Here is a 57,671-nt window from a genome sequence, read left to right as displayed (position 1 = left end):
GGCACGGCCTTGATAAAATTCGCATACAAAAAGATGGCGAGCGGCAGGCTGCCGGTGGTCAGCACCAGGATGATCCCCCAGTACGTATTGATGCCCCCAAGCCGGTTCATCACGCTGTACAGAGGTACGATGACGCTGAGCGAGGGAATCATCATCACCGCCAAAACCGCATTCGTCGCCACGGTGCTCACGCCGGAGCGGATACGTGCGATCGGGTAAGCGGCAATGGCGCTGACGACCACGACGAGCAGCGCGGTCGCCGATGTGATGAGCAGCGTGTTGGCGAAGGCCCGGAGCAGATCTCCCTCCGCCCAGGCGAACCGGAAATGCTCCAGCGTCGGCGACTTCGGCGGCCGCCATCTGGAGGACAGGTCGCGGGCCGGTTTCAGCGCCACGGTCAAGGCGATGTACAGCGGCACGGCGTGAACGACCGCGATGACGCTTCCCAGGAGCGCGAGCAGGATTTTGCGGATGTACATTACGCCTCAACCTCCTTGCGCCGCGCGAGCCGGCCCGTCAGCAGCGTGACGGACAAAATCAGCGCGAACAAGGCGATGCCCAGCGCTGCGGAATAGCCGGCATTTTGATTGCCGAAATAAAGGTAGTTGATCAAGGTCGGAATGGAGTGACTGCCGAAGCCGGGACCTCCGCTTGTCAGCGCCATGATGACGTCGAACAGCTGCAGCCCGCCGATCAGCTTCAGGATCAACGTGGAAATGATGGCCGGGGCCAGCAGCGGCAGCGTGATGTGGACGAATCTCCTCCACAGGGTCGCGCCGTCGATGGCGGCCGCCTCGTAATAGGCGGCGGGAATGGACTGGAGGCCAGCCAAATAGATGACCATTGCCTGTCCCACGTATTGCATCGACGAAACGAGCAGGATGAGGCCTACCGCCCGAGTTCCGTCCGCCAGCCAGTCCACAGGCGCTGCGCCAAGCAGCGCCAGCGCGTCGTTCAAGGCTCCGCCGTCATACTGCAGCAGGAAATACCAGATGTAGCCGATGATCAGACCCGAGATGAGAACGGGAAGATAGATTACGGCGCGGACCCATTCGCGGCCCGGGAATTTCAGGTTCAGGAGCAGCGCATAAAGCAGCCCCCACACATTTTGCGCGGCGGCTCCCGCGAGGCCGTAGATCAAGGTGTTGCGCAGCGCTGTCGTTATCCGAACGTCATGGAACAGGCGGACGTAATTGTCGAAACCGACAAAACGGTACGTTTGGGAGAAGCCGTTCCAATCGGTGAACGAAAGCCGGATGCCCTGAAGCAGCGGGTAAAACTCAAACACGGCAAAGAGGACGAAAGCCGGCAAACAAAGGAGATACAGGCGGTGGCGGCGCAGCTGCGGCATCACCCGTTTGCGGATCGCGGCCGGCATCCCGCGGCTCATCGGACCGCAGCGGACCGCAAGCGGTCATAATCCGTCTTCATGGCCTTCGTCGCGTCCTTGGCGCTCATGCCGGACAGCATGCTCGTCCCGACGCTTTTCATCGTATTCCACATGCCGTTCGGCAAATATTGCCGGTCAAAATGATTGGTTACGGATACTTTCGAATATTGCCCGAACACATCCCCGAGCTGCCCCAGATCGACCTTGACGCCCTTGATCGCGGCGGGGATCGAGTAGCTGGCGGCCACGGCCGACACCTGCGCGGGCTCCGCCAAAAAGCTTAAAAATTGGAGCGCTTCCTTCTCATGCTTCGTGTTCTTCCATACGCCGACGGCATCCCGTTCGCCGCTGATCAGGAACGGCTCGTCCGCCTTGTTCGAAGTCGGAATGCGCATCATGTTCACGGCGGAATCCGGATTCAGCTTCTTGATTTCGGTGATCGACTGATTGGACTGGAACGCGAAAAGCACCTTGTTTTTCGCCATCGCCGTGTGGGTGGCGTTTTTGTCGGCCGTTACGTTGTCCACGTTGAAGTAGCCTTTTTCTTTCCAGCTCAGGATGAGCGAGGCGACCCGGTCGAACTGGTTCCAATCGAAGGAGCCGTCTGCCAGCTCTTTTTTGTAGTTTTTCCCGGAGTCCATGATGAGCAGGGACAGGGCGACCCGGTTGATCAAACCCGCGAGACCGCTGTCGTCTTTGCCGCCTACGTGGATGGGCGTGTAGCCGGCTTTTTTGGCGGCTTCGCAGACGGCGGCGAACTCGTCCCATGTCGCGGGAACGGGCAGGTTCAGTTCCTTCAGGATGGCCGGGTTATACAGAAGGCCGGTCATATCCACATCGAAGGGCAGGACAAACATCCGGCCTTTGTCGTTTGTGACGATGGGCTTGATTTCGTCCACCAGGTTGGCTGCCCACGGCTGATCGTTCAGCGGACGCAAATATTCGCTGTATTTCATTACCGACCACCCGTGGGTGTTGAACAGGTCCGGCAGGTCGCCGGAAGCCATCCGGGCGTTCATCAGCGCTTCATAATCCTTGGCGATCGGATTCAGCTCGACCCGGATGGACGGGTTTGCGGCGTTGAACTGAGAGACCAGCGTCTTGTAGGCTTCCAGCGTCGAGCCGGAGGCGTTGGAGGCGAACTCCAGCTTCACCGGCTCCTTCGGGGTCTTCTCTTCCGCCTTCGGAGGCGCACTGCTCGCGGCCTGCTTGACATCTCCTCCGGGAGAGCAGGCGGCCAGCATGACGGCAAGCGATATCAGGGGCAGCGCATGGCGCAATTTGTTCATTTTGACACCAATCCTATTCTCTTATTGGGTTTGTACCGGTTCGCGGCCGGAAAGGGAACCCGGATCGGCTCATGAGGGTGGCGGCTAGCGGACGCTTTGACGGACGATGAGCCGGGGATCGACCTCCACGGGGGCGATTCCTTCCTCGCGGTTCATCATTTTGTCCACCGTTGCGAACAGCTCCAGCGCCAGCCGCTCAAAATCCTGCCCCATCGTCGTGAGCGGCGGCGAATAATACCGCGAGATGGGGATGTTGTCAAAGCCGATGACCGACACATCTTCCGGAATGCGCAGGCCTTGCTCCTGCAAGGCGCTGTACACGGCGATCGCCTTTTCGTCGCCCGAGACGAAAAAGACCTCCGGAAGCTCTTTGCTCCCGATTTTGCCGGTGACGAACCGGTGAATGTTTTCCAGGTTGTTCATATAAAACACGGTTTCAAGCCGTTCCGGGGGAATGCCGTGCTGCCGGTAAGCCTGCCGCATGGCTTCCGCCCTCTCCAGATTCACTTCGATCTCCGCGCCGAGCATGAAGCAGATGCGGGTCAGTCCCCGCTCGAAGAGGAATCGGGCCACCTCCTCGACTCCTTTGCGGTTGTTGTTGGATACGGAGACCCGGACGCTGCGGTTCTTCTCGAAGCTCAGATGGGGAATTCCGCTGCGCCGGGCCAGCTCGATGCGTTTGTCGTTATCCTTCAAATAAAATAAAATGACCACGTCGATGAAGCCGCCGAGCCGCTCCATCATGGAATGCTCCAGCTCGCTGTCGTCATAGACGACCTCGTAGATCAGGTTGTAGCTGCGGCTGCCGGCAAGCCTCATCAAGTGGGACATGAGCACGTCGAACCACTGCGTCGTATTTTGCCCGTGTGCCTTGCGGATGGAGATCAGGATGTTTTTGACGCTTTTGCTCTGCAGATTTTTGGCGAACACATTCGGCTTGAAATGAGTCTGCTCGATGACCTGCAGCACTTTGCGGCGTGTCTCGGGCCGCACGTTCGGCTCGTTGTTGATGACCCGCGATACGGTCTTGAAGGACACGCCGGCCATTTCCGCGATATCCTTGATCGTATATTTTTTGTCCAATGTATTTCCCGCCTTTCGCTTATGACAACATTGTCATAAGCGATAATAACATAGGCGGGATAGGCCCGCATGTAAAAAGTTTGTAAAGCTATTCCTGCTGGATTTTCCACCGCTGATTGGCGTTGCCGTTGCTCTGAAACAGGATCAGGTCGGTGCCCGGCGCGATGGCCCCGCCCGATACGTCCGCGACCCACGTGCTGTACGGATGCCGGAACGTATATGAGGCGTCGGCATTGTTATACAGAAGCGACCAGTTTTGGGCCGCGTTTCCGCTCACCGGCAACGTTTGCAGCAGCGTGCCCTGCAGGTTGAAATTGCTCTGCGGCGTCAACATCATGGCTCCGGCGTGGATGTAACTCTGGCCGGGACGGATGATCGCCAGCGAAAACGTGCCGTCGGCATGGTTGAGCGCTCTCCACCGGACGGTGCTCAGCAGCCGTTCCCCGAGCTCCACCTGGGCTCCCGAATAGTTCGACACGTTGGCAACTCCCATCATCAGCACGGTACCCCCTGCGGATGGAAAACGGTAGGTTCTCACGGGAATGAGCCGCCACTTCTGGTTGATGCCTCCGTTGATGTCCCAGATCTGCAGCTTCGTTCCGTTGGCGGATCCGTTATTGTCCGCATCCAGCACCTTGCCGCTGGCCGCATGGACAATTCGGTAGGTACCGTCCTGATTGTCGGACAATACCCACTTCTGGGCGTCCGAGCTATTGTTGCTCCAGAGATGTACCGCCGTTCCGTTCGTAAAATTGTTTCCCGGCAGATCCAGCGATTTGCCCGTAAACGGATTGAGCAGCCTCAGCGTCCCGTCGGCGTTCTTCTGAAGAGACCAAAGCTGGTTGTCGAGCTTGTGGAGCGACCATAAGGAGATCGGCGTGCCGTCATCCGATTTGCCGTCCGAAATGTCGACGGCAAGGCCGCTTCCGGCCGCCACCAAGGCATATTCGGCGAAAGTGCCGAAATCCGGCATATCGGAGATGGCGAGCTGGGTTGCCTCACGTGTGAACGTTTCCGCATTTTTCACATAAACCGGGTCCTCGATCGTCAGGGCGCCGGCCCATTTTTTCGTATCCTCGTAGCTGCGCGAGGATTCCTTGTAGACCGGGTAAGCTCCCGTGCCGTCGTCCTTCCAATTAAAGCCGACGATTGTCTTGTTGCCGTTGTCCGGATCCGCTACAGGCGCGGCTACATTAATGTCGGGCGGACGCCACGACTGCATGTTTGTCATCCTGCCCTTGAAAGCGTTGTAAGCATCCTTGATCGCCTGGTTGCTGAAATCTCCCACCCCGATCTCGAAGGTGACCACAGGACCGCCCAAATACCGGGCCCAGTCGTTTAGGTACTGGGTGACATTGCTCATAATCTGGGTAACGTCCGGTCCCGGCGAACCGGGGATAATCGATGGCTCTCCCTGCGGATTGGGAGGAACAAGCCGGCTGGATACGACCGGAATCCACTTATATTTCTCGTAACCCGGAATCTGGGCCGCGACCGACTCCGGATCGGGTACGGTGGAACCCGGCGACTTGGCGTTGAAAAAGCCGCCTTTGAACACATTGGCGAACGGTTTCAGAATGACCCATTCGTTCGCGGGCCGCCCGCTGCAGTCGCGCACCTGGTCGATTGCCTTGACGGCGGCCTTCACCTCATTCAGATGGCGAAGATCCACGACCACCGTCATGCCGGGATACCTTTTGCCGATATAATCGAGCGCCTGGTCCAGCGTAGGAACGGTGCCGTAATCCCCGGCTGGCCATCGGCCGATCGCGCTCGCGCCTTTCAAGATGCCGAGATCGCCTTGACTTTTGTCGAAGAGCCGCAGCTTTTGTTCGGCTGCCGCATTGGTGGACAAATCTTTTACAAGAGGATTGTACAAGGACATCGTGACCCAATCTCCATAGTCCTGGGGCCGGAATCCGGTATCCGTTTGGCCGAGAAACGGGTTCCACCAGCCTAAGTGAGAATCGCCCGAGCCATAGTCGGTTGTCCGGCCCAACGTGTAATCGTGCATGAGCATCAGCTTGGGCGGTACCGCCGGATTATTGGCATTGGAAAGCTTGACGTCCAGCTCCACCATTTCAAACTTCAGATCGGCCGCATTATCGATGGCGATGAGGGAGTTTTCGGGTGCCGGTCTCGTAAGCCCCGCATCCGTTCCCCATGCCCCCCGATGGGCGGACAGGAACGGACCCACTTCGCCGGTGCGAGGCTGCCCGAGCTGCCTCATCAGCTTGGCCGGGTTATATTTCGCTCCCGGCCAAGGTCCGTAAGGCGTGCATGCGGTGATGGTGCCTGCCGCATGCGCTTCATTGCCCTGCGGTGCAGGGGTCAGGTTGATGCTGCCCAGCAGAAGCGCCGATGCAATGCCGACTTGAACTAATTTTTTGGCTATCTTGTTCACAAAATCCCTCCCCGAATTGTTGCCGGAAGAAGCGGTAGAAGGCTACCGCTGCCGGTTGCCCGTCTCCCGTTTGATCCGTTTTGCCTTGGACGGCTTGACCGCTTTGTCGCATGGAAAGAAAGAAGAGAGTGCCGCAGTATGTCCGAAATGATGATGCTTGAGCACAGCGGAAGAATGAATATTAGTTATGACAAGGTTGACAACGTTGTCAAGTAAATTATAGCCATCGCTGCGAAAGCAAGACAAGTTAAGTGTTTGTAAATCCATCCTTTCAAAATTATCCTTAAGCGGGGAATCAAGCTTGGATTACAAATGCTTTGTCATTCATAGATTAAAGTAAGACTTGTGGACTTAAGATCCGTTATTTTGATCAAGTGACGTTGTTTCCGTATTTGACGGACACCGGATCCGTTATATACCGAATGAACGGTGTAAACGTGTCCCTTGCCCGGAAATAACGTCATCTGTGTCCGTCAACCAGCTTAAAGCGGTTTATTTTTTCAAAATAACGGACGTATGGTCCGGCACAGCTGCAGCGGTGCGTTTTTTGTTATCGCCGTGGGCTGGAAGCATGACGTTTCACCTCAAAACTTATGCGGGAAAACTTGCGGAGCAAAGCCTGCGGGGGCACGGGATTCTCCAATAAGGAGGAGATTAAGGCGGTCATATTTTTCTCCCATTGTTTGATGAATTTGAGGCGCCAATATTTCCGTTTTATTTTTGTTTATGTCCGTATTTATCGTATTCAAGCAAAAATGAATATGGTATGATGATAAAAACAAAACAAAATAAAAAAGCCCGGAGGTATTGGCATGGTACAAAGTTTATGGGAAGCGTCCCAAGCGGCGGAGCTTGCCGGCGGTCTCGATTTGCTTGTTTACCGCTCCAATCTGATAGGAACGGACCGCCGCGTCTGCAACTATGGCGGAGGCAATACGTCCAGCAAGATGATCGTCAAGGATTTCCGCGGCCGCGACATCGAGGTTATGTACGTCAAGGGTAGCGGCTCCGACCTCGCGACGATGAAAGCGGCGGGTTTTACCGGCTTGCGTATGGATGACATTCGTCCGCTGTATGAGCGGGACGACATGTCCGACGAAGATATGGTGGCGTACCTCGCGAACTGCATGATCGACGCCAAGCATCCGCGCGCCTCGATCGAAACGCTGCTGCATGCGTTTCTTCCGTTCAAGCATGTCGACCATACGCATCCGGATGCGATCATCAGCCTTTGCTGCGCGGATAACGGAAAAGATTTGGCGGGCGAAATTTTCGGGGACCGCTTTGTATGGGTGCCTTACATCCGTCCGGGCTTCAAGCTTTCCAAGATGATCGCCGAAGGCGTCAGAAACAATCAAAAAGCCGAGCTTGTTTTGATGGAGAAACACGGTCTTGTCACATGGGGCGAAACTTCGGAGGAAGCGTATGCCCAAACGATCAAAATCATCAACGAAGCGGAAACATATATCGAAGCGCGTGTAAAAGAAGACCGGGTATTCGGCGGAGCGAAACATGCGGCGCTGCCTGCCGGGGTGCGCAGAAGCATCGCGGCCCGGGTGATGCCGACGATCCGCGGCGCTGTCAGCGATACGAAGAAAATGATCCTCACTTTCGACGATGCCGACGACGTGCTGCAATTCGTTGGCGGACGGGATTCCGCAAAGCTGTCCCAGGTCGGCGCGGCTTGTCCGGATCACCTCGTTCACACGAAGGTCGTTCCGCTGTTTATCGACTGGACGCCTGACGCGGATGACGTTGACGGCCTCAAAGCGAAGCTGAAGGAAGGCATCGCTCAATATAAAGAAGAGTACAAAGCTTACTTCGAACGCAACAAAAACGAAGGCGACATCATGTTCGAAGCGGCGCCGCGCGTCATTCTGATTCCCGGCATCGGCATGATCAATACCGGAAAAAACTGGGCGATGTCTCAGGTGAGCGGCGCCTTGTACCATCGCGCTATCGCCGTCATGAGAGGCGCAACCGCACTCGGACAATTCGTTTCTCTGAGCGAAAACGAGTCCTACAACGTGGAATATTGGCCGCTCGAGCTGTACAAATTGTCGCTCGCCCCGGCCGAAGCGGAGTTTTCCCGCAAAATCGCCTTTATTACCGGCGGAGCGGGCGGCATCGGCAGCGAAACGGCGCGCCGCCTCGTATCCGAAGGCGCTCACGTCGTGCTAGCGGATCTTAACTTCGAAGGCGCGGAAAAGGTCGCTGCCGAAATCAACGCCAAATACGGCGAAAACCGCGCGATTGCGGTGAAAGTCGACGTAACGAGCGAAGAGCTGGTTAAAGCGGCTTATGCGGAAACGGCGCTCGCTTACGGCGGTGTGGACATCCTGGTTAACAACGCCGGTCTTGCCACCTCCAGTCCGTTCGACCAAACGTCGCTGAAGGAATGGAATTTGAACATGAACGTGCTCGGCACGGGATATTTCCTTGTTGCCCGCGAAGCGTTCAGCATGATGAAGGAGCAGGACCTCGGCGGCAGCATGGTGTTCATCGGCTCGAAAAACTCCGTTTATGCAGGCAAAAACGCCACGGCTTACAGCGCCGCCAAAGCGCTGGAAGCGCACCTCGCGCGCTGCATTGCGGCGGAGGGCGGAGAGTTCGGCATCCGCGTGAATACGATTCTTCCCGATGCGATTCTGCAGGGCTCGCAAATATGGAACGGCAGCTGGCGCAATGAACGCGCCGCGGCATACGGCATCGAGCCGGATCAGCTGGAAGAGTACTACCGCAAGCGGACGACGCTGCTCGTCAATATTTTCCCCCGCGATATCGCGGAAGGCGTCGCGTTTTTCGCTTCCTCGAAAGCCGAGAAAACAACCGGCTGCATGCTGACCATTGACGGCGGCGTTCCCGCTGCGTTTACGCGCTAATCGGCCCGGCCACCCTACCCGAAGATTAGCTGGAAGACCTGCTTCCAGCTAATCTTTCGGTATTATTTTAAAGCGATTACAATTTAAAGGAGGATGTTCATATGCCAACAGCAACAGGGGAAAAGGTATGGATTATTCCGGACGGTTACATTCCGGAGCTCAGCTCCGGGGCGCTTACGAGCCACGAATCGATCTGTGTGCTCAATACGTCTTCGGAGGACGCGACTCTGGGGATCACGATTTTTTTCGAGGACCGCGATCCGATTGAAGATATCGTGGAGGTGGTTCCGGCCCGCCGGACCAAGCACATCCGCACAAGCCTATTGTCCAAGGACGATGTGAAAATCCCGGTCGGCGTTCCTTATGCGATCGAAGTGAGAAGCGATATTCCGATCGTCGTGCAGTACAGCCGCCTGGACGCGACACAGGCTGAAAACGCTCTAATGTCAGTGATGGCGTATCCGATCAAATACGATAGATAAGGAGCTGATCCCATGGACAAGAACATTCAGGCGAATTACGAGCTGGCCAAGGAGCAGTACGCGGCCCACGGCATTAACGTCGATCAAGTGCTCGAGCAGCTGGAAAAAATCAAAATTTCGATGCACTGCTGGCAGGGCGACGATGTCAGAGGGTTCCTGAACCGCGAGCAGGACCTGACCGGAGGCATCTCCGTCACCGGCAACTATCCGGGGGCGGCGCAAACGCCCGACCAGCTTCGCGCGGATTTGGAAAAGGCGTTTTCCCTCATCCCCGGCAAACATAAAGTGAATCTGCACGCGATTTACGCGGATACGGACGAGAAGGTCGAGCTCGATCAGCTCGAGCCGAAGCATTTTCAGAAATGGGTCGACTGGTGCAAGGAGCAAGGTCTCGGTCTCGATTTCAACCCGACCTGCTTCTCCCACGAGAAATCCGGCGACGGCTTCACGCTCAGCCATCCGGATCCGGCCATTCGCCAATTTTGGATCGACCACTGCAAAGCATCGAGAAAAATCGGCGCCTACTTCGGCGAGCAGCTCGGTCAAACGTGCGTGACGAACGTATGGATTCCGGACGGCTTCAAGGATACGCCTGCGGACCGCTTGGCGCCGAGACAGCGCCTGAAGGCGGCGCTCGACGAAGTGTTTGCGGAGGAGCTGAACCCTGCGCATAACCTCGATGCGGTGGAAAGCAAGCTGTTCGGCCTCGGGTCCGAAGCTTACGTCGTAGGCTCGCACGAGTTTTACATGGGCTACGGCATTCAAAACAACAAGCTGATCTGCCTGGATGCAGGGCATTTCCATCCGACGGAAGTGATTTCGAACAAACTGTCGGCGCTCTCGCTGTTTACGAGCGGCATTCTGCTTCACGTCAGCCGTCCGATGAGATGGGACAGCGACCATGTCGTCATTTTGGACGACGAGCTGATCGATATCGGCCGGGAGCTCGTGCGCGGCAACCTGCTGGACAGAACCTATATCGGCCTCGATTTCTTCGATGCGAGCATCAACCGCGTAGCGGCATGGGTGATCGGCACGCGCAACACGATCAAGGCCCTGCTTCGCGCGATGCTCGATCCGGTGGAGGCGCTGCGGAAAGCGGAGCTCGAAGGCGATTATACGACGCGTCTCGCGCTCACGGAGGAGTTCAAAACGTATCCTTTCGGCGCCGTTTGGGATTATTACTGCGCTTCCAAAGGCGTTCCCGTGCGCGAGGAGTGGCTGGCCGAAGTCAAAGTCTACGAGCGGGAAGTGCTGCTCGCGCGCGGTTAATTCATTAACGGATAAGGGTGATATCCTTTGGGACATATTATCGCTTTTGACCTGGGAGCGAGCAGCGGAAGAGCGATGCTGGGCCGTTTGACGGACGGCCGGATCGAAATGACCGAGCTTCACCGGTTTCCGAACGATCCCGTGCAGGTGGGGGGCCGTTTGCACTGGGATATTTTGCGGCTGTATCATGAAATCAAGCAGGCGCTCTTGATCGCCAAAAACAGAGGCAACGAAGTGGACAGCATCGGGATCGACTCGTGGGCGGTCGATTTCGGGTTCATCGGTATGAACGGCGAGCTGCTCGGCAACCCTTATCACTATCGGGACCGCCATACGGAAGGGATGATGGAAAAACTGTTTGCGCAGGTGCCCGCGGAGGAGATTTTTCGCAGAACGGGCATTCAGTTTCTGCAGTTTAATACGATCTTCCAGCTGTTCGCTCTGAAACAGGCGGACTCCCCGTGGCTGCAGAAGGAAAACCGTTTCCTGATGATCCCGGACCTGCTTCGGTACTTTTTGACCGGGGAGATGCAAAGCGAGTTTTCCAATGCGACGACGACCCAGCTGTTCAATCCTGTAAAAGGCGGCTGGGATGAGGAGCTTCTGGAGAAGCTCGGCTTCCCGAAATCGTGGTTCGGCGAAGTGCTGCAGCCGGGCAGCAAAGCCGGCCATCTGCAGCCGTCCGTTTGCGAGGAGCTGGGGATTCCTTCGCTTCCCGTCTATGCGGTAGCCGAGCACGATACGGGCTCCGCCGTAGCCGCCGTTCCGGCTGCGGAACGGTCTTTTGCCTACCTCAGCTGCGGCACCTGGTCCTTGATGGGCACCGAGGTGCGGGAGCCGGTTATGGGCGATTTGGCGCGGCAGCTCAATTTTACGAACGAAGGCGGCGTGGAAGGGACATACCGCTTGCTGAAAAATATTATGGGCCTGTGGATTTTGCAGGAAAGCCGGCGCGAGTGGGAGAAAGCAGGAAAATCGTACTCGTTTACCGAATTGGTACAGATGGCGGGAGCGGCTGCACCGTTCCGCGCTTTCATCGATCCCGACGATGCGATGTTCCTCGCCCCCGGCGATATGCCGGCGAGAATCGCGCAATATTGCCGGCAGACCGGGCAGCCCGCTCCGGAAACGGACGGAGAGTTTGTCCGCTGCATTTTGGAAAGCCTGGCCTTGAAGTACCGCTATGTGTTCGAAATGACTCAGCGGCTGTCCGGGCAAACGTTTAGCGGCCTGCATATGGTCGGTGGAGGCATTCAAAATACGCTGCTCTGCCGGTGGTCGGCAAACGCCATCGGCAAGCCGGTTTGGGCCGGTCCTTCGGAAGGCAGCGCGATCGGGAACTTGGCCGTCCAATGGATCGCCCAAGGCGCGTTTAAAGATATTTGGGAAGCGCGCCAAGCCATTCGCAATTCGTTCCCCGTTGCCGAATATATGCCGGAAGAGCAAGACCGGTGGGGCCATGCCTACGACCGGTTCGTCAGGCTGACGGGGATTGCCGAATAATACAGTCTGTGAAAAGAGGTAAGTCATGCTAGCTGCAGAGCGTTTTGACAAAATTGTAAGTTTGGTAAACGAGCGGGGCTCCATCCGGGTTTCCGAGCTGAGCGAGCTGTTCCAGGTGACGGAGGAGACGATTCGCCGCGACCTGGACCGGCTGGAGCAAGCGGGCCGCCTGCGCCGCTCGCACGGAGGCGCGGTCAGCGTGAAAAGCGACCAGCAGCCGGAAATTCCCTACTTCGAGCGGGAAATCACCCATGCCGAGGAGAAGAAGCGGATCGCGCAGGCCGCGATCGGCCGGATCCGACCGAAGGACCGCATCCTTCTGGATGCCAGCTCCACGGCCTGGTATATGGCCGCCGAGGTGCCGGACATTCCTTTGACCGTCCTTACCAACTCAATTAAGGTCGCCATGGAGCTTAGCAGCAAGGAGAAGATCGAGGTCATCTCGACGGGAGGCATATTGGCGCAGCGCTCTTTGTCTTATGTGGGGCCGCTCGCCGAACGGTCTCTGAATGCTTACCATGTGGATAAGGTGTTCCTGTCCTGCAAGGGCGTCCATCTGGACCGCGGGATCAGCGAGTCGAACGAGCTGCAAGCCCGCATCAAAGAACGGATGATCGGCACGGCCGACGAAGTCGTTTTGCTTGCCGACTCCAGCAAGTTCGGAGTGCAGGCGTTTACGCAGGTGGCCGATTTGTCCGAGGTCGACGTGATTATAACGGACAACCGCATCGCTCCGGAAATCGTGGAGCGTCTGCAAGAACGGGGCATCACCGTGATTACCGTGTAAAAAAAGGAACCTGAACGTGTGGAGTAACGTTCAGGTTCTTTTTTTCGTTATTGACAAAATAAGAGGACCAATATAGAATTAACCAAGAAATCTTATAGGAATACTAAATCTACCGGACCACCGGAGACACACTGTCATGGGCATTCCATGAACAACTGTGTCTTTTTTTTGTTCATTTGCAGCGAAGATGATGGAGGCCACAGCTTATGACTACCAGAGGAAACAAATTCGTTGAGAGTTTAAGAGACGGCCGCAACGTTTGGCTGGACGGAAAGCGGGTCGAAGATATTACGGTGCATCCCGCTTTTGCAGGAACATTGCACACGCTTAAGAAGCTGTTCGACATGCTCAGCGAGCCGGGAGTTCAGGAGAAAATCGGATTCCGCAGTCCCGGAACCGGTGAATATGTTCACAACGCTTTTTTGGTGCCGACTGCGCCGGAGCACTTGAAGCAGCGAAAAGAAGCTTTTAAAATTTGGGCGGACGCCACGTATGGAGTCATGAGCAGATTGTCCGAATTCGGCCGTACGCTGATCACGAGCTGGCATGCCACCAGCGATTTATTTCGCCCGTTCGACGGGCAATATCCGGAGAAAATTCGCCGTTATTACGAGTGGGCGAGAGATGAAGACCGTTTTATCATCCAAGCGTTTGGCAATCCTCAAATCGACCGTTCCAAGGATGCCGCCGGAGTTAGCGACGAAGATGCGCATTTAAGAATCGTCCGCGAAACAAGCGAGGGCGTCTATATTAAAGGTGCCAAAACCGTTGCTACCGGAGCTCCATACGCACACGATTTAATTATCGCTCCGAATTACCGGATCGAAGATACCCACCCCGAGTATGCTCATGCGTTAATTGTTCCTCTAAATGCACAGGGGCTTCATATGATATGCCGCTCTTCTTATGCTTCAACCGATAGCGACGAATATCCGATCAGCGCCCGTTTTGACGAGATGGATGCGGTCATCGTGTTTGACGATGTATTTATTCCTTGGGAACGGGTGCTGCTGCATCGAAATCCGGAAGCGGTATGGAAATTTTACAACTCATTGAAAAGCAATGCGCTGACCTTTCATCAAACGGTTGTGCGCTTGGTATCCAAGCTGGAATTCATCGCCGGACTCGGCTTCGCCATAGCCGAAGCGATCGGCGTTCACCGCTTTCTAAACGTACAGGAGAAATTGGGCGAGCTGATCACGCAGGTCGAAACGATCAAAGGACTGCTGCATGCGTCGGAGCTTGCTCCGAGAAGGGACGACTTCGGTATGTTGACGCCTTCGCCTGTTCCCCTGCAGACCGCCCGCAATCTCGGAATGAGATTTTATCCGAGAGCGATTGAAATATTGCAGCAAATCGGAGCCGGCGGTTATACCCAGACTCCTTCTACGACAGTGGAGAACGGCGGCGACATTCGGCCATATCTGGAAGCTTATTACCGGGGGGCAAACATTTCGGCCTCGGACAAAATAAAGCTGTTTAAGGCGGCTTGGGATATCGTGGGCAGTCCGCTCGGCTCCCGTCATGAATTGTACGAAAGATTTTACGCCGGGGACCCGTCGCGAATGTATGCCATTCAATACCTGGCATCCGATAAAACGTTTTTGGAACGGCGGTTGGAACGATTTTGGAAGCTGCCGGTTGCAAGTGAGGAGGTTCCGCAATGAGCTTAGGCGAGCGATACATGGAACGATTGAATGACGGCCGCAAAGTTTGGCTCGGCGAGCAGTCCGTAGACCGAATTGCCCGGCACCCCGCCTTTGCGGCAACGGCGCGGCTCATCGCCTCCATGCTGGATCGGCAGGAAGAGCCCGGGACGATGGATCTGTTGACTTACAAGGTAGAGGATAAGCAGCGGGCCCATATGGCTTTTCTCGTACCGGAATCGAAGGAGGATTTGTTTCGCCGACACCAAGCATTCCGATTTGATCCGGATGAGACCTTCGGAATGGCGGACGGCCCATCTCAGTATATTCGCTCCGTGCTTACCGGCCATTATGCTGCACGGCATGATTCCGGCCTCGGTTCGGAGTACGCCTCCAAGTTGGAGGCCTACTACAAGCATGTTAGAGACCGTGATCTGATATGCGCCGCCGCCTCTGGCGATCCGCAATCCCGCGCCGCCACTGCGGGAGAAACCGGTCCCGGGCTGCGCATCGTACGTGAGACGAAGGAAGGCATCATTGTCAGCGGGGCCCGGATGGCAGCGACAAATGCTCCCTATGCCGATGAAATTTTAGTCTCCTTCCATGATCCCGGATCACGGTTTTCCAGGAGAACCGACAGCCCCATGTTTGCTGTAAGCACCTGTACGCCGGGGTTACACATCGTTTGCCGGGAATCTATCCGGTCGGGCGAACGGGACGATGCGCCTGTCAGCGCGCGCTTTGCGGAAATGGACGCCGTGCTTGTTTTTGATGAAGTGCTCGTTTCCTGGGACCGCGTTTTTGTGAAAAACGATCCTGAGGCGCTGCATCGCCTTTGGCGCAGTCCGGCGGGTTCAGCGTTAGGACGTCATCAGGCAGTGGTTCGGCTGTTCGGACATCTTGAGTTTATAGCCGCAGTAGGCCACGCACTCGTCTCCGCTTCAGAGACGAAGACGCTCCTGCATATCCAGGAAAAAATGGGCGAGCTGATGATTCAACTCGAGACGCTGAAAGGGCTGCTTGTAGCGGCGGAGCATCCGAGCCGTCCAAGCTATGATCGGGTTTGGCTCCCCGACGAGCAGCCTTTGCGGACAGCATGCAGCTTGGGCGCACGGTTTTATCCCCGCGCCATCGAGATTGTGCGGCAGATCGGAGCTGATTCCCTTTTGCAAAGGCCTGCCCGGCTTGCCGATTTTGGCGGGCCCGTCGGACATTTTCTCCGCGAGTATTACGGTGGAACCGACCGCGACGCCTTCAGCCGCACCAAGCTGGTAAAGCTGGCGTGGGATTTGGTCGGCAGCCCGCTGGCGGCCCGCCGCACGCTGTATGAACAATTTTTATGGGGAGATCCGGTGCAGGGCTATGCCGACCATTACGAAACGTACCCTATAGAAACGCTGACGGAGCCGGTATGGAGACTCGTTCATGCAAATTCAAAGCCATCTTGATATTTTCCCGATTATCCAAGCAAAGGACAGCGAGGAGTGAGCAACATGAGTTCAGTCATTTATTCCGGTTCCGGCTCACCGACAAGCAAAGAGCCTGAACCGCTGCGGGACGAAGCGAAAATTGCGATACGCGGCGTCGGCAAGGTGTTCGTTGCCGATAACAGGCTGACCCGCGCCTTGACGGAAACGAATGTGACGGTGCGCGACGGTGAATTCCTGGTCATCGTAGGACCGAGCGGATGCGGCAAAACAACGCTGCTGCGCATTTTGGCCGGGCTGGAAATGCCGACTTCCGGCGAAGTTCGTATCGAGGCGACAGATCGGAGCCGTCCTCTTCATTCGATGGTCTTTCAGGAACGCTCGATTTTTCCGTGGATGAAGGTGATCGATAACGTCGCATACGGCTTGCGGGTGCGCGGAGTGAACAAGCGGACCGCACTGGCAAAGGCGGAGGAGTATCTCGGCAAGGTCGGGCTCGCCAAATTCGCTCAGGCTTATCCCCATGAACTGTCCGGGGGTATGAAGCAGCGGGTGAGCATCGCCAGGGCGTTTGCCAACGACCCCGAGGTGCTGCTGATGGACGAGCCGTTTGCCGCGCTGGACGAGCAAACGAAGCTGATCCTGCAGGAAGAGCTGCTCCGCATTTGGGACGAAAATAAAAAAACCGTCGTCTACGTGACGCACAGTCTTCAGGAAGCCGTACTGCTCGGAGATCGCATTCTTGTCTTTTCCGCCCATCCGGGCCGAATCAAAGCGGAAGTTCAGGTAAGCTTCCCGCGTCCGAGGTCCCACCGATTGACGAACACGCCGGAATTCAGCGCGCTTACGTCCAGGCTCTGGGAGCTGCTGAAGGATGAGGTTGTAAAAGCGAGCGGACTCGCAGGTTACGACAAGGCGACGACCGAAGGAAAGGAGCCGACTGCATGAGTCTGAGCCCATCTCTTGAACCAAATCCCGAGGCAGTGCGCATCGCCGAAAAATTGCTGAAGGAAAACCGCAGGCAGAAGCTTTTGAACCGGGGCCTCTCGCTTTCCATGCCGTTTTTGCTGCTGCTGCTGTGGGAATTGCTCGCGCGCCTAGGTTGGATCGACACCCGTTTTTTTGCCGCACCTACACAAATTGCCGTAACGTTTTGGACGCTTGCGGCAAACGGACAGCTGCTGAGTGATGTCGCCATCAGCTTGACCCGCATTGTGGTCGGCTTCGCCTTCGGCGCCGTTCCCGGTCTGCTGGTCGGCATCCTGATGGGGCAGTCGGTTCTTGTCAGATATTTGCTCAACCCGCTGATCGCCGCGATATACCCTATACCGAAAATCGCCATATTACCTCTCATCCTGTTTATTTTCGGGTTCGGGGAAGCTTCCAAATACGCGATTATCGCCATCGGCGTTTTCTTTATTGTCGCCGTCAATACCATGACCGGAGCGATGGGCGTGCCGGCCATTTATTTGGATGTGGGGAAAGAATTCGGAGCGAAGCGGCTTGCCGTCTTCAGAACGATCGTTATTCCGGCGGCGCTGCCGGTTATATTTGCCGGGATCAAGCTGGCCTGGGGGACCGCTCTGCTGCTCGTCGTAGCCGCCGAATTCGTCGGAGCTAAATCGGGTATCGGCTATATGATCTGGAGCTCCTGGCAAGTATTCTCCATTGAACAAATGTTTGTCGGCTTGTTCGTCATTGCCCTCCTCGGATTTATCACTCTGCTGCTTCTGGACGAGCTGGAGGCAAAACTTTTGCCCTGGCGAAATCACGTTTAAAAAAGGAGTCCTGTACATGTCTCAAAAAGTTGTTTATGACAAACGGAAAGACGGGGTCGCCTCGGTCATTCTGAATCGTCCCGATTCGCTGAATGCGCTGGACGCCGAAGCCAAGCTCAGGCTCGGCGAAATCTGGGCCGAGGCGGCGGCAGACCCCGAGGTTCGGGTCATCGTGCTGTCGGGAGCCGGGAACCGGGCTTTCTGCGCCGGGTCCGATTTGAAAGAGATGTCGGCAACGGGAAAGACGGTTTCCACCGATCATCTTCAGCGGTCGTTGCCCGGTCTGGTCACGCCGCTGGACAAACCAGTGATTGCCGCCCTGCATGGCTACTGCATCGGGATGGGGCTGACGCTCGCCATCCACTGCGACATCCGCATTGCCGCGGAAAATACGATTCTCGGCTTCCCGGAGGTGAAGCACGGCATGATCTCCGGCATCAGCGCCATCCGTCTGCCGCTGCTCATACCTTCCGGCATTGCCGCGGAATTAATGCTTGCCGGCCATACGATTCCCGCCTCCGAAGCATTGCGCATCGGGTTGATTAATCGAATCGCGGCCGGCGACGTATTGGAGGAAGCGAACGGGCTGGCCGCTCAAATCGCGGCTCTCCCGGTCCCGGGAGTACGCGAGACGACCCGCTTGATCCGGGCGGCCGTCAATGGCGCCGTATTGGCGCAAACGGCCGAGATCGACGCAGCCCGCTCCAGAATCGAAGCTTCCGCCGGGTTTGCGGATCGTGCACGGATGTTTAAACAACAGACCAATCATCAAAAGGAGCATGACAACCATGAGAAAAACAACGTTCGGTAAACATCATTTCGCAGCCTTGTTGCTGGCAAGCCTGCTGATCGTCTCCGCTTGCGGTGCCGGAGGCGGAACGGCGCCGGCCGCTAAGAGCGAAAACCCGCCGACAGGCGTACAGCCCGCTGCAGCCGGGACGGCCAAAAGCGAACCCGCCAAAACGGTCAAGCTTAAGGTCGGCCACTTAAAATCGATATCGGACGCTCCGATTTATATCGCGATCGAGAAAGGTTATTTTAAACAGCAAAATCTGGACGTGGAAGACGTCGCCTTTGAAACCGGGGCCGACATGATCGCCCCTCTTACGGCAGGACAGCTTGATGTAGGCGGGGGCGGGATCAGCGCCGGATTTTACAATGCGCTTGGCCGCGGCTTTGACATTCAGGTCGTTGCCGACAAAGGTCGCGTAGGAAGCAGCAGCGATTACGTCGTGATGATGGCCCGCAAGGATTTGGTCGATTCCGGCAAGCTGAAAAGCTTCGAGGATTTACGCAGCAAAAAAATCGCCGTCGTGTCGAAAACCGGTTCCAACGCCGCCCAGCTTTCCGTCGCGCTCAAGAAAGGCAATCTTACTTTTAAGGATGTCGAGGTCGTCGAGATGACTTTCCCGAACATGGGCACCGCCTTCGGCAGCGGGGCTATCGACGTCGGCTTCATTCCGGAGCCGTTCGTTTCACGCTTCGTTCAAAGCAATCTGGCCGTGAAATGGAAAGGTGTGAACGATGTCATACCCGAAGCGCAAACAGGCGTATTGTTTTATTCGTCCAAGTTCGCCAAAGAGTCCCCGGATGCGGCCGATCGTTTCATGACCGCTTATTTGAAGGGGGTACGCGATTACAACGATGCCTTTTTCAAGCAAAAAGGGTTTGACGAGATCGTAAATATATTAACCAAATATACGACAGTCAAAGAAACGGCGCTATATAAGCAGATGGTTCCGGCGGGAATCGACCCTTCGGGGAATATCAACAAAGCTTCCCTTCAGTCGGATTACGATTGGTATAAATCCGAGGGCTTGATCAAAACGGATGTCGATCTCAGTAAAGTGATCAATACCTCCTTCCTTGAACACGCCCAAAAGGAGCTAGGCAAGTATTGACCGCCAAAACAAGCGGCCGCCTGTCGGAATGTTCCGACAGGCGGCCGTATTGCCGCTCTTATTCCTTCTTAGGTTTTATTTTCAAAAAGCTCGCCGTCGCATAAGCCAATAACGTTCCGTCCTCATGCCTTACTTCGGCCTGCGTCGTAAATGTGCGTCCGGTTCGGTGAATCACCTTGCCGTACGCCCGGATCGTTCCCTCGCTGGCCGCCGACAGGAAATGGACCGACATTTGGGTGGTAACGACCGGATCGGTATCGAACGGTTTAATGGATAATCCCATTACATTATCAAGTATCGAGGCGTAGACGCCGCCGTGCACGGTTGCATGATAATTCGTATGGATTGCCGGGTCGACATCCAGCGACACGACCGTCTCATTCGATGATATCGATTCTACTTTGACGCCCAGGTGCTTCCAATAAGGGACCTCATCGTACTTCGTCTTGAATTCCCGAAGCCGGTCGTCCCATAAGCGTTCATGTTCCAACGTGCAATCTCCTCGCTCCAGTTATGATTCAATGTAAAATTTCACCTGTAATCGTGGAATTTTCGCCAACCAGCAGATGCTTTAATACTTTGCCGTAATGGGATTTCGGAAGCTCGTCCACCGCTTCGATCGTTTTAGGCTTCATAAAGCCGGCCAAGTGCAAACGGCAATGGTCGGCAAGCTCCCCATAGCTCGGACGATGACCCGGACGCAGCACGACGAAAGCTTTCACGCTTTCCCCCCACTCCCGGTCGGGAACCCCTACTACAGCCGCCTCAAGAACGGCAGGATGCTTCAGCAGCACGTGCTCCACCTCCAGGGGCAATACCGTACTGCCGCCGCTGCGGATCACTTCTTTTTTTCTGCCCACGACATAAAGATAACCTTCTTCGTCGAGCTGCCCCAAATCGCCGGTGTAGAACAGCCCGTTGCGCAGTACCGCTTCGGTCAGCTCAGGCCGATTCCAGTACCCCTGCATAACGTTGCCGCCTTCAATGACAATTTCACCGGTTTCGTGAGGGGGCAGCGACCGCCCCTCCTCATCCCGGACCGTCACGCGGTACCCCATCATTTCGCGTCCTGCGCTGCGGATCAGCCTGGAGGAGCGCTCGTTGTTCACGGCGAACTCTTCCGGGGACAAATAGCAGGTCCACGACGCTTCCGTCAGCCCGTACAATACGCCGATTTTCGGGCCGATCAGCTCGAGGGAGGAGCGGAATACATCGGGCGGAACAGCGCCTGCGCCAATATCGATCGTATGCAGCGAAGCCAGTTCCGACGGTTTTACGCCCCCGTCCAAAAGCCGTACAAGCTGCGTAGGCACAAGCGAGGTTGCGCTCGCCCGATGCTGCAGGACCTTTCGGCCGAAGGTCTCCGCCTCGAATCGGCCGCCCAAAACGATAAGCGCGCCGCCCAGCAGATGGAATAATACGCTAATTGACGCAATAGGCCAAAGCGGCCGAACATTAAGGAACACATCGTCCCGGGAAACCGGCCTGCCCAGCAGCGCATTTACAATAATATGACGAAAATTGGCATGGGTCAGCATCACCGCTTTCGGTTGGCCGGTCGTACCGCCCGTGTAATTCAGACTGGCCAGAGCGTCATAAGCGGAAGGATTCGGCGGGGCGGGACTGGCAAGCTTGAGAACTTCCTCGTAATCCAAAAATCCCTCGCCTTTGCCGCCGGTTGACAGAACGATAAGTTCCGAAAATTCGCGTCTTAACGCCGCCGCCGCTTCCATATGCCGCGAACTCACGATAATGCCTCTTGCTCCGGCATCCTTGAGCTGGGCGACGATTTGTTCTCTGCCAAGGCGCGGGTCGATCGGAACCCGGACGAATCCGCCCGCCATGATGCCGTAGTCCGCCTCCAAATAATGCCGGCTGTCCTCGTGCAGCAGGGCTACGCGGTCGCCGGTCTGCAGACCCAAACCGTAGAGTGCATGTCCGACCCGATTGATTCTGCCGACCAATTGCACTCTTGTCCAGGTGATGCCATCATCGTCTATCAGTGCAGGCTTGTTCGGAGCCTGTCCGGCAAACCGTTCAAACAGATGCGATAAGCTCATCGTTCTCACCAGCCCTTCATCACGATGCGGCCGGAAATGCCGCGCCGCTCCAAGCTTGAGTGGGCATCTGCCGCACGGGTAAACGGCACAATGGAATCGATGACCGGCTTGACCTGACCGCCGGCAAGCAAATGAAGGGATCGCTGAACATCCGACAGCGTCGGATTGCCCGATCCTTCGATTCTTAACCGCCGGCCGATGATAAGACCCGGATCGATCTCGACTTTTGTCATCTCCGTGTTGCCCAGTACAACGGCAATCCCGTTTGGCGCCAGGCACCGAAGCGACTCGCCGAAGGTAGCGCTGACGACGTTTTCCAGCACAGCCTGGACGCCTTGTTTTTCCGTAAGTCTCCACACATCTGCGGAGAACTTCAGATCGGGGCTGACAACGACCTCATCGGCTCCAACCGATCGAATGGCGCTCTCCTTTGAAGCCGACGATGTAACAGCGATCACTTTGGCCCCTCTGCTTTTCGCCACCTGGATTTGATGAAGGCCGAGCCCTCCGCTCGCTCCCGTGACAAGCACCGTATCCCCAGGGCGTACGTCCGCTACGGTCACGACGGCTCTGACGCTCGTTCCAATCGGGCAAACGGCGAGCGCCGCAGCTTCGGGAGGGAGCCCCGCCGGGACGGGAATGGCATTATGGCTCGGAACACATATATACTCGGCATACCCGCCGGGACGGCCCGATCCCAGAATCCCTCCGTTTCGGCAAAGATCCTGACGTCCCCTAAGGCAATATGTGCATCGGTTGCAAAACATCCGGTGGAACAGCACCACCTGCTGACCGACATGAAGTCCGTTGACCTGCGTTCCCAGCTGTACGACTTCTCCGGCCACTTCATGGCCCAGAATGCTTCCGGCCTTCGGCCCGTGCAGTTTGCCCGATCTGTCCAGCAAATCGTGGTAACAAATGCCGGCTGCCGTAATTTTAATTAAAACTTCGCCCGGTTCCGGCACCGGCTTCGGGATATCCTCTCGAATTTCCAGAAGCTCCGGCCCTCCAACATCCTTCATAACGACGGCTTTCATCATGACCAATACCTTCTCCTTCATTGTCTGAGTTGTCCATTTCTGAGTTTGTTTGATTCTATCCGGAATGAAGCCCCAAAAAAAACAAAAGCTCTTAAAAACTCTCTTTGGAAAAGAGAGTTTTCAAGAGCTGCCAGAGGTCTGGTAAGCGATCCGGATGAATGATAATTTCACACTAACTCGATTGGAAATTACGAAAAATATAGCATGATATAGTTCGGGCGTCAACCAATCTTACCGCTTCGTATACCTCTCATATGCGGCCTGCTGAATTTTCAGCACGTTGTCCAGCCCGATTTTCTCGATGTTTTTGACGTAATCGTCGAATTTGTCGAGAGATTCTGCTCCCATGATGAATTTGTTCACCATCTCATCTTTGTAGGTCGTAATCTCCGCGAATTTCGAGTTCAGCACGTCTCGCTCCTGCTGCTTGAAGGAGAGGGCGACCGGGTATTTATCCTTGATAAACGGCGTGATCGAATCGCGGATTTTTTCGATTTTCGGCGTGACCATCGCGTTTTCGTAGCGAATGTCCCACTGGTAGGCGAATTCGCGGTGACCGAGCTCAAACATTTTGATCAGCGGCGATTTGTTCGGGTCCTTCATGACCAGGTCCGTATATTTCGGTTTGCCGTTTTCCATCGTATAGGTCTCGCCGAGCTTGCCGAAGTTCATCGCCAGCTGGCCTTCCTCGCTGTAAAACCAATCGTGCATTTTCGCCAGCTCCGCTTTGTATTTCGACTTCGAGCTGATGGCGAAGCCGTTTTTGATCAGCGTCTGCTGGCTTTTCGTATAAGCATCGCCGGACGGGCCTTTCAGCGGGGTAATGCCGATCATCTCGACCTTCGGCTCGGCTTTGGCGACCAGCTTTTCCAAATATTCGATGCGCGGGAACGAATCGAACGTGAAACCGGACACCTGGTTCGTGAAACGAGATTCCCAAACCTTCTGGTCATTCGTGATGTATTCCTTGTCGATCAAGCCTTCGCGGTACAGCTTCGCGACGAACGCCAGCGCTTCCTTCAATTTCGGATTCGTGTACGTGTATTTGACTTGGCCGTTCTCGACGTAAAAATCCTCCTCGAACGATACGCCGAAAGGTTCGACGAAGGGCAGCAGCCCCTTCAGCTTGTTTCGCGTCGTAAACGGAATTTCGTCGTTTTTCCCGTTGCCGTTCGGGTCCTTTTCCTTAAACGCTTTCAACACCTGGTACAGTTCGTCGGTCGTGGTCGGCGCCTTCATGCCGACTTTATCCAGCCAGTCCTGGCGGACGATTTGCAGATTGATCGTTTTGACGGCGGAAATTTGCGGGAAAAAGTAGATGTTGCCGTCATCGGATTTGATGTCCTTGAGGATTTGCGGATTTTTCTCCAATATCTTCTTGAAGTTCGGCATATACTGGTCGATCAGCTTGTTCAGCGGTTCGAAGGCGCCGTTTTCTCCCCCCTTGTTCAGCAGGTCCGGGGTAGCTTCCATCAAATCCGGCAGGTCGCCTCCGGCGAGGGTCAGATTGAACTTCTCGATGTAATCCTTATCGTCGTTAGGCGCTTTCAGCCACTTGAAATAGACGTTCGTCTTTTCGACGATCGGTTTCATCCACAGCAGGTCGTTCGATTCCACGGATTCGGTTCTCGGGCGCATGTACACGTTGACCTCGATTTTTTTATCGACTACCTTCCCGCCGCCGGAAGCTTGCCCCGTCGCCGCGGCCTGCCCGCTCTGGCCTTTCTGTGCATCGGGGGTGCCCGAAGCTTTCGGATCGCCGCCTCCTGTCTGACACCCGGCGAGCGTTAACGTCAGCGCCATGGCGCCGGTCATTCCTTTGATCCACTTGGAGTTTTTCATTGCTGATCAGAACCTCCCTTATCGTTTTATTTGAATCGGGGACGATAGGTTTACCCTTTAATCGATCCCATCATGGAGCCTTGGACAAAGTATTTTTGGATGAACGGATAGACGAGCAAAATCGGCACCGTCGCCACGATAAGCGTCGCATATTTGATCGATTCGCTGAGCAGGTTTTTATCGTCGTGCACGTCGACCATCACTTGATCCGTCTGGTTTTGGATGACGATGTCGCGCAGCAATATTTGCACCGGGAACAAGTTTTCATCGTTCAAATAAATCATCGCCGGGAAAAAGCTGTTCCACTGATTGACGGCGTAAAACAGCCCGATGGTAACGAGCGACGGAACGGAGAGCGGCAAATAGATGCGCAGCAGCGTCTGCAGCGTGGAGCAGCCGTCGATTTTGGCGGCGTCTTCCAGTTCCCCGGGAATTTGCTCGAAGAAGGTGCGCTGGATGAATACGTAAAAGGACGCGACGGCGGTCGGGATGACGATCGCCCATATCGTATTGCGCATTTCCAGGGCATTCACGACCAGGTAGGTCGGGATGAGTCCGCCGCTGAACAGCATCGGCAAAAGCACGAAGCCGGTCAGCAGGTTTCGTCCGGGAACTTCTTTCTTGGACAGCGGGTATGCGGCGAGCACCGTCAGGATGAGGCTGACGGCGGTTCCGACGACCGTATAGACGACCGTATTGACGTACGATCGGCCGAGCATCGGAAACTCGATGACCCGTTTGTACGCTTCCCAGTGCAGCCCCATCGGGATGATGCCGATTTTACCCTGCGAAATGTAGATTTGATCGCTTAACGAAGCGGCCAGGACATACAAGAACGGGTACAAGGTGACGACCACGACGAGTCCCAAAAACAGCGTATTGAACGCATGGAACGTCATGCTTCCCAGCGTCATGCGCTTCAGTGGCATCGGTTTTCCTCCTCTTTGCGACGTATTCGCCCTTTTACCAAATGCTCGTTTCCGAATATTTGCGGGCCAGCTTGTTGGAAATCATCAGCAGCACGAGCCCCATGACCGATTGGAACAAGCCGACGGCGGATGCAAAGCTGTAATTCGCTTCCAAAATCCCTCTTCGGTACACGTAAGAGCCGATCACGTCCGCGGTGACGTACGTATTCGGGTTGTACAGCAGGATGATCAGCTCGTATCCGGTTTCCAGCATATGACCGATTTTGAGCAAAAGCAGGATGATAATCGTCGGTGCGATGCCCGGCAGGGTGACATGCCACATTTGCTTCCAGCGGTTCGCCCCGTCGACCTTGGCCGCTTCATACAGCTCGGTATTGATGCCCGTCAGCGCGGCGAAATACAGGATCGCCGACCAGCCGAGCGTTTTCCACATGTCGATGGCGGTATAGATCCCCCAGAAGTATTCCGGTTTCTGTAAAAAAGCGATGCGCTCCACGCCGAATTGGACCAGCATGTTGTTGATTAACCCGACGCTCGGCGACAGAAAGGTGACAGCCATGCTCGCCACGATGACGGTGGAAACGAAATGCGGCAAATAGCTGATCGTCTGTACCGATCTTTTGATGAAAGCGGAGCGGACCTCATTCAGCAGCAGCGCGAATACGATCGGTGCGGGAAAGACGAACACCAGGTTGAGCAGGTTGATCACCAGCGTATTCCGGATCAGCCTCACGAAATAGACCGAATCGAAGAAATCGAGGAAATGCTTGAACCCGGCCCAGTTGCTGGCCAAAATGCCTTTGTAGACGTTGTAATCCATAAAGGAGATAAGCACCGCCATAATGACGGGAGCATATCGGAAGACGGCGTAGTAAATCAAAGGCAGCAGGAACATGAGATAGTAGGGCAGCGCCTTCTTCATCGTTTTTCGCCAATGCGTTCGTTTGGATACGGCTGCGGACGCTGCGGGAGACGGGATTGCAGTGGCCTCGGGTTTGGACATGTGAATGGTACTCCTCCTTTCAGAGCGGACGTATGCCGCTTGATCCTTATGAGCATACTGTAACCGTTTTCAATTGATTTGGAAATCGCCGATTGTTTGGAAACATCCTCATTTTTTTCGATGGCGATGGCGAATTATTTGGAAGGATCGGCAAATCTTGCGGCAGGATGCGAAGTTTCCCATGTACATGAGGAGAAACTTAAAGAGAAGCGGATCTCCGTTTTCCCGGCACATCCATAATTATTGACAAATCGGAAATTATCGATATAATAACGGTATGAAAACCATTGACATATTCAAGGCGCTGTCGAACGAGTCCAGATTACAAATTTTACAATGGCTTAAGGAGCCGTATCGCCACTTTATACCCCATGAAGGGATTGATATGAATCAGATCGGGGTGTGCGTGAGCCAATTTACAGAAAAACTGAACATGACGCAGTCGACGGTGTCGCAATATCTTACCATCCTGCAGCGTGCCGGGCTAATCAAAATAAAACGCATCGGCAAATTTACCTATTACCAAAGGGATGAAGAGGCAATTAAAGCCATCGCCCAATTATTACAAAACGAATTGTAAATATCGAAGCTGAATTCGGTCATGCGCATTCAGCTCTATTTTTGAATAACATTTCGACAATTAGCGAAATGTATTTTTAAAATAAGATATATCGACATATCCCGATATATCTTAATATAAATATACCATTGGGAGTGTGGGTTATGAAAAGCGCATGGAAGGTGTACATTTTAGCTGTAGTCAGCTTTTTGGTGGGGACGTCGGAGTATATTATCTCCGGCATATTGGATACTATCGCCAATTCGCTGGATATTACCGTGGCGGCGGCCGGTCAGCTCATTACGATATTTTCGCTGGTCTATGGGATCGCAACTCCGATTTTGATGGTGCTGACCGCCGGCCTGGAGCGGCGTCAAGTGATGCTTTATGCGCTCGGTTTGTTCGTTGTCGGCAATATCCTTGCTTTTTTGCTGCCGGGTTACGGATTGTTCATATTGGCACGTATCGTTATGGCCCTCGGGGCCGGGGTTGTAGTCGTTACCGCATTAAATATCGCAGCCAAAATCGCGCCGCCGGGCAAGCAGGCCGGTTCGATTGCCACGGTCATCATGGGATTCACCGCTTCTTTGATTATCGGTGTTCCTTTGGGAAGAATGATCGCGGGGGAATTCGGGTGGAAGGCGGTGTTCGGCGGTATCGCTGTGCTGGGAATTGCCGCCGTGATATTGATTAGGAGCGTAATCCCGCGCATGGAAGGCGATAAACCGGTGCCGCTCGCGAGGCAGCTTGCTCTGCTGAAAAAGGGCAAGGTTGCGGCCGGCTTATCGATCACCTTTTTTTGGCTGGGCGGCTATTCGATTGCCTATACTTACCTGGCCCCTTATCTGCTCGACATCTCCGGCTTGAGCGAGCCGCAGCTTAACACCGCCTTACTGATTTTCGGTATCGCCAGTCTGGTCGGTTCGAAGGTTGGCGGCTACAGCACGGATCGGTGGGGAGTGTATGCGACACTGACCGGCGGGATGACGCTTCATATTTTGATGCTGGTTATGCTGTCCGTCTTTATCCATTCGGCGGCCGCCGTTTTCATCGCCTTGATTTTATGGTCGTTCGCCGCATGGTCGTCCGGCCCGACGCAGCAGTATCATTTGGCAACCATCGAGCCGGAGTCATCGGGCATCCTCCTCGGTTTGAACCAGTCGATGATGCAGCTGTCCATGGCGGCCGGTGCGGGAATCGGCGGCCTCGTCGTCGATCGGATTTCGCTTTCTTCGGTAACTTGGATCGGAGCGCTGGGGGTGCTGGTTGCTGTCGCGGTTACGTGGGCTTTAAGCCGCTCCCATGCAAGCAGCAGTGCGATCAAAACATCCGCTTAACCGGGTTTCCGGTGCTGCATGAGGCCGCCGGGTCATAAACCGGCAGCCTCATTAAGCTTCCAGTGACTGCATTTGGTTTTTTATGTAATATTATAGGAGGACATTAAAAAATCGAGGTGCGCCAATGGGGAAAATCATCTGTTTTATATCGGAAGAATTCGCCGATTTCGAGATTACGCTTGCTTTTCATAAAATAAGAAATATCGGAAAAAAAGAAATCGTTTCGGCCGGCTACAGCTATGACGCTGTAATGAGCGAATCCGGCCTGCATTATCAGCCTGACTTGACGGTTTCCGAAGTCATCGGGCTGGACGATGTTGAAGGGCTCATTATCCCCGGCGGTCCCATTCGAAATCAACGGGAAGAGCTGAGCGAGCTGATCCGTAAACTGGATCGGGAGAAGAAGCTGCTGGCTGCCATATGCAACGGTCCGCAATATTTGGCAAGGGCCGGCGTTTTAAACCAAAGGAAATTTACCACTTCCTGCTCTGTGGAAAGAATCGAAAAGCTGGGCGTGGACGATCCGTTTCCGCGTGAAAATGTTCTCGATCTGCGTGTGGTCAGAGACGGTCATGTCATAACGGCCAATGGCCGGGCATTTATCGATTTTTCTTTTGCCCTATTCGATTACCTGGACATTTATCAAGGCAAGCAGGAGGAAAGGGATCAACTGTTTATCGATATTATGAACAGATAATCCCGCACCCGGTAAATTTACGTAACTATTTCATATTCCCCATCCAAAATTCGATCAATTATGATGCCTGGGGACTTTCTGAATTTTTTCCAGTCCGTATCATGGAGAATTATTAATGATTGATGTTCGGCTTCATAACTTCCTAGAGCTTTCTTGGATGGAATCCACACCAAGAAACCCAATGAATCATATCCATTTGTTTCAAATAGAAGATTAAACATTTGTATGCCTTCAATCTCCATCTCCGTAACATCGTGAATGGAGCAATACTCTATATACTTCACGTATTTTGAAGCAGGCAGTTCTACCCGTGATCTTTCCTCGCCCAAATCCTTAAGAATCGATGTCGGGAAACCTGCTTTTTTTAATTCTTTTATTTTATGTTCCAAGTCGTGTAATTCCTTGGGCTCGTATGAAGCAATCAATTCGGCTAAAACATTATTTTTTTGTTTAGCCGCTATCGTATAAGGGCGCTCTCCGTAATAATTTTTTAATGCAGGATTCGCCCCGTTCTCAAGCAAACATCGAGCGATTTCAAATCGCTGCATCATAGCCGAGAAATGAAGCGGCGTATAGGAAAGATCTGCATTATTTTTGCTAAATACTTGATAATTAATGTCCGCTTTTTCTTTTATCAAAAATTCGACTAAATCCAGATGCCCTCTGGATGAGGCGATTTGAAGAGCTTGTCCGCTATGTTTGTCAATATCTATGCCGGCATTCAGAAGGAACTTGACAACTTCCATATCTCCTTTGTACGCAGCTTGCCATAAAGCGGATTTTCCAACATGAGACACCGCGTTGATGTCAGCTCCCCGATCCAGAACATATTGTAATTCTTGAATGCTGCCTTTTCCCGCTGCCATAGTAATGGCGGGAGATGCCGGATCGTTCAAGTCCGCTCCGTATTCAATCAGCAGCTTAACAATTTCAAAGTCATAATCGCGTTGTCCGGACCATGCCCGAAATAAGTAGGTATCGGTTCCCGGCGTACGGTGATTCAAATCGATTCCTGAAGCAAGTATGATCTTCACAGTTTGAATATCTTTGTTTTTAAACGCTTGCAGCAACTCCTGATTCATGATTATTGCAGCTCCCTTTCTTCCCGTGAACTTTGCTTTTTCCATCAATCATATGTATTCGATGGAAATTATTTCTATTGGGGGACATCCCGCAATTTTTTTCCCGGACGACGACATCTTTTCGAATCGCCTCACCGCCGCACGCCGTAAATGAAAAACACCTTCACCGGATAACCGAATGAAGGTGTTTCTGTGTTTGTGGACCGGTTGAAAAAAACATCCGCTTGCCTTCCGGTTCAGGACAATACGTAAACGGTGATGCCCCTTTGCAAGCCGAATTGTCTCGCTTCCTCCAGATCTTCGAAATATACGTCCAGGCGGCTGCCGATGATCGCTGAGCCCGTATCTTCCGCGATTCGATAGCCAATCCCTTCAATATACAGCTTCGTCCCAAAGGGAATAACCGCAGGGTCAACTGCCACGGTTCGTCCCTCCTCTACATAGCTGCCGCTTTTGGTGACGCCATAAGCCGGATGCGAAGGGGTTTTGCCGGTTGATTCGTAGCCGGCTGTGTACGCTGTCAAGGTGGCGTTAATGACTTGGCTGATAATGATCTCACCTTCGCCTTCGGGCAGCTGGAATCCGGGGATATACAACAGCTGGCCTGCGGCGATTTGTTCCGGATTGTCAAGGTGATTGCTTTCGGTCAATTCCTTAATGCTCACACTGAACATTTTCGAGATTTTGTATAGCGTATCTCCTTTTTTAACTTGATAGTACACTTTCTGAGCGACGGGAGTGTGTTCGGCGGCTTGGTCCTGCGTGGGTCGGTCCGATGAAGTTTCGCCGGAAGAATCGTGTGCCGGTAAACTGTTCGCAGGCATGCCGTCGTTGCTGTCTTTGGCCGGCTCCTGTAATTCGTCTTTCGCCCGTTTGGGCTGTTTGCAATAGGCTTGCGCATCAGCCGGCGATGAAGATGAGGCGCCTCTTGCAGTCAATTTATTCAAAGCGGGCTCGGGTGGGCGGCACACCTGCCGAACCTTGGAGCGTTTGATGAGCTCCACCGCTTCCGCCCGGGTGATCGGATCCGCTCCGCGGAAGCTTTCCACCGTGAAGGAGTCATCCTTGCCTCCGGCCAGATCGTTAGCCATAACGAATATGATGGCGTCTTCCCCCTGATAATCGTAACCGTAAGCAGCGGCCATAATTTCCGCAGCATTCAAACGCGGGAGAGGGGTACTGCGCTTCGCAGCATCATTAATGCCCGACACCGGATAGTTGAGCTTGGCTGCTTTTTTATATAAAGGATCCGCCCAGTGCTGCTCAACAAGTAAACCGGATTCCGCGGACTCCGGTTCGCTCGCGGAATAAACCGCTTCCGTTACAGGTGTGGAACGAAAGAGCATAGCCAAAAACTCCGCTTCCGCCACCGGCTTGTTCGGTTGAAAGGTGCCGTCCGGATACCCTTGAGTGATATGATTCTGAATCGCCCATTCTATCGCTTCGGATGCCCAGTGATCTGTCGTGTCCGTAAAACGGGCGGAACCCGAGGCTTCCGCAGTCGGAACAAGCAGAGAACCGATCAGCAGCAAGCCCGAAAGCGCAGTTGGGATCATTTTCATTGCGTTCATAGTTTCTCCTATATCCAGCCTGCAATAATGGTATTCATGTTCGTCGAATATTTTAATGGAAGATTTTGGGGAGGTCAAGTGTTTGGGGAAATCAGGGGCCGCACAGCAGTTATTTTCAACAAGATATGTTAAAATACGGTTATTCGCAAAAACTTTTGTGTTACGGGAGCCGCCGATGATTACTTTTTTCTTTTGGCCTTTCATGATTTTATCGATATTAATTTCAATTTTAGGACTTATATTCAACAAACATCGACTTTTGTACGTTTCGGCAGCATTGATTATTCCATTGTCGTTATATCTTGCGGCTACTCCGGCATTCGAGCTTTGGGGTTTAATATTCCCTTTCTTTTATATAGGATCGGCCCTTTATATTAAGAAGGGAAAGCGAATCATCGCTTTATTCTTGAATTCGCCCAATTATTTTATTATCGGTTGGTTGGGATATGTTGTATTAAATCAATAGCTGGTACACCTCCGTTACCGGGCAGGATTCCGCAATTGAATCAGTCTTTTGTAAGCAACCTATCATTCACCCATTACGTCCATGGCGATAAATATATGCTAAGCTAAAGCGTAGGCGTATCAAATCAAAGAGGTGATTGGATTGCGGATTCATCCATTAGGTTTACAAATCGGGATCGTTTGTTTCGTCTTGGTCGCCGGCATTTCGATGAAAACCATTATACCCGACTCCAAAGCAGCTGGTGATCAAATTCGTACACAAGCCCCGGGTTATCCGAAAAATGAGAACGGACAAAAGGATGGCTCCGGTTTGTACCCAGCTTCTGCAAATACATCTACAAAAGATCCTCATTATCCCAAAAATGAAAACGGGCAGACATACGGTTTTGCCGCAGATGACACTCCCGCTGAAATGCTGCCCGACTTAATTCTTGCAGGAAGTGTGGATGGCGCCAATGCATATGTATTGAAAAAAGATTTTCTCGATGGGCAGCCGACCGCACCCGAGGAACCCCGGAAGAGCGGATCCTTAGGTGGCCGAACTGTCCCGCTATATGATGTTGATGGGAAGAACATAATCGGTTCTTTTTATATCAAACCCGCAAAAGCTCCTGACTATCCCAAAAATGAAAAAGGGCAGACATACGGTTCATCCGCAGATGCCACTTCCCCTGAAACGATGCCTGATTTAATTAGTGCTTCAGGTGTGGACGGCACTTTGGGCTATTTGCTGAAAAAAGATGTAATAGGTAGTGAGAACCCAAAGACACCTGAGGAAGCACTGGCCTTACAGAAAAGCAGACCTCCGGGTGGTCGTGATATCCCACTCTACGATGTTGATGGGGAAACGATAATTGGCGTTTTTCATGTTAATTGAAGTTTTTGCTGCGCTTTGACGGGCATGTTTAGGCTAATGAAATAATAAAACCGGCACAATTATGTGCCGGTTAACCAAATGCGCAATGCGAAAAGGTTATCCCTAAAAAAGGCATGGATACATAATAGTATATAAAAAAATTCAACATAAGTCTATTACTTTTCATGTATAAGTTGTATGTTATTTATGCGACCGCGGCGCAATACGATTAGGGATGAAGGGAGAAGAAGCCCTGCATGATTACGCTCAGAAAAATTACGCTGGAAAACCGCCGGGACATATTTAACTTAACCGTTTCGGAAGAGCAGCGCCGCTTCGTTGCGTCCAATCTATCCAGTATGGCCTCGTGTTACGTCCTTGCAACCAACGGAGGCCATCCGTTTCCGTTTGCTATTTATGCGGATGAGCAGCCAGTCGGTTTTGTGATGCTGACTTATGGAATTACCGGATACGACCTGCCCTCCATTGCGGACAACAACTATTGCATCTTGCGACTGATGATCGACAAGATGTATCAGAACCGGGGCTACGGTCGGGAAGCCATGAATAAAATATTGGAATTCATTCGCACCTATCCGGCTGGACCTGCACGTTACTGCTGGATTCCTTATGCGCCCGACAACCACCATGCCAAAAAACTTTATGAAAGCCTCGGCTTCCGCGACAACGGAGAAATCTGCAACAATGAGCTAATAACCGTATTGCCACTCTGATATGGAGGCTGTCGACACGATCGACAGCCTTCAATACGTAAACAGGCAGATTTACTTGGCAAACCGGAACTTTGCTCCAAATTCAACTTAAAAAGACCCATGATTCACTGGGCTTCGGCAACGTCCCGCTCAGTAGGGCAGTGTTTAATTTCACATAACTAAGCGCACAAGAGATTCTTGGGACCTTGCGTCACTACCGTTTCTAGGCAGCTTGACACGATTACACACTGCAATGTATAGTTAATAATATACTTAATTAAGGAGGATATTAATTGGCTGTGAAGGACTCACTCAGTCTCATCTTCGCTGCGCTCGCCGATCCGACACGCCGAAACATTCTGACCAAGCTATCACAGGGGCCCGCGACTGTCAGAGAAATCGCCGAACCCTTCGAGATTAGCGCACCCGCGATCTCCCAGCACCTCAAGGTGCTGGAGCGTGCAGGGCTGATCGAACGTACAGCGAACGCACAGTGGCGGACTCTGTCGATACGAACCGAACCTCTCGATGAGGCATCGGCCTGGGTCGAGAAACACCGCCGTGAGTGGAACCTGCGCATCGACGCACTGGAAGAACACCTCAAGTCCATGATCAAAAAGGAGGAACAATCAACATGACCATGTCCACATCCGTACCAGAGTTTACCATCACCCGAACCCTGAATGTCCGCCGCGATCTCGTGTGGCGCGCCTGGACCGAGAAGAATGAACTCGCCGCCTGGTTGCCTTCGACACCTCTGGAGTCCATCTCCTTCGATGTCCGCGAAGGCGGACGCTACCGCTACACAATGGTCAATGTCAAAACCGGCGAGGAGTATCACACCGGAGGTGTATTCCTCGATGTCGTACCTTTCGAACGGCTCGTATTCACCTGGGGTCACCCCGATGCTCCCATCGAGGATTCCCCTGTCGTGACCCTAACCCTCACTGCACAAGGCGACCGCACCGAGATGATCTTTCACCTGCGCGGATTGGCCGGTCAACCTGGCGATAAGTTCTTTTACGACGGCTGGTCCAATGCGCTGGACGATCTGATGACGCACCTGCGTGACCAGAAACAGTAGACGGCGAGTAAGCGTAGAGAAGGAGCCTTCATGAGTTCACACTTGAAATTTGAAAAAATAAGAGGAGAGCAGACAAGGAGGATTCATTAACATGTCCAATGAATCAAAAGGGGAAACATCTGCCGTTCATAAAAATAAATTACTAAGAATGGACAATGTTGGCATCGTTGTAGAATCCCTAGATGACGCAATCTCTTTCTTCGAGGAGATTGGCTTGAAGCTCGAAGGGCGTGCTACAGTCGAAGGTGAATGGGCTGGTCGCATAACCGGGCTGGGTTCACAGTGTGTAGAGATTGCTATGATGGTTACCCCGGATGGCCACAGCCGACTTGAACTTTCGCGATTTCTCACCCCACCTACTATATCAGATCACCGAACTGCTCCTGTAAATGCCCTCGGTTATCTACGCGTCATGTTCGCCGTTGAAGACATTGACGAAATGGTATCCAGACTCACTAAGTATGGTGCTCAGCTCGTTGGCGAAGTGGTTCAATACGAGGACTCGTATCGGCTCTGCTACATTCGTGGAATTGAAGGACTTCTAATCGGTTTGGCGGAACAACTCGGTAATAAATAAGGAAAACTAACGGAGAATGATAGATAATTAGATTGTTTCGGAGCAGGCGCTACGGCAACCTGCTCTTTTTCAGTGCATTGTCAGCGAATTGGCCTAAAGATCAATGGGAATCTAAAGGGATCGAATTGACTAATTTATACATATTTAGTGCTGTGATAAATCCCACACAGACGTTTATCCTTCCAGTCAGCACGCGATGTAACATATATTAATAAATTGGATTCAAATTAGGGAATTTACGCTAAGGGAAACAGCTGGGAAGTTAAAGCTTTACATGGTAACATGTAGTCAATACATTACATCACATAAACAAAGGAGAGCCTTATATGAGAAAGCTTGTTTTATTTTTGCATGCATCGCTTGACGGTTTTGTAGAAGGGCCTAATGGCGCAATGGACATTGGCTGGGTTTCATATGATGAGGATTTAGCGAAACACGCGGCGCAAATTTTGAGTACGGCCGACACCGTCCTTTGGGGTAGGGGCACTTATCAACTAATGTTCAGCTATTGGCCCATGGTGCCGTCGAACCCCTCAAGTTCACAGCATGAACTGGAGCATGCCGCGTGGATTGAGCAAACATCCAAAATTGTTTTTTCCAAGACGCTTGATAAAGTGGAATGGAACAATTCCAGACTGGTGAAAGAGAATGTCAAGGAAGAAATCCTGAACTTGAAAGAGCAGTCAGGAAAGGATATTGTCATCCTCGGCAGTCCCAGGTTTGCGCACCACGTGATGGGTCTTGATCTAATCGATGAGTACAAAATCACAGTTTCTCCTGTCCTGCTCGGCAGCGGGCTGCCGTTGTTTCAAGGACTTCAAGAGAAGACCAATCTTAAACTTATCGAAAATAAAACTTTCAATTCCGGAGCCATTGGTCTCTATTACCAGAGGGATAGTGCCACGTAAAGTAGTTTGCATTACCTAATCAGTTAACGGGGTTGAACTAACGGGTACGATAGCGCAGAAAACAAATCGTGAGGCCGCCATGGATAATAAACGGGTGGCCCCGATAAGCGAACGGGTAGAATAGTTCCAATATGTGGTATTATTTAGATGACGAAGTCTACTTATGAAGGCCATAGGAATTGTCCAATCCAAATCTTATATTTCATAGAAGGTTGAATTTGCCTGAACCAGATCCATTTACCCAAGACTGGGAATACGAAGTGGCAAATGAAACTAGAATATAATCCTTAGCGCAGGAAAATCGACTTTAATTTTGGTGAAAATTTCCTCGACGGGGGTTTTGTGTTATTTGGCAGGTGGTACCCCATCTACAAACAACCGCAGTCCGCCATTCCTCTCGTCGAGGCGGGAGTGGGGCACTAGGCAATGAAGCATTTACTCGATCTTCACACTTGGTGTAAAATCGCCAAAGTAGATAAGTTCTAGAACAACGCAAATCAAGGGAGAGAGAAGCAATGGAATTGACGCTAAGGATTTTTCTGGGTCTGGTCGCCTTGATATGCCGGGCAGGAGGTTTAAACCTGTTGACAAAAGGAGCGGGCTATTTCTTGCCAAATACAACCCCGCCACAACGCGTCTTAGATAACCTGGTCCGGTTTCTGAGCGGCATTTATTTCGGCCTTGGCTTCCTGATGGCCTGGACTGTTTTTCGTTTTCACGAGCTTACCGATTTAATCTATTTCATTGGTATTGTCGTTATTTGCTCGGGTCTCGGCAGGTTGTATTCAAGAATCAAAGTTGGCTCGGCAGGGAAATATTTTGATTTTATCATGGTCTTTGAAATTGCTTTAGGCGCTGGTATTGTATTGCTGCAATATTTCAGATTTGGTTGACCGGCTACGGGCGAAAGCAGCCACATAAAGGATTCCTAAGAATACAAAGTTGGCGAGGAAGACATAGCGGAGTGACCATCACGGAAATTCTGAGGGGACTTCTACAAATTCTTCGCTACATTATATAAGTATTTTCTTATATAATTATTTACAAATGAGAATGGTTGAATTATCATGAAAAAGGCAGTCCGCATCTACTTGAAGCACTCCGCAAAACAAGAAATGAAATCGAGAAAAAGGTCATTGATTTACTCAAAGGATTGAATGTGCCTGTATAAAGGAGCCCCATATGGTAGAAATTGAAAAAATGGTCGAAATTTTAAAGCTCGCGGCTGACAAATCCAGGTTAACGATCTTGCTATTGCTTCAGGAAAAAGAACTTTGCGTATGTGAAATGGTTGAGATCTTGCAAACCAGCCAGCCCAATATCAGTCAGCACATGCGTAAATTAAAGGATGGAGGTTTGGTCAAAGAATCCAAAAGAGGTCAATGGGTGTATTACTCTTTGGCCATAGACGATAAGCCTTTCCTCGTGGACTTGTTAAAGCATCTGCCAAGCCAAAAAGAGCGAGTCGAACAACTAACCTGTGAATGCGAGTAAGGGGAAACAGGAATGCTGCGTAAAAAGTTAATTGCTGAATTTATAGGTACTTATTTCTTAGTCTTTGCAGGCCCAGGAGCTATGGTCATTGATCAAATTACCAAAGATATTACGCATGTCGGCGTCGCTTTAACCTTTGGGCTTGTCGTTATGGCACTCATTTATTGTTTTGGGCATGTGTCGGGGGCTCATTTTAATCCCGCCGTTACGATTGCCTTTCTGGTGCGGAAAGATATTTCACTCCGAGACAGCTTGTTTTATATTGTGATCCAATTCGCCGCGGCGCTATTTGCAAGCTATACGCTGCTTCTTCTGTTTGGCAACGTCGCGAATTTAGGTGCAACACTTCCTAGATCATCAGAAATACAATCTTTTGTCTTGGAGTTTATATTGACGTTCGTGCTGATGATGGTTATTTTAGGGTCGGCCGTACATGGAAAAGCGGTTAAAAGCTTCGCCGGTATTGCTATCGGAGGAACTGTTGGACTCATGGCCATGTTTGCGGGTCCGATTTGCGGAGCTTCCATGAATCCTGCGCGCTCGCTAGGTCCGGCTCTTGTTTCGGGTGCTACACAGCATCTATGGCTTTATATTGTGGCGACCATCCTTGGGGCTATTGCTGCCTCCTTGGTTTATCAAACCATCCATGAATAAAAAGGGGAATTTCTCAATGGACAAAAAATTAGTATATTTTCTTTGCACCGGAAACTCCTGCAGAAGCCAGATCGCTGACGGATTCTTGAAATCGTTTGGCGGCGACAAGTACGAAGTGAAGAGCGCCGGCCTGGAAGCACATGGCTTGAACCCTCGCGCCGTTTCTGTTATGAAAGAAGCAGGTGTAGACATTTCGAACCATACATCGGACGTGATTGATCCAGAGATATTGAACAGAGCGGACTACGTCATCACCTTGTGCGGCCATGCCGATGAGCATTGTCCCGTCATCTTGAACAAAAATGTGGTTAAATGGCACTGGGGATTTGAAGACCCTGCGAAAGCGATCGGAACCGAAGAAGAAATCATGGCAAAATTCCGGGAAGTGCGCGATTCGATTAAAGATCGCATCGAGTTGTTTGTGAGAGAAGGGAAATGACATGATTAAACGGATGCATGTGGCGGTCAAAGGAAGAAGTGCTGGCCATCGGTGAGAGATTGCGAAAAGGAGATAAATAAATCGAATGACACAAGGGGCAAAAATGATGGACGCGATGGCGGGTGCTCTCGTCTCAATCATTCCTGATACACTCAGCTCGCAGCTACCCATCATCGTTTCCGTTACGAGCATGGTATTTAACTTTCATTATGGCGAATGACCCGTATTATTTTGGGATTGTTCCGATTCTTGCTCGAATTGGAGCATAAATCCAGCTCGGTTCAAAACATAGTGCGAGTGATCCATGACTTTGCCAGTCAAACCCACTTGCTTGGTTTAAATGCCGCTATTGAAGCTGCCCGTGAAATGAAGCTGAATGTCGGATGACAAGAACTTTGACGGACCACGACGGTGGCCGGCCGGAAAAGATCGGCTGCCGTCGTGGCGCTATGGGCAGGATAGTTTAATAAATGTGTTGAAAACAAGGCATATTTACATTTGAAAATGAGTCGTTTAACGGAAAGCAAAGTTGTTCCGCGAGATAGCGTTTGATGGAAGTCTCAAAGTTCGGCCTTGACATTCGGAATCTAAACAGTTATATTTGGTTTTAAATAGCCGGCAAAGTAAAAAACGAGGGACAGTACCTATGAACTCATTTAAAAATGATGTATCTTACGCTCTCATTCAATTGATCAAAGAACACCGCAGGCAGGCCGAGGAAGCACTTAAGCAGTTGGGTTTGCATGCAGCGCAAGAGTTTGTACTTTTTTTGCTCTGGGAAGAAGATGGCCTATCTCAATCTCAACTCGCGGCTCGCCTCAAGCTGGAACTTCCGACTATCACTAAATCTGTGCAGCGAATGGAACGTATCGGCTTGGTAAAGCGTCATGTTGACGAGCAGGACACACGTATTTCTCGTGTCTATCTTACCGAATCCGGGCGCGAACTCTATGAGCCAGCCATGCAAGTATGGAAAAATCTTGATGCTCGCATCTGTCTCAATATGACTGAGCTTGAGCAGGCTTTGTTTCGTCGGCTGCTTCAACAAGGTCTGGCGAATCTTTCCTAAAGGGAGAGATTCGCTTTATAGGTAATTTTACTTTGCCGGCAAACTATTAAAAAAGATAGGATGGATATGTATGAAAAAGGAAGTTCCCTCGATGAAAGATCGTATTGCCTTAGTGACAGGAGGAAGTCGTGGCATTGGTGCAGCAACAGCGATTCAACTTGGACAGCACGGTGCCCGTGTGGCCGTTAACTACTACCGTAATAAAACGGCTGCTCAAGAAGTAGTAGAAATTATTGAGAGCGCCGGAGGCAAGGCAATTGCCGTTCAAGCGGACGTCACGAAGCAGGAGGAAGTTGAACAAATGGTTTCGCACGTTCGTGAGACTCTCGGATCAATTGATACATTGGTTCTCAATGCTCCAGCGTCAAGCAGCTCCTCTTCCGAGATTCCTGCCCACGAACAGCTTCAAGCTATCCTCGCTCCTTTCACAGCAAGTCATTGGGGTATTTTGGAGTCATTCGTTCGAGGTCAATTACAAGCAGCTTACTTTCCGAGCCAGGCGGTTCTTCCGGATATGATGAAGCAACAACGAGGAAGTATCATTTTCGTCAGTGCTACCCATGCCCGCCGACCCAACGAGGGAGGAATAGCTGTAGCCGTTGCCGTAGCCAAGGCCAGCGTGGAGGCGATGATGCAGCATATGGCACTCGAACTGGGGCCCGCAGGCATTAGGGTCAATACGGTGGGTGGAGGAATGATTCTTACCGATCTAAACGCCGGAGCGCCACAGGAGATAAAAAACCAGATAGCTCAAATGACTCCTTTGCGGAGGAATGGCCGACCTGAAGATATGGCTTCTGCCATCACCTATCTGGCCTCCAATCAAGCCTCATTTGTAACCGGAGCCTATCTCACAGTGGATGGCGGCAACTTTATCATCTAAAGACATGAATAGAACGGCGATTAAATAAGCTTAAGCACCGATTGCTCCGCTGACGGAGACGACGATAACGAAATAAGAAAACGTAGGCAGCCGTATAAACATCGGCTGCCTCTTTCGATTAACTTCAATATTTTTCAATGTTCCTGCGAAACATTTACCATTATATGGGCGTATCAAGAGGTGGAGGTGAAGAAATTTGAATATTAAACGATCCGTACCGACTCTGCTGGTTGGACTGCTGGTTTCGCTGCTAATTTCAGGAGCGACCTGCTATGCTTGCAGCTGTATACCGCTAACCTTTGAACAGAAGGTCGAGCGCGCGGAGCAGGTTTTTATCGGCAAGGTGGTGGGAATATGGCACAGTAAACAGCTCGTTCAAGTCAATGTGGAGTTTGAGGTTTCGAGCGTTTATAAAGGAGACGTCCCTTCGTTTACGCACGTTTATTCCAGTAGTGCGGCTTGTGGTATTTCTTTTCAGTTTGGCAAATCGTATCTTGTATTCAAAGATGCTGATGGGACTACTTCACTTTGTTCCGGCACCGGAGCCGTAAACGATGAGAAGCCGCTGGACGAAAGTCTTTTGGGCAAACCAGTGCAGACGTATGAACATAATTCCTCAATGGCCGTAAGTGACGTCAAGCTGCGCTATCATCACGAAAAAATTAGTGCTGTCCGCATAGATCCCAGAAACAAGGCCGTACTGCCTCTTCGGGATGACTTGTTAAAAGAACTAGGAATCGAGCGAACGAGTCATCCGGACGACCACGAGCAAATCAAATTAGCCAAAGGAAATAAGAATGTTACCGTCATTACAGGAAGCAACATCCTCATACTGAAAAATGGACCCAAATATCTGGATACGATTAGCTTCCGGGATGACGGAATCGTTTATGCGCCGCTTCGTGACCTTATGGAGGAATTGGATTTTAGCGTAATCTGGAATGATCATGATCGCTCCGTTACTCTCAAAGATAACAATGCCGTTGTCAGCGTGCCGTTAAAAATAGAAAACTTCGGTAAGCTCGAGAATTTTCAGAAAAACGTTAACAATAAGGTGCCTGATAATATGCGCGTTGTTCGCTATTCCATAGATTCCGGACCCATTTATATGGGATGATAACATCCGGATGCAATTCGATCCCTCACGGGACAAAATGACGGTGGAGAAAGCTTACAAGGTTTCCTGCAAGTCCATGACATGGGAAGAGACACCCTGGAGTGGAAGACGGCTTTTTCTGGATGGATGCAGCGACGGCCAAAGGCATTACGTTCTCAGCCTGTTCTCTACTGAAGACAGCTGAAGAAACCGCCAGTCTAACCACACTATCGATGTGATCCGGGGCCAGTGATGAATTGAAAAGCTCTCGGGAATCTAGGTCCCACGGACAGAATCGTTCGAGTTGGCGATATTTATTTATGGTCGTTTGTAACTAATAGTACATTGGCTTCGTCAATTAGTATAGAAAGAATTGACATTTGAAAGGGAGAGGACGAATTGAAAAAACATTTTATTGTAGGAGTGCTGTGCGGTGCCTTCTTAATGGCAGCAACTTCTGTATTTGCTTCGAGTGCAATCGAAGCAATAATCTTTCCAAGTAAAGTTACTTTTTTTCTAGCCAACGGACTTTCCAAAGAAGTACAGCTTCAGGAAGGCGAAGAGGTGCTTAGCTACAACAATAAGGCATATGTACCTCTTCGTTTATTCGCTGAGAGCAGCGGTGCTCTTGTAAAATACACGCAAGCCTCTCCTGAGACGGATAACAAACATCAAATAGACGTTCGCTATGCTGCTGAAAAAGCTTTTTCCGAGCAAACTTCAAATGCAGCCGGTAGTAAGCCGCTTGAGGACTCACGGGAACTGCAGCTGCAAGATATGCTTGTCATAAGTCTACTTCCGCATATGCAAGAGAAACTTGCTGAGGTATATGCAGATATAATTACAATACCACCAGTAATTCATCCGGATTCCGTCAATGTGAAGAACATTGAAAGGGTAGCTGCTTTCCGTGGTTTTGATTTTTTAATCACCATAGATGCTCAACCAATGGTCGGTCCTCATATACCTGTCGGCGAAGATGTATTTACATTTCGGATCTCGTCGGCTGGAGTTGAAATTAAAAATTATGAGCATCTTAAAGGACCCAATAAGGATGACTTCCTCCCCAATTACCAATATCTTTTGAAGTAACTGCGAACATATAACACGGCGATGGAACCGATCCCTTGCATGTTTACGATTAACCTGACAGAGACAAAGCACAGAAAAACATCATGGGGCCGCTGTGGGCAAGATTCAGGCGGCCCCATTAAGTTAACGGGTTTGTTTTCGAGGCAAAAACAAAGCGACAACCGCACCGAGAAGAATGCCGAGCGCCGCCAAATAAATGGCTGTCCGCTCACCCGCAGCGATGGCTTCACGCAGAGCATCGCCGGTTTTTCCTTGAATACCCATATTGGCAACGGCTATCAGAATGGCAAGGCCTACGGCGTTGCCGATATTTAACGTGGTTGACGCAATACCGGATGCGACGCCTTGGTCTTCCTCGGCTACGCCGCTGGAGGCGGCGACCCACATGCCGGTCCATGTAATCCCTTGGCCGATACCGGAGATAACGATGCCCGGAACGATGATAAGATAACTGCTGCCGGAATACACGCCTACCGGAATCAGTACCGTACCGGCAACTCCGATGAGCAGGCCGATCAGCAGCGTATTGCGTGCCTCCAGACGGGTGGCCAGCCTTTCGCCGAGCTGGGTGCCCGCCGCTATGGCCAGAGAAGGGATAATAAAGGCAAGTCCGGCATTCAGAGCACTGTATCCGTGTACGTTTTGAAAAAGTATCGTAAGGAAATACGGCAGCGCGCCGTACGTTCCCATAAAAATGAAAGTGATGATAGTGCCTGCAACCAGGCTGCGATTGCGGAATAGCTGCAAAGGCATTAACGGATCGGCGCTCCGGGCCTGGATTAAAGTAAACCCCGCTAGGAGCATTAAGGAAAGAATGGCGCATACAATCATATTCGGAGAAGTCCAACCGAATTCAGGCCCCTGCACGAGAACATAAACCAAGAGTGTGGCGCCTGCGGTCACTGTGACGGCCCCGGGTATATCAAAGCGGCGCTTCCGTACCTTCGGCTCGTCGCGGGGAATAATAAACGTGGCGACCAGCGCGACGATACCTGCGAGCGGCACATTGACATAAAAGACGGCTTCCCAGCCGAAGGCATCGGTCAGCAATCCGCCCAATAGCGAACCTAACGTCAGTCCGCTGGCGCCAGCTCCGCCCCATATGGCAAGGGCGCGGTTACGGCGCGGTCCTTCTTCAAACAATCGGTTGATCAGCGACAAAGTGGCCGGAAAGAGAAACGCCGCACCGATGCCTTGGATCGCGCGGGCGATGATAATGACTGGCGCGTTCCAAGCGAGTCCACCGAGTAATGACGAAACTGCATAGAGAAGCAAAGCGAAAACAAACATCCTCTTATGTCCCAGCAAATCGGCGGCACGCCCCCCAAGAAGCAGAAACCCTCCGCAGAAAATCGTATAAGCGCTGACCACCCATTGCAGCGACTGCTTCGAAAAACCGAGTCCTTGGCCAATTTCCGGGAGAGCAACGTAAACGATATTGATGTCAAGCGAGTAAATGAGTTGGGCCAGGGCGAGCAGAGCCAAACTCCATCCTAATGCCCGCTTTTGAACGGCAGCCATTTCCGGTGCTGCGGCATGAAGCCGAGTTTGTTGATCGGTAGACATGAATAGAGACCTCCTTTATTTCAACTTTTTTTGAAATGATCTGAGGTGATTATATTTCAAAAATAATTGAAATGTCAAGAGGGGGATGATATAATTTTATCATGAGACAAATTGATGAATTTGCAGTAGCCCAAGCGGCTAAAGTACTCAGCGATCCGATACGGCTCAAAATATTGATGCTTCTTAAAGAGGGCAGGCAGGAGGTTTACCAGGCGCCTGTCTGTTCGGCCTTTGCTCATGCGATCTGTCCGGAGGATCTGAAGCTCGGTTTGGGTGACATTTCGTCGTCGAAGCTGTCATATCATTTGAAGGAATTGAAGGACGAAGGTTTCATTCAGGAGTGCAGGGAGGGGAAACGGATTTATTATCTCTTAAAGCCTGACCGTTTTAAGAGTCTAATTGAATCGCTCCGCGGGTTGTACTAAACGTGAAGCCGGCAGTGAACGGGGACGATAGCCGCATAGATTCTAAATAGGATTAGGGTGTTTTTCATGGGATTGGGAGAGCGGATTGGCAGAGGCAACACTGCGGATATTTATGTACTAGGGTCGGATCGGGTTGTTAAAGTATTTCGCGACCCCCAATTACTGGACTTGGAGCGGAGGATCAGTACCGTTATTGAGGAGTTGGCGGTAGGCGCCCCGGCATTTTACGGTACCGTAGAAGTTGACGGTATTACCGGACTCGCATATGAGAGGATCCAGGGACCTTCCATGCTGGAGATGCTGATAGGCAAGCCGGAAAAAGCTGCAGAATACGGCCGCGAGCTGGCTCAGCTTCACGCCAAGTTGCATAGCGTCAAGGCAACCGGGCGGCTGCAATCCATTAAAAGCCGACTGGCTTATATGATCAGCGGCATTCGTCATGCCGGTTTCGAGCCGTTACGAGAGGCGATCGTAAGCCGTCTGTCCGAGCTTCCCGAGGATGATCATCTTTGCCACGGCGACTTCCATCCCGGCAATGTGATGTTAAGTCAGCGGGGTCCTGTCGTGATCGACTGGATGACCGCAGTATGTGGTCCGGCACAAGCAGATGCAGCCAGGACGATTATGATACTTCGTCATGCGGTCTTACCGTCAGAGCTTCCCGAGGTCGTTATCCGGACGTTTGCTCAGCTTCGAACCGTATTGCTGCAAGCGTATGAGGACGCCTATCTCAAACTGACCGGCTGCGGCCGGGAGGAGCTTGCCAAGTGGGAGCTTCCGCTTATGGCGGCGCGCCTGGGCGAGAGCGTTCCGGAGGAGGAGCAGCGCACTCTGCTCGCTATAATACAGCGGCAGCTCAGCTAAGCAGGGCGAATTTTTTCCACCGCAGGAAATTTGCTGAATAACACACCATATATTGATTTGGACTTTTCGCGAATGTGCAATATAAACTTATAAGACGAGCTGCTAGCTTCAAGGCTGCCGATGATCGAGTCGGCAGCCTTGTTAAGCTATCGGGGCAGTTTAGTTGAACAAGGAATGGATGTTTACTCAATTGCGTGTTTCATTGACTTATACATTTTTTCCGTGTATTCGTCGACTTCATCCCGCGACATGCGTAAGCGACTCACGGAAGTGCCGTATCCGATTTCCTGTTTACCTTCTTCCAAGCCTTTGAAAATTCCATCTGCGAAGGCATCTAACGGTTCTCCATGGATATGCAGACCGGTTCCGCCTAAATCCGTATTCACCGCCGGCGGAGCGACTTCGATGACTTCTACCGATGTATCGGAAAGCTGGTGTCTTAGACTCATTGTAAATGAATGAAGCGCCGCTTTGGTTGCCGAATAAATCGGGGCAATCGCAAACGGTGTAAAAGCTAACCCGGATGTCACGTTAATGATAGCCGCCTCTTCTTTTGCCGCAAAAAATGGAGCGAACAGCATAGAGAGATGGAAAGGCGCTTCCATGTTGGTTATAATTTCTTTATTGAAATAACTCCAATTGTTCTTCGCATCTGCTTTTAATACATTAAAGCGTTGCTGAATCCCCGCATTGTTAACTAACACATTCACTTCCGGATAGTTCGCCGTTACCCAATCAAACAAGGCTGCACGCTCGGATTCTACATCCAAATCACAAACACGGGTAATGAGGCCGGGGAATTTTTCCTTCGCATCTTGAAGTACATGTTCGCGTCGTCCGCAAACAATGACTTGATTTCCGGCCTTTATAAAGCGCTCTGCAAAAGCGAGTCCGATACCGGAACTTCCGCCTGTGATCAGTATTGTATTTCCTGAAAGTTTCATGATCATTCCTCCTGAAGACGTTTTGTATAACGTGTAATTTTTACGTCAATTCCTTTTAAGGATTCTGTCATCAACGAAATTTCCGCCAATACAGCTTGCTTGTGTTTCTTCATCATTTCGAGCCGGAGCCGGGTGGTGCTTTCTCCTTCAATTACCCAATCAATGTATTGCTTGATACCGCTTATGGGCATGTGCGTATTTTTTAAACGAATGACGGTTTCTAGAAGCGAAATTTGATCATCTGAAAATAACCGCCTGCCGGCTTCATCCCGTTCGATCAGGGGGAGCAGTCCTTTTTTTTCATAATAACGTATCGTTGATTCCGGAATATTCAACATAGCCGAAGCTTCGCTAATTGAAAAATACTTCATCAGGAGGCCTCCAAATTTTATCTTTTGACGTCAACAGGAATATGATACGACTTAAACCATGGTTTAAGTCAACAAAAAAGTTAATGGCCGAGGTAACGTTGGCATATAATAAATTTTTACATATGAGGAAACCCATATTTGCGGTAAAATGGGAGAAACTTCAGAAACAAGGTGATTTACACATGGAATTGGTAAAGGTTTCATTTGAAAAAAAGGCTGTGCTGCGAAATCTCATGGAGTTATATCAATACGACATGAGTGAATTTGAGGAAGATAACGATGTCAACGAATATGGTCTCTTTGACTACAAGTATCTCGACCACTACTGGACGGAAGAAGGCCGCCATCCATTTTTTGTTATGAAATCGGGGAAACTGGCGGGGTTTGTTTTGGTCAGAGAAATTATCGGGCATGTCAATGAAACGACTAAGTTTTCGCTGGCTGAGTTTTTCATTTTAAAAAAGTACCGAGGGCAAGGAATTGGAAAGGAAGCGGCGTATAAAACGTTCGATATGTTTAAAGGACGATGGAGTGTATTTTGGTTGGAAAACAATTTGCCTGCCAAGCGATTTTGGACGAAATCAATTGCAGATTACTCGAAGGGTAATTGTATAGAAACAACGTACGCAGGCAATCCGGCGTTGGAGTTCAACTCGAACTCTTGAGATCTTATGGAAGAAGAAGCGGGGCTGCCAACAATGGCAGTCTTATTTTTCGAAAAGTCGGATGCGGCTTCAACCGGAATCGCAACAAAATCTTTATAACGGCATGACAAATCGAAAACAAACGGGCGCTACAATGACCTTATTAGTCAAATCATTTTACTAATTAAAAAGAGGTGAAGCTTGTGTCTGCCGTAAGGCTGAGGGAAAATGCCGCCGGATTTATGCTGTTGTCACCCTCCCTGCTGATCTTATTCGTATTTGTCGTCATTCCGATCGGCTACAGCGCGTGCTTGAGTTTGTTTTCGTGGGATATGATGAGGCCGTCTCCGACCTTCGTAGGCTTCGACAACTACGTGCATCTTTTCGGCAATCCCGCTTTTTACAGCACGCTGACCCGAACGCTGCTGTACACGGTGCTGACCGTGCCGGCGGCAATGACGATTTCTCTGGCTTTTGCGATCCTGCTGGACAAGGGAGTGCGCAGCCTGATTACGATTTACCGCACGCTTTTTTTCGCCCCGATCATTACTTCGACGGTAGCGATTTCCGTTGTCTGGATGTTTATTTACCACCCGGATTACGGTCTGGCGAACTCCGTGCTCCAATCGCTCGGACTTCAACCGTTAAAATGGCTTAACGCGTCGAGCACCGCGCTTCTGTCGCTTGCGATCATGGCCGTATGGAAGCAGATCGGCTTTTGCGTCATCATTTACCTGGCCGGGTTGCAGGGGATTCCGGCCGAGCTTGAGGAAGCCGCCAAAGTGGACGGAGCCGGAAGGTACCGCGTTCTTGCGAGCATCAAACTGCCTTTGCTGACGCCGACCGTATTTTTTCTGGTCGTGTATTTGACCATCGAGCAGCTGCAAACCTTCGCCCAAGTCGATGTCATGACCAAGGGAGGACCGGCAGGCAGCACCGAGCTGATCGTTATGCATTTGTATAATTACGCCTTTGAACGATTCCAAATGGGCTATGCCTCCGCTATTGCCATGGTGCTGCTTGTCATTATTCTGCTGCTGACCTGGGTGCAAATGCGATCTGCCGGCCGCAAGGTTCATTACCAGTAGGAAGGAGGGAAGAGATGGGGACAAACGCAAATCTGGAAACTTGGGGCAAACCGATGTTCCGTAAAAAAGCGGAGGCGCGCAGCCGGTTTTCGCTTTGGCCAAAGCTGGGCACGATCGGTTTGCTGACGGCGAAGCACGCGCTTCTAATCGGGGGCTCGCTTGTGATGGCGTTTCCTTTTTTATGGATGTTCCTCGGTTCTTTGAAGCTGCCTGACGAGATTTTCTCAGGGGGCATATGGCGGCTTCCGAGCGAATGGCGGTGGGAGCATTATGCCGAAGCTTGGAAGCGGGCTCCGTTCGATCGATTTTTTATAAACAGCGCCCTCGTATCGGTCAGCACGGTCATCGCTCAGTTAATCACCTGCAGCATGGCGGCATATGCCTTTGCCTGCGTGAATTTCAAGGCGAAACAAACGCTTTTTCTGATTTTTATCGCGACGACGATGATTCCGTTTGAATCGACGATGATTCCTTCGTATTTGGTGATCAAGTGGCTGGGGCTTATGAATACGCATTTGGCGATGATTTTGCCGAGCGCCACCAGCGTATTTGGCATTTTCCTGCTCCGCCAGTTTTTCCTGACCATTCCGAGGGACCTGCTCGATGCGGCGAAGATAGACGGCTGCTCGCATGCCGGCATTCTGCTAAGGATCGTGGTTCCCTTATCCCAAACGATAGCGGCCACCTTGAGTTTATTCGCCTTTATTCATGCCTGGAACAGTTATTTATGGCCGCTGCTGGTCACGAACACAACGGGCATGAGAACGGTGCAGGTCGGTCTTCGCTATATGGTGGACAAGGAGCTGGGCACGCAATGGCCGCAAATGCTGGCTGCTTCCACCTTTATTATTTTGCCGATCGTTTTGCTGTTTGTGTTTTTGCAAAAATATTTCGTTCGCGGCATGGTGCAAAGCGGATTGAAATAACCTGCCTCCAAGTCGGCTGGCATTGCAGGATCCTACATACAAAGGAGATGTAACAGAAATGAGACGATGGAAACGTATTTCGGCCTCCTTGATCGCGACTGCGGTCGTAAGTTCAATAACCGGGTGCGGCGGCGGCACGGCGTCAACGGGAGGAAACGCCGCAGCAGGCGGGGAGCAAGCGGCTTCCGCAAACCAGACCGTGACGCTGAAACTGTGGACGACAGAAAAAGATTTGCTTAAAGACTACTTGGATTCGTTCCATGCAGCCAATTCCAATATTAAAGTCGAAGCGGAATTTATGGGCGATTATGATGAAATGGCCAAGAAGGTACAGGCGGGCATTGTATCCGGAAGCCTTCCTCATGTCGTGCAGCTGGGGCAGCGGCATGCGATCCCGCAAATAGCCGACAGCGGCAAGCTGCTGCCGATCGAAAGTTTTATGACGCAGGAGGAAATGGCCGATGTGCTCCCGGGTTTTTGGCAGCGCTACACGTACAAAGGGAAAAAATGGGTCATTCCGTTTCAAAGCAGCACTCCGGTCATGTATTATAATAAGACAATGCTCGAAAAAAACGGGCTGAAGGTGCCGGATACGTGGGATGATTTGGTTGAAGCGGGCAAAAAGCTGAGCAAGGACGGAACTTGGGGATTCAACGTAAACAGCGACAGCCCGTGGTATTTCCAGCCGATGGTATGGAATCGCGGCGGCCAATTGATCCAAAAAGACGGGACGCCGAACGTGAACGGCAAGGAAGCCGTCGAGACGCTTAGATCGATACAGGATCTGGTCCATCAATCCAAAGTGATGCCGCAAAATCAGATCAAATCGTCCGGGGAAGATTTTGTCGCAGGGAAGCTGGCGTTTTTGCTCCGTTCCGGCGCTTCGCTGGCCGGCCTCAAGAAGCAGGTCGGGGATAAATTCGAAATCGGCGTCGCTTTCCTCCCGAAAGTGAACGAGCGCTGGGTTCCGATCGGCGGCAACGGGCTCGGTATTTTCAAGTCGGACAAGCTGCACGAGGAGGCTTCCTGGAAGCTGGTCTCCTATTTGACGAGCAAGGAGGTAACCGCCGCCAATTCAATGGCGACCGGCTACATTCCGGTCAAAAAAGCCGCCTTCGAGCTTCCGCAGTTTAAGGCGCATTTGGAGAAAGACCCGAATTTCAAGGTGGCGATCGATCAAACGCAATATTTGCGCGGGGAGGGCATCCATCCGGCCGACGCGATCATCTGGTCGGGGATCGTTAAAGCGATCGAAACGGTCCACAACGATCCGAAAGCCGATCCTCAGGCGGTGCTGGACAAACTTCAGGCCGAAGTTGTCGAATATATGAAGACCTACAAATAAATCCGATCGGCGGCATCGGCGGGACGAGGTCTCTGCCGATGCCATCTTTTTGGCATAAAGGAGAGAATTGGCGATGATGAATTTGGCGCACCGGGGAGCGTCGGAGTACGCCCCGGAAAATACGTTAGCCGCGTTTTACAAAGGTTTGGAAATGGGAGCAAGCGGACTGGAAACCGATCTTCGGTTATCCAGGGACGGCATCGTTTTTTTGCTGCATGATGAACGGCTGGAGCGGACGACGAACGGAACGGGCAGGGCAAGCGAATATACATGGAAGGAACTGCAGGAGCTGGATGCGGGCTCCTGGTTTGCGGCGGCGTATGCGGGGGAACGTCTGGTTAGCCTGGAGACTTTTCTGCACTTCTTCGCAAGAAAGCCGATTCATCTTGCTTTGGAGATGAAGGAGGAGGGGCTGGAGGAAGATACGCTCAGGCTGCTCGCGAAGTACGGGATTTCGAACAGAGTGACGATTACCTCGTTTCAGCAGGGGATTTTGCGAATGGTCCGCAGGCTCGATTCCGCGGTGCGCATCGGCTTCCTGGTTAAGCAGTATACGGAAGAAATCTTAGCCGAGCTTAAAGAGATTTCCGCACAGCAAATTTGCCTGACGGCCGAAACAATTACGAAGGACGGGGTAAACCGTCTCAAGGCTGCCGGTCTGGAGGTACGGGCCTGGAGAGTCCGGGACGAAGCGCTTATGCATCACTGCCTTGAGTGCGGCGTCGACGGCATGACGATCAACTTTCCCGACAAATTAACGGAGGCATTGCGCCGCGTGCTATAATAAGAGCACTATGAAATGACGGAGGAATCCAGGTGCAGGTCAGATCAGAGTCAAACAGCCACCAGCGCATGAAGCAGGATAATCGGGCGCATGTATTGCGATTGCTGCAGGAGCAGCCGCATATGACCCGGGTGAAGCTTGCGGAGCTGACCGGTTTGACCAAACAGACGGTCACCAATATTATTCAGGAGCTGCTCACCCAACAGCTCGTTGCCGAAGAGGCTTCGAAAGGAGCCGCCGGGGTGGGCAGGCCTCCCGTTTATTTGCGTTTCAGGCGCGAGAAGCTGACGGCCGCAGGCATTCAAGTGACGCCATCCTATATTCGCGGCATCCTGCTTGATCTTGACGCAACGGTGTTATACGAGACGCAAACGGAACTGGAGCCCGAAATGATGGAACGCGAAGACGGCGGCAGCCAGGTCGTGTCGCGCATCCGGTCGACCATCCATACGCTGCTGAGCCGTCTTCCGGCAGACAGCTGCTTTATGGGCGCCGGGATCGGACTGCAGGGGATTATAGACGGCAGCGGCGGCAGGGTGAAGTTTTCCCGGTATTTAAAATTGTTTGATTATCCTTTAAAGGAACTGTTCAGCAAAGAGTTTCCTTTTATCATCTGCGTCGACAATCTGGTCCGTGCTTTTGCGGCCGGCGAAATATGGAGGAAGCGCCATCAAGCCTGGAGGCACGTATTGTGCGTTTATGCCGATCAAGCGGTTGGCGGTGCCATTTTAATCGACGGCAAGCTGTATACGGGAAACGATTGGCAGGCCGGGAAGTTCGGCCATACGAAAGTCGTAAGAAACGGCAGGGCGTGCCGGTGCGGCAAAAAAGGATGCGTGGAAGCCCACATTTCCATCCCGGTCTTGCTTTCGCTTGCCGGCGGCCATTACCGGGATTTCGATGAAATGCTGCATCATTTGAATGAAGAAGCGAAAAGCGAGTTATTCGAAGAGGCGGGCCGTCACCTTGGATTTGCCATAGGAAATGCGGTTAACTTGTTAAATCCCGAGTGCATCATTGTCGGGGGAGAGCTGACCAAAGCCAGAAGCTGGCTCGAGCAGCCGATGCTGGACGAAATGAGGCAAACCGTCAGCATCCCGAATGACCGGACCCCTCTTTATATTTCCGATTACGATCAAAACAACGGTGGCATCGGAGCCGCGTCCCTTGTTTTTCACCAATGGCTCCTTGACCCGGTTCATATATCGGCTGAAGATGCGAAAGCTTGGCTCACACGCAGCCGGCTGAACGGCATCGGCGACCACGACGCTCCCAGCTTTGATGAGCATCTTCCAGGAGGGGGCGCGAACTGAGCGACCCAATAATATTTTTTAGCGGAGATTATATCTTGACGAGGCTGCCGCGATGATCGGCAGCTTTGTTGCTCTAACGGGCAAAAGGTTATAATAAAGCATACCGTTTTCTTAAAACTAGCACTTCGTAAAAGGATGCCGATCATGCCTATTAATTCGTTTGACAACTATCCAATGAGCTGGAAACCATCGATCGATAGAACCCATAAACCTATTTATAAAGTACTCGCGAGACAATTACAACAGGATATTCTAAACGGAGTTTTATTACCTGGAACAAGACTTCCCTCACAGCGTGAATTGGCCGATTTCCTGGACTTAAATTTGAGCACCGTATCGAAAGCGTTTAAAATGTGCGAGTTGAAAGGCTTATTAAGCGCTGCAGTGGGTAGTGGGACATTCGTATCGTATGGTGCGGTATCGAATGCGTATTTACTTGAGGATACCAAACCGAAGCATTTAATTGAGATGGGAGCAACACTACCCGATAATGCTTCCTACGAGCCGCTGCTGCTCCAGCTGAGAAGTATGCTGCAAGAGCCGGATTATGAAAAATGGTTTGGTTATGGTCGTTCAGGCGAAAATCTTTGGCAAAAGGACGCAGCTTTGAAGCTGATCCGAAGGAGCGGCCTTGAAACAACAGTTGATCGCATTTTATTGGCAAATGGGGGGCAAAATGCGATTGCGGCCACACTTGCGAGTTTATGTAAGCCCGGAGACCGCATAGGTGCCGATCCTCACACTTACCCTGGTTTAAAAACGGCTGCAGCGATGCTCAGCATCCAAATCGTACCAATCAAATCCGAGAACGATGTGATGAGTCCAACCGCCTTGGAGTATGCGTGTAAGAATGACGATATTAAAGGGATTTACTTGATTCCCGATTATCATAATCCGACAGCTAGCATGATGCCTGCAGAAAATCGCAAAAGGATTGCAGCAGTTGCCCAAAAATATAATCAGTTCATTATCGAAGATGCGTCGTACAGTCTCCTGTGCGAAAAACCGCTCCCAGCCGTTGCATCATTTGCGCCGGAACAGGCTATCTATATCGCCAGTTTATCCAAATCGATCGCACCGGGGTTGCGACTTGCTTATGTAGCCGTTCCTAGCGCCTTCAAAGAGCCAATCGCAAAAGCACTTTATAATCTAAATGTTTCCGTGCCGCCATTATTTGCAGAACTGGCAGCGCGTACGATTGTATCGAATCAATTCGAGAGCTTGATTGAGGGACATCGGGAACAAGCGATTCGCAGAAATCAAATCGTAAACCGGTATCTGGCAGACTATACGTGTCTAGGTGTCGATACTGGGATCTTCCGTTGGCTGCTCTTACCAGGCAAGATTACAGGGGCGGAATTTGAGACGTTAGCTGCACGGCAGGGGGTACAAGTGTATGCGGCTGATCGATTTGTCGTTGGGAACAGTTCTCCGGAGCGGGCTGTTAGGATTTCCGTTTGTGCACCGGAAACACTGGAAGAGCTGGAGGAAGGATTGACGATCATTCAATCTTTACTTCAAGAACTGACTTTATAATAATATTGTTTGCCATACAATTTTAGTATTGTATGGTTTTTTTATGCGTGTTATGATGGGGCAAATCTTGTTGGAGGGTAACGAGCAGCCCTTTGTATAGGAAAGAGGTAACAATATGCACAATTCGGTGGTCATTGTCGGAGCCGGTTTAAGCGGCCTTCGGGCTGCTTCTCTACTTCATGTACAAGGTATCCCGTGTAGGGTTCTGGAGGCTAGAGATCGGATTGGCGGCAGGATCTTAAGCAGTTCTGTTTTAAATCGGCCTGAACTGGGGAAATTTGACCTTGGACCGACATGGTTCTGGCCGCAGTATGAGAGTACGATTACCCATCTTGTTCATGAATTGAATTTGGAAACTTTTGTCCAATACTCCCAAGGGGCAATGTTATTAGAACGGTCCGACAATGAATCGCCAGAGCGATATATGCTGCCAGCCAATGCAAATGTAAGTTCAATTCGATTCGCCGGAGGTGTGCAGTCGCTAATTGAGGCGGTTGCAGATACGATTCCGCCCGGGACAATCGAGTTAAAAACACGGGTTACTGCGATCAGCCTGGATCAGAATGGTGGGATCACGGTTGAAGCAGACGGAGCAAGGGAACGAATCTCAGCAAGCGCGGTTATCCTAGCGTTACCACCCCGGATTGCAGCGCGATATCTGGAATTTTCACCGCCTCTTCCTTCAGATCTGATGACAGACCTTGTTAACAAGCCTACGTGGATGGCGGGACAGGCGAAGGCAGTTGTCATCTATGATCGACCTTTTTGGAGAGAATTAGGCCTTTCCGGATTCGTATCGAGCCGGGTCGGCCCGTTGCAGGAAATCCATGATGCTTCGCCGGATACAGGCTCTGGTGCGCTATTCGGTTTCTTCGGAATACCGGCAAGTATGCGCCATGAATTGGGGCAGGATGAGATTGAACAATTGGTCATAGGCCAAATGGTTAGGCTGTTTGGACCCTCAGCCGACCAAGTCAGTGCTTTTCTTTATAAGGATTGGTCACAGGATACCGAAACAGCAGTAGAGCAAGACTTTATCCCCCTGATAGATGTCCCGATCTATGGTCAACCATCGGCAACCGGTGTATGGGAGAAGAAAATCGCTTTTGCAGGTACAGAGACGAATACGCAATTCGGCGGGCATCTGGAAGGTGCACTTCAGTCAGCAGAAAGGGTCGTTTCAGAGATCCAAACATGGTTAGGAGGTCACGTACGGTGAAAATGATGAACGCCATGCAAATTCCGTCCAAAGGGGAAAAGATGACACTCATACAGATTCCAGTGCCACAGCCGGGCGAAAAGCAAGTATTGCTTCGAGTAGAAGCATGTGGCGTATGTCATGGCGACGCGGTCGCCATTAGAGGCGCCTCCCCCGCGTATCCCCGCATCCCTGGTCATGAGGTCGTTGGGATTGTGGAACAACTGGGCCTCGGTTCGACGAAATGGAACATCGGCGAGCGTGTCGGGATTGGATGGCACGGTGGGAACAACCATGTAACAGGCTTGACTATCGACGGTGGGTACGCAGAATACATGGTGGCTTATGAGGATAGTTTGTCCCGCATTCCGGATGGATTGTCCGCAGTAGAAGCAGCACCACTTATGTGTGCAGGTGAAACAACATTTAGTGCTCTTCGAAATAGTAAAGCTCGGGCTGGGGATCTTGTCGCGATCCAAGGCATTGGCGGACTGGGGCATCTAGCGGCTCAGTATGCAAAGAAAGCCGGCTTCCGCACGGTTGCGATCTCACGTGGCCGTGACAAAGAAGCGTTGATCCGCCAGCTTGGAGCACATCACTATATCGATTCCGATGAGGAGGATCCGGCTCGAGCCTTACAGGCATTGGGTGGCGCCAAAGTCATTTTGGCTACTGCGCCGAACGCCAAAGCAATCTCTTCTCTGATCAAGGGGCTTGGATCGGACGGTGAACTCATTATTGTCGCCGGCTCAGGGGAGAAACTAGAATTGTCGGCCAGCGATTTCTTAAAAGGACCGAATACGGTTAGAGGTTATTTTACTGGACATGCGCCGGAAATCCAGGATGCCGTTAATTTCAGTGTGCTTACTGATGTACGGCCGATGATTGAGTGCTTTCCGCTTGAACGTGCAAGCGAAGCCTATGACAAGATGATGGCGGCCTCCACTCGGTTTCGGGCCGTTCTCCATATTTATGATGGCAACTGAAGGGTTATAGAATAGGGGGATAGATACATGTCGAACGAGACGGTATTCGTTGGAAAACCAATAAATGGTATGGGAAAATCACTTAGGCCATATGTGGATTCCCCTGAGAATCAGCGTCAGCTGTACAAAAGAACGATGATCATCGTCATTGCTTCCCAGGTGTTTGGCGGGGCGGGTCTGGCTGCAGGGATCACAGTAGGGGCACTGCTTGCACAGGATATGCTCGGAACAGACAGCTATGCTGGTGTTCCGACGGCACTGTTTACGTTAGGCTCTGCTGCCGCGGCGCTCGTCGTCGGCCGCTTATCTCAACGTTTGGGGCGTCGTGCGGGCTTGGCCGCGGGTTTCTTAACAGGCGGACTTGGTGCTGCAGGCGTCGTCCTGGCA

General features: G+C 51.8%; 58 protein-coding genes (2 of these 58 running past the window's edge). 42 read left to right on the top strand and 16 right to left on the bottom strand.

The annotated features are described in order from the left end of the window. The 5 genes from MYS68_RS22715 to MYS68_RS22695 all read right to left on the bottom strand — a co-directional run. Positions 1–479 carry the 5' portion of a carbohydrate ABC transporter permease gene (locus MYS68_RS22715; RefSeq protein WP_248928045.1) on the bottom strand. It extends 334 nt beyond the left edge of the window, so only the first 479 of its 813 coding nucleotides appear in the window; the start codon lies at positions 477–479; its stop codon lies off the left edge, out of view. Further along, on the bottom strand, positions 479–1,378 hold the full coding sequence (locus tag MYS68_RS22710) for a carbohydrate ABC transporter permease (protein ID WP_248928044.1): 900 nt from the start codon (positions 1,376–1,378) through the stop codon (positions 479–481). The genes MYS68_RS22715 and MYS68_RS22710 overlap by 1 nt, the downstream gene beginning before the upstream one ends. An 8-nt stretch (positions 1,379–1,386) precedes the next feature. After that, positions 1,387–2,679, bottom strand: a complete 1,293-nt coding sequence (locus MYS68_RS22705) for an ABC transporter substrate-binding protein (RefSeq protein ID WP_248928043.1) — start codon at positions 2,677–2,679, stop codon at positions 1,387–1,389. 84 nt (positions 2,680–2,763) lie between these two features. After that, complete coding sequence (locus MYS68_RS22700) at positions 2,764–3,762, bottom strand: LacI family DNA-binding transcriptional regulator (RefSeq protein WP_248928042.1); 999 nt, start codon at positions 3,760–3,762, stop codon at positions 2,764–2,766. A gap of 88 nt (positions 3,763–3,850) precedes the next feature. Then, positions 3,851–6,166, bottom strand: a complete 2,316-nt coding sequence (locus tag MYS68_RS22695) for an RICIN domain-containing protein (RefSeq protein ID WP_248928041.1) — start codon at positions 6,164–6,166, stop codon at positions 3,851–3,853. A gap of 812 nt (positions 6,167–6,978) precedes the next feature. Here MYS68_RS22695 and MYS68_RS22690 point away from each other — a divergent pair. The 11 genes from MYS68_RS22690 (at position 6,979) to MYS68_RS22640 (ending at position 19,844) form a co-directional block, all read left to right on the top strand. Beyond that, the gene (locus MYS68_RS22690; RefSeq protein WP_248928040.1) at positions 6,979–9,048 is read left to right on the top strand and encodes a bifunctional aldolase/short-chain dehydrogenase; all 2,070 of its coding nucleotides are present in this window, start codon (positions 6,979–6,981) and stop codon (positions 9,046–9,048) included. 101 nt (positions 9,049–9,149) lie between these two features. Then, positions 9,150–9,530, top strand: coding sequence for a sensory rhodopsin transducer (locus MYS68_RS22685; protein WP_248928039.1), 381 nt, complete (start codon positions 9,150–9,152; stop codon positions 9,528–9,530). Positions 9,531–9,542: 12 nt separating this feature from the next. Next, positions 9,543–10,802: an L-rhamnose isomerase gene (gene rhaA, locus MYS68_RS22680; RefSeq protein ID WP_248928038.1), complete on the top strand. Its 1,260-nt coding sequence runs from the start codon at positions 9,543–9,545 to the stop codon at positions 10,800–10,802. Positions 10,803–10,829: 27 nt separating this feature from the next. Beyond that, positions 10,830–12,305, top strand: coding sequence for a rhamnulokinase (locus MYS68_RS22675; RefSeq protein WP_275983508.1), 1,476 nt, complete (start codon positions 10,830–10,832; stop codon positions 12,303–12,305). A 25-nt stretch (positions 12,306–12,330) separates the two neighbouring features. Beyond that, positions 12,331–13,092, top strand: coding sequence for a DeoR/GlpR family DNA-binding transcription regulator (locus MYS68_RS22670; RefSeq protein ID WP_248928037.1), 762 nt, complete (start codon positions 12,331–12,333; stop codon positions 13,090–13,092). A 206-nt stretch (positions 13,093–13,298) separates the two neighbouring features. Next, positions 13,299–14,759 (top strand): 4-hydroxyphenylacetate 3-hydroxylase family protein, encoded by a 1,461-nt coding sequence (locus MYS68_RS22665; protein WP_248928036.1) that lies wholly within the window; start codon positions 13,299–13,301, stop codon positions 14,757–14,759. Continuing rightward, a complete protein-coding gene (locus MYS68_RS22660) occupies positions 14,756–16,186 on the top strand; it encodes a 4-hydroxyphenylacetate 3-hydroxylase N-terminal domain-containing protein (protein ID WP_248928035.1) in 1,431 nt (476 codons plus the stop codon). Before MYS68_RS22665 ends, MYS68_RS22660 begins: the two co-directional genes overlap by 4 nt. A gap of 45 nt (positions 16,187–16,231) precedes the next feature. Further along, on the top strand, positions 16,232–17,113 hold the full coding sequence (locus tag MYS68_RS22655; protein ID WP_248928034.1) for an ABC transporter ATP-binding protein: 882 nt from the start codon (positions 16,232–16,234) through the stop codon (positions 17,111–17,113). Then, the gene (locus MYS68_RS22650) at positions 17,110–17,943 is read left to right on the top strand and encodes an ABC transporter permease (RefSeq protein ID WP_248928033.1); all 834 of its coding nucleotides are present in this window, start codon (positions 17,110–17,112) and stop codon (positions 17,941–17,943) included. Before MYS68_RS22655 ends, MYS68_RS22650 begins: the two co-directional genes overlap by 4 nt. Positions 17,944–17,959: 16 nt before the next feature. Beyond that, positions 17,960–18,754: an enoyl-CoA hydratase/isomerase family protein gene (locus MYS68_RS22645; protein WP_248928032.1), complete on the top strand. Its 795-nt coding sequence runs from the start codon at positions 17,960–17,962 to the stop codon at positions 18,752–18,754. After that, positions 18,732–19,844: an ABC transporter substrate-binding protein gene (locus tag MYS68_RS22640; protein WP_248928031.1), complete on the top strand. Its 1,113-nt coding sequence runs from the start codon at positions 18,732–18,734 to the stop codon at positions 19,842–19,844. The genes MYS68_RS22645 and MYS68_RS22640 overlap by 23 nt, the downstream gene beginning before the upstream one ends. A 58-nt stretch (positions 19,845–19,902) precedes the next feature. Here MYS68_RS22640 and MYS68_RS22635 read toward each other — a convergent pair whose 3' ends face one another. The 6 genes from MYS68_RS22635 to MYS68_RS22610 all read right to left on the bottom strand — a co-directional run bounded on the left by MYS68_RS22635 (position 19,903) and on the right by MYS68_RS22610 (position 26,718). After that, a complete protein-coding gene (locus tag MYS68_RS22635; protein WP_248928030.1) occupies positions 19,903–20,334 on the bottom strand; it encodes a PaaI family thioesterase in 432 nt (143 codons plus the stop codon). A gap of 28 nt (positions 20,335–20,362) precedes the next feature. Beyond that, entirely contained in the window at positions 20,363–21,904 is a 1,542-nt protein-coding gene (locus MYS68_RS22630; RefSeq protein ID WP_248928029.1) for a class I adenylate-forming enzyme family protein, read from the bottom strand. A 5-nt stretch (positions 21,905–21,909) separates the two neighbouring features. Further along, on the bottom strand, positions 21,910–22,944 hold the full coding sequence (locus tag MYS68_RS22625) for an alcohol dehydrogenase catalytic domain-containing protein (RefSeq protein WP_248928028.1): 1,035 nt from the start codon (positions 22,942–22,944) through the stop codon (positions 21,910–21,912). Positions 22,945–23,175: 231 nt separating this feature from the next. After that, on the bottom strand, positions 23,176–24,786 hold the full coding sequence (locus tag MYS68_RS22620) for an extracellular solute-binding protein (RefSeq protein WP_248928027.1): 1,611 nt from the start codon (positions 24,784–24,786) through the stop codon (positions 23,176–23,178). Positions 24,787–24,836: 50 nt separating this feature from the next. After that, positions 24,837–25,715, bottom strand: a complete 879-nt coding sequence (locus tag MYS68_RS22615; RefSeq protein WP_248928026.1) for a carbohydrate ABC transporter permease — start codon at positions 25,713–25,715, stop codon at positions 24,837–24,839. Positions 25,716–25,749: 34 nt separating this feature from the next. Further along, the gene (locus MYS68_RS22610) at positions 25,750–26,718 is read right to left on the bottom strand and encodes an ABC transporter permease (RefSeq protein ID WP_248928025.1); all 969 of its coding nucleotides are present in this window, start codon (positions 26,716–26,718) and stop codon (positions 25,750–25,752) included. Between the two features lie 277 nt (positions 26,719–26,995). Between MYS68_RS22610 and MYS68_RS22605 the strand changes: the two genes are divergently transcribed. The 3 genes from MYS68_RS22605 (at position 26,996) to MYS68_RS22595 (ending at position 29,311) form a co-directional block, all read left to right on the top strand. Further along, a complete protein-coding gene (locus MYS68_RS22605) occupies positions 26,996–27,298 on the top strand; it encodes an ArsR/SmtB family transcription factor (RefSeq protein ID WP_248928024.1) in 303 nt (100 codons plus the stop codon). A 143-nt stretch (positions 27,299–27,441) separates the two neighbouring features. Next, positions 27,442–28,614, top strand: coding sequence for an MFS transporter (locus MYS68_RS22600; protein WP_248928023.1), 1,173 nt, complete (start codon positions 27,442–27,444; stop codon positions 28,612–28,614). 124 nt (positions 28,615–28,738) lie between these two features. After that, complete coding sequence (locus MYS68_RS22595) at positions 28,739–29,311, top strand: DJ-1/PfpI family protein (protein WP_248928022.1); 573 nt, start codon at positions 28,739–28,741, stop codon at positions 29,309–29,311. Positions 29,312–29,328: 17 nt separating this feature from the next. On the opposite strand, the gene MYS68_RS22590 is transcribed toward MYS68_RS22595, so the two are convergent. Continuing rightward, on the bottom strand, positions 29,329–30,393 hold the full coding sequence (locus MYS68_RS22590; RefSeq protein ID WP_248928021.1) for an ankyrin repeat domain-containing protein: 1,065 nt from the start codon (positions 30,391–30,393) through the stop codon (positions 29,329–29,331). 236 nt (positions 30,394–30,629) lie between these two features. Further along, complete coding sequence (locus MYS68_RS22585; RefSeq protein ID WP_248928020.1) at positions 30,630–31,964, bottom strand: 3D domain-containing protein; 1,335 nt, start codon at positions 31,962–31,964, stop codon at positions 30,630–30,632. Between the two features lie 82 nt (positions 31,965–32,046). On the opposite strand from MYS68_RS22585, the gene MYS68_RS22580 reads away from it, so the two are divergent. The 16 genes from MYS68_RS22580 to MYS68_RS22505 all read left to right on the top strand — a co-directional run bounded on the left by MYS68_RS22580 (position 32,047) and on the right by MYS68_RS22505 (position 43,294). Further along, positions 32,047–32,430 carry a hypothetical protein gene (locus MYS68_RS22580; protein ID WP_248928019.1) on the top strand — a complete coding sequence of 128 codons (384 nt, stop codon included), beginning with the start codon at positions 32,047–32,049 and terminating at the stop codon, positions 32,428–32,430. Between the two features lie 141 nt (positions 32,431–32,571). Beyond that, positions 32,572–33,306, top strand: a complete 735-nt coding sequence (locus MYS68_RS22575) for a hypothetical protein (RefSeq protein ID WP_248928018.1) — start codon at positions 32,572–32,574, stop codon at positions 33,304–33,306. A 236-nt stretch (positions 33,307–33,542) separates the two neighbouring features. Further along, positions 33,543–34,019, top strand: coding sequence for a GNAT family N-acetyltransferase (locus tag MYS68_RS22570; RefSeq protein ID WP_248928017.1), 477 nt, complete (start codon positions 33,543–33,545; stop codon positions 34,017–34,019). A gap of 278 nt (positions 34,020–34,297) precedes the next feature. Beyond that, positions 34,298–34,636, top strand: a complete 339-nt coding sequence (locus tag MYS68_RS22565) for an ArsR/SmtB family transcription factor (RefSeq protein WP_036735868.1) — start codon at positions 34,298–34,300, stop codon at positions 34,634–34,636. Then, complete coding sequence (locus MYS68_RS22560) at positions 34,633–35,082, top strand: SRPBCC family protein (RefSeq protein ID WP_248928016.1); 450 nt, start codon at positions 34,633–34,635, stop codon at positions 35,080–35,082. The genes MYS68_RS22565 and MYS68_RS22560 overlap by 4 nt, the downstream gene beginning before the upstream one ends. Positions 35,083–35,173: 91 nt before the next feature. Next, complete coding sequence (locus MYS68_RS22555; protein ID WP_248928015.1) at positions 35,174–35,659, top strand: VOC family protein; 486 nt, start codon at positions 35,174–35,176, stop codon at positions 35,657–35,659. A 326-nt stretch (positions 35,660–35,985) separates the two neighbouring features. Then, positions 35,986–36,567, top strand: coding sequence for a dihydrofolate reductase family protein (locus tag MYS68_RS22550; RefSeq protein WP_248928014.1), 582 nt, complete (start codon positions 35,986–35,988; stop codon positions 36,565–36,567). Positions 36,568–37,082: 515 nt separating this feature from the next. Next, positions 37,083–37,460, top strand: coding sequence for a DUF4345 domain-containing protein (locus tag MYS68_RS22545; protein ID WP_248928013.1), 378 nt, complete (start codon positions 37,083–37,085; stop codon positions 37,458–37,460). A 289-nt stretch (positions 37,461–37,749) separates the two neighbouring features. Beyond that, the gene (locus MYS68_RS22540; RefSeq protein WP_248928012.1) at positions 37,750–38,061 is read left to right on the top strand and encodes an ArsR/SmtB family transcription factor; all 312 of its coding nucleotides are present in this window, start codon (positions 37,750–37,752) and stop codon (positions 38,059–38,061) included. A 12-nt stretch (positions 38,062–38,073) separates the two neighbouring features. Further along, a complete protein-coding gene (locus MYS68_RS22535) occupies positions 38,074–38,715 on the top strand; it encodes an MIP/aquaporin family protein (protein WP_248928011.1) in 642 nt (213 codons plus the stop codon). Positions 38,716–38,731: 16 nt separating this feature from the next. Next, positions 38,732–39,154: an arsenate reductase (thioredoxin) gene (arsC, locus tag MYS68_RS22530; protein WP_248928010.1), complete on the top strand. Its 423-nt coding sequence runs from the start codon at positions 38,732–38,734 to the stop codon at positions 39,152–39,154. A 216-nt stretch (positions 39,155–39,370) separates the two neighbouring features. Next, complete coding sequence (locus MYS68_RS22525; RefSeq protein ID WP_248928009.1) at positions 39,371–39,541, top strand: methyl-accepting chemotaxis protein; 171 nt, start codon at positions 39,371–39,373, stop codon at positions 39,539–39,541. A 259-nt stretch (positions 39,542–39,800) separates the two neighbouring features. Next, the gene (locus tag MYS68_RS22520; RefSeq protein ID WP_248928008.1) at positions 39,801–40,223 is read left to right on the top strand and encodes a MarR family winged helix-turn-helix transcriptional regulator; all 423 of its coding nucleotides are present in this window, start codon (positions 39,801–39,803) and stop codon (positions 40,221–40,223) included. A gap of 70 nt (positions 40,224–40,293) precedes the next feature. Further along, the gene (locus MYS68_RS22515; RefSeq protein ID WP_248928007.1) at positions 40,294–41,106 is read left to right on the top strand and encodes an SDR family NAD(P)-dependent oxidoreductase; all 813 of its coding nucleotides are present in this window, start codon (positions 40,294–40,296) and stop codon (positions 41,104–41,106) included. A gap of 196 nt (positions 41,107–41,302) precedes the next feature. After that, positions 41,303–42,223 carry a stalk domain-containing protein gene (locus tag MYS68_RS22510; RefSeq protein ID WP_248928006.1) on the top strand — a complete coding sequence of 307 codons (921 nt, stop codon included), beginning with the start codon at positions 41,303–41,305 and terminating at the stop codon, positions 42,221–42,223. Between the two features lie 378 nt (positions 42,224–42,601). Next, positions 42,602–43,294 carry a DUF3888 domain-containing protein gene (locus tag MYS68_RS22505; RefSeq protein WP_248928005.1) on the top strand — a complete coding sequence of 231 codons (693 nt, stop codon included), beginning with the start codon at positions 42,602–42,604 and terminating at the stop codon, positions 43,292–43,294. A 123-nt stretch (positions 43,295–43,417) separates the two neighbouring features. Here the strand turns inward: MYS68_RS22505 and MYS68_RS22500 are convergent, their stop codons facing one another. After that, positions 43,418–44,860 (bottom strand): MFS transporter, encoded by a 1,443-nt coding sequence (locus tag MYS68_RS22500; protein WP_248928004.1) that lies wholly within the window; start codon positions 44,858–44,860, stop codon positions 43,418–43,420. Between the two features lie 101 nt (positions 44,861–44,961). On the opposite strand from MYS68_RS22500, the gene MYS68_RS22495 reads away from it, so the two are divergent. Beyond that, positions 44,962–45,285, top strand: a complete 324-nt coding sequence (locus MYS68_RS22495; protein ID WP_248928003.1) for an ArsR/SmtB family transcription factor — start codon at positions 44,962–44,964, stop codon at positions 45,283–45,285. 66 nt (positions 45,286–45,351) lie between these two features. Next, positions 45,352–46,149: a phosphotransferase family protein gene (locus MYS68_RS22490; RefSeq protein ID WP_248928002.1), complete on the top strand. Its 798-nt coding sequence runs from the start codon at positions 45,352–45,354 to the stop codon at positions 46,147–46,149. Between the two features lie 182 nt (positions 46,150–46,331). Here the strand turns inward: MYS68_RS22490 and MYS68_RS22485 are convergent, their stop codons facing one another. Both MYS68_RS22485 and MYS68_RS22480 read right to left on the bottom strand, forming a co-directional pair. After that, positions 46,332–47,093, bottom strand: coding sequence for an SDR family oxidoreductase (locus MYS68_RS22485; protein WP_248928001.1), 762 nt, complete (start codon positions 47,091–47,093; stop codon positions 46,332–46,334). Between the two features lie 2 nt (positions 47,094–47,095). Next, positions 47,096–47,464: a MerR family transcriptional regulator gene (locus tag MYS68_RS22480; RefSeq protein ID WP_248928000.1), complete on the bottom strand. Its 369-nt coding sequence runs from the start codon at positions 47,462–47,464 to the stop codon at positions 47,096–47,098. Between the two features lie 182 nt (positions 47,465–47,646). Here MYS68_RS22480 and MYS68_RS22475 point away from each other — a divergent pair, with 182 nt between their 5' ends. The 10 genes from MYS68_RS22475 to MYS68_RS22430 form a co-directional block, all read left to right on the top strand. Then, on the top strand, positions 47,647–48,129 hold the full coding sequence (locus tag MYS68_RS22475) for a GNAT family N-acetyltransferase (RefSeq protein WP_248927999.1): 483 nt from the start codon (positions 47,647–47,649) through the stop codon (positions 48,127–48,129). Positions 48,130–48,311: 182 nt separating this feature from the next. Next, entirely contained in the window at positions 48,312–49,196 is an 885-nt protein-coding gene (locus MYS68_RS22470) for a carbohydrate ABC transporter permease (protein WP_248927998.1), read from the top strand. Between the two features lie 14 nt (positions 49,197–49,210). Beyond that, positions 49,211–50,122 (top strand): carbohydrate ABC transporter permease, encoded by a 912-nt coding sequence (locus MYS68_RS22465; protein WP_248927997.1) that lies wholly within the window; start codon positions 49,211–49,213, stop codon positions 50,120–50,122. Between the two features lie 58 nt (positions 50,123–50,180). Beyond that, the gene (locus tag MYS68_RS22460; RefSeq protein WP_248927996.1) at positions 50,181–51,467 is read left to right on the top strand and encodes an ABC transporter substrate-binding protein; all 1,287 of its coding nucleotides are present in this window, start codon (positions 50,181–50,183) and stop codon (positions 51,465–51,467) included. A 73-nt stretch (positions 51,468–51,540) separates the two neighbouring features. Further along, positions 51,541–52,251, top strand: a complete 711-nt coding sequence (locus MYS68_RS22455; RefSeq protein ID WP_248927995.1) for a glycerophosphodiester phosphodiesterase — start codon at positions 51,541–51,543, stop codon at positions 52,249–52,251. Between the two features lie 32 nt (positions 52,252–52,283). Beyond that, the gene (locus MYS68_RS22450) at positions 52,284–53,564 is read left to right on the top strand and encodes an ROK family transcriptional regulator (RefSeq protein ID WP_248927994.1); all 1,281 of its coding nucleotides are present in this window, start codon (positions 52,284–52,286) and stop codon (positions 53,562–53,564) included. Between the two features lie 144 nt (positions 53,565–53,708). Continuing rightward, positions 53,709–55,100, top strand: coding sequence for an aminotransferase-like domain-containing protein (locus MYS68_RS22445; RefSeq protein WP_248927993.1), 1,392 nt, complete (start codon positions 53,709–53,711; stop codon positions 55,098–55,100). Between the two features lie 115 nt (positions 55,101–55,215). After that, entirely contained in the window at positions 55,216–56,319 is a 1,104-nt protein-coding gene (locus MYS68_RS22440; RefSeq protein ID WP_248927992.1) for a flavin monoamine oxidase family protein, read from the top strand. Further along, complete coding sequence (locus MYS68_RS22435; protein ID WP_248927991.1) at positions 56,316–57,284, top strand: zinc-binding dehydrogenase; 969 nt, start codon at positions 56,316–56,318, stop codon at positions 57,282–57,284. The genes MYS68_RS22440 and MYS68_RS22435 overlap by 4 nt, the downstream gene beginning before the upstream one ends. Before the next feature lie 27 nt (positions 57,285–57,311). Continuing rightward, positions 57,312–57,671, top strand: the start of a protein-coding gene (locus MYS68_RS22430) for an MFS transporter (RefSeq protein WP_275983507.1). It continues 948 nt past the right edge of the window; only the first 360 of its 1,308 coding nucleotides appear in the window; its start codon is at positions 57,312–57,314; its stop codon lies beyond the right edge, outside the window.

Origin of the sequence: Paenibacillus hamazuiensis (genome assembly GCF_023276405.1) — a bacterium.
GTDB lineage: Bacteria > Bacillota > Bacilli > Paenibacillales > NBRC-103111 > Paenibacillus_AF > Paenibacillus_AF hamazuiensis.
Note: the sequence above shows the minus strand (reverse complement) of the source record. Positions and strands in the feature narration are given on the sequence as shown.

What these genes read in the sequence shown, in the direction of transcription:
- MYS68_RS22710 (WP_248928044.1), bottom strand. Translation starts at nt 1,378, where the DNA reads ATGCCGGCCGCGATCCGCAAACGGGTGATGCCGCAGCTGCGCCGCCAC.
- MYS68_RS22705 (WP_248928043.1), bottom strand. Translation starts at nt 2,679, where the DNA reads ATGAACAAATTGCGCCATGCGCTGCCCCTGATATCGCTTGCCGTCATG.
- MYS68_RS22690 (WP_248928040.1), top strand. Translation starts at nt 6,979, where the DNA reads ATGGTACAAAGTTTATGGGAAGCGTCCCAAGCGGCGGAGCTTGCCGGC.
- MYS68_RS22685 (WP_248928039.1), top strand. Translation starts at nt 9,150, where the DNA reads ATGCCAACAGCAACAGGGGAAAAGGTATGGATTATTCCGGACGGTTAC.
- rhaA (WP_248928038.1), top strand. Translation starts at nt 9,543, where the DNA reads ATGGACAAGAACATTCAGGCGAATTACGAGCTGGCCAAGGAGCAGTAC.
- MYS68_RS22670 (WP_248928037.1), top strand. Translation starts at nt 12,331, where the DNA reads ATGCTAGCTGCAGAGCGTTTTGACAAAATTGTAAGTTTGGTAAACGAG.
- MYS68_RS22665 (WP_248928036.1), top strand. Translation starts at nt 13,299, where the DNA reads ATGACTACCAGAGGAAACAAATTCGTTGAGAGTTTAAGAGACGGCCGC.
- MYS68_RS22660 (WP_248928035.1), top strand. Translation starts at nt 14,756, where the DNA reads ATGAGCTTAGGCGAGCGATACATGGAACGATTGAATGACGGCCGCAAA.
- MYS68_RS22655 (WP_248928034.1), top strand. Translation starts at nt 16,232, where the DNA reads ATGAGTTCAGTCATTTATTCCGGTTCCGGCTCACCGACAAGCAAAGAG.
- MYS68_RS22650 (WP_248928033.1), top strand. Translation starts at nt 17,110, where the DNA reads ATGAGTCTGAGCCCATCTCTTGAACCAAATCCCGAGGCAGTGCGCATC.
- MYS68_RS22645 (WP_248928032.1), top strand. Translation starts at nt 17,960, where the DNA reads ATGTCTCAAAAAGTTGTTTATGACAAACGGAAAGACGGGGTCGCCTCG.
- MYS68_RS22640 (WP_248928031.1), top strand. Translation starts at nt 18,732, where the DNA reads ATGAGAAAAACAACGTTCGGTAAACATCATTTCGCAGCCTTGTTGCTG.
- MYS68_RS22630 (WP_248928029.1), bottom strand. Translation starts at nt 21,904, where the DNA reads ATGAGCTTATCGCATCTGTTTGAACGGTTTGCCGGACAGGCTCCGAAC.
- MYS68_RS22625 (WP_248928028.1), bottom strand. Translation starts at nt 22,944, where the DNA reads ATGATGAAAGCCGTCGTTATGAAGGATGTTGGAGGGCCGGAGCTTCTG.
- MYS68_RS22620 (WP_248928027.1), bottom strand. Translation starts at nt 24,786, where the DNA reads ATGAAAAACTCCAAGTGGATCAAAGGAATGACCGGCGCCATGGCGCTG.
- MYS68_RS22615 (WP_248928026.1), bottom strand. Translation starts at nt 25,715, where the DNA reads ATGCCACTGAAGCGCATGACGCTGGGAAGCATGACGTTCCATGCGTTC.
- MYS68_RS22610 (WP_248928025.1), bottom strand. Translation starts at nt 26,718, where the DNA reads ATGTCCAAACCCGAGGCCACTGCAATCCCGTCTCCCGCAGCGTCCGCA.
- MYS68_RS22605 (WP_248928024.1), top strand. Translation starts at nt 26,996, where the DNA reads ATGAAAACCATTGACATATTCAAGGCGCTGTCGAACGAGTCCAGATTA.
- MYS68_RS22600 (WP_248928023.1), top strand. Translation starts at nt 27,442, where the DNA reads ATGAAAAGCGCATGGAAGGTGTACATTTTAGCTGTAGTCAGCTTTTTG.
- MYS68_RS22595 (WP_248928022.1), top strand. Translation starts at nt 28,739, where the DNA reads ATGGGGAAAATCATCTGTTTTATATCGGAAGAATTCGCCGATTTCGAG.
- MYS68_RS22590 (WP_248928021.1), bottom strand. Translation starts at nt 30,393, where the DNA reads ATGAATCAGGAGTTGCTGCAAGCGTTTAAAAACAAAGATATTCAAACT.
- MYS68_RS22585 (WP_248928020.1), bottom strand. Translation starts at nt 31,964, where the DNA reads ATGAACGCAATGAAAATGATCCCAACTGCGCTTTCGGGCTTGCTGCTG.
- MYS68_RS22570 (WP_248928017.1), top strand. Translation starts at nt 33,543, where the DNA reads ATGATTACGCTCAGAAAAATTACGCTGGAAAACCGCCGGGACATATTT.
- MYS68_RS22560 (WP_248928016.1), top strand. Translation starts at nt 34,633, where the DNA reads ATGACCATGTCCACATCCGTACCAGAGTTTACCATCACCCGAACCCTG.
- MYS68_RS22555 (WP_248928015.1), top strand. Translation starts at nt 35,174, where the DNA reads ATGTCCAATGAATCAAAAGGGGAAACATCTGCCGTTCATAAAAATAAA.
- MYS68_RS22550 (WP_248928014.1), top strand. Translation starts at nt 35,986, where the DNA reads ATGAGAAAGCTTGTTTTATTTTTGCATGCATCGCTTGACGGTTTTGTA.
- MYS68_RS22545 (WP_248928013.1), top strand. Translation starts at nt 37,083, where the DNA reads ATGGAATTGACGCTAAGGATTTTTCTGGGTCTGGTCGCCTTGATATGC.
- MYS68_RS22540 (WP_248928012.1), top strand. Translation starts at nt 37,750, where the DNA reads ATGGTAGAAATTGAAAAAATGGTCGAAATTTTAAAGCTCGCGGCTGAC.
- MYS68_RS22535 (WP_248928011.1), top strand. Translation starts at nt 38,074, where the DNA reads ATGCTGCGTAAAAAGTTAATTGCTGAATTTATAGGTACTTATTTCTTA.
- arsC (WP_248928010.1), top strand. Translation starts at nt 38,732, where the DNA reads ATGGACAAAAAATTAGTATATTTTCTTTGCACCGGAAACTCCTGCAGA.
- MYS68_RS22525 (WP_248928009.1), top strand. Translation starts at nt 39,371, where the DNA reads ATGACCCGTATTATTTTGGGATTGTTCCGATTCTTGCTCGAATTGGAG.
- MYS68_RS22520 (WP_248928008.1), top strand. Translation starts at nt 39,801, where the DNA reads ATGAACTCATTTAAAAATGATGTATCTTACGCTCTCATTCAATTGATC.
- MYS68_RS22515 (WP_248928007.1), top strand. Translation starts at nt 40,294, where the DNA reads ATGAAAAAGGAAGTTCCCTCGATGAAAGATCGTATTGCCTTAGTGACA.
- MYS68_RS22500 (WP_248928004.1), bottom strand. Translation starts at nt 44,860, where the DNA reads ATGTCTACCGATCAACAAACTCGGCTTCATGCCGCAGCACCGGAAATG.
- MYS68_RS22495 (WP_248928003.1), top strand. Translation starts at nt 44,962, where the DNA reads ATGAGACAAATTGATGAATTTGCAGTAGCCCAAGCGGCTAAAGTACTC.
- MYS68_RS22490 (WP_248928002.1), top strand. Translation starts at nt 45,352, where the DNA reads ATGGGATTGGGAGAGCGGATTGGCAGAGGCAACACTGCGGATATTTAT.
- MYS68_RS22485 (WP_248928001.1), bottom strand. Translation starts at nt 47,093, where the DNA reads ATGAAACTTTCAGGAAATACAATACTGATCACAGGCGGAAGTTCCGGT.
- MYS68_RS22480 (WP_248928000.1), bottom strand. Translation starts at nt 47,464, where the DNA reads ATGAAGTATTTTTCAATTAGCGAAGCTTCGGCTATGTTGAATATTCCG.
- MYS68_RS22475 (WP_248927999.1), top strand. Translation starts at nt 47,647, where the DNA reads ATGGAATTGGTAAAGGTTTCATTTGAAAAAAAGGCTGTGCTGCGAAAT.
- MYS68_RS22465 (WP_248927997.1), top strand. Translation starts at nt 49,211, where the DNA reads ATGGGGACAAACGCAAATCTGGAAACTTGGGGCAAACCGATGTTCCGT.
- MYS68_RS22460 (WP_248927996.1), top strand. Translation starts at nt 50,181, where the DNA reads ATGAGACGATGGAAACGTATTTCGGCCTCCTTGATCGCGACTGCGGTC.
- MYS68_RS22455 (WP_248927995.1), top strand. Translation starts at nt 51,541, where the DNA reads ATGATGAATTTGGCGCACCGGGGAGCGTCGGAGTACGCCCCGGAAAAT.
- MYS68_RS22445 (WP_248927993.1), top strand. Translation starts at nt 53,709, where the DNA reads ATGCCTATTAATTCGTTTGACAACTATCCAATGAGCTGGAAACCATCG.
- MYS68_RS22440 (WP_248927992.1), top strand. Translation starts at nt 55,216, where the DNA reads ATGCACAATTCGGTGGTCATTGTCGGAGCCGGTTTAAGCGGCCTTCGG.